The 50711-nt window shown below is 65.5% G+C and carries 50 protein-coding genes and 1 riboswitch; of the genes, 25 read left to right on the top strand and 25 right to left on the bottom strand.

Translation table 11 applies throughout. From position 1 onward, the window contains the following. Nucleotides 1-48 precede the first annotated feature (48 nt). Both A9513_RS09185 and A9513_RS09180 read right to left on the bottom strand, forming a co-directional pair. The gene (locus A9513_RS09185; protein ID WP_024762700.1) at nucleotides 49-954 is read right to left on the bottom strand and encodes an alpha/beta fold hydrolase; all 906 of its coding nucleotides are present in this window, start codon (nucleotides 952-954) and stop codon (nucleotides 49-51) included. Then, nucleotides 954-1736, bottom strand: coding sequence for a class II aldolase/adducin family protein (locus tag A9513_RS09180; protein ID WP_024762699.1), 783 nt, complete (start codon nucleotides 1734-1736; stop codon nucleotides 954-956). The genes A9513_RS09185 and A9513_RS09180 overlap by 1 nt, the downstream gene beginning before the upstream one ends. Nucleotides 1737-2158: 422 nt before the next feature. Here A9513_RS09180 and A9513_RS09175 point away from each other — a divergent pair, with 422 nt between their 5' ends. Continuing rightward, entirely contained in the window at nucleotides 2159-2872 is a 714-nt protein-coding gene (locus A9513_RS09175) for a WbqC family protein (RefSeq protein WP_024762698.1), read from the top strand. A gap of 3 nt (nucleotides 2873-2875) precedes the next feature. On the opposite strand, the gene A9513_RS09170 is transcribed toward A9513_RS09175, so the two are convergent. Together A9513_RS09170 and A9513_RS09165 are read right to left on the bottom strand one after the other, a co-directional pair. Beyond that, nucleotides 2876-3562, bottom strand: a complete 687-nt coding sequence (locus tag A9513_RS09170; RefSeq protein ID WP_064979867.1) for an LrgB family protein — start codon at nucleotides 3560-3562, stop codon at nucleotides 2876-2878. Continuing rightward, entirely contained in the window at nucleotides 3549-3926 is a 378-nt protein-coding gene (locus A9513_RS09165) for a CidA/LrgA family protein (protein ID WP_024762696.1), read from the bottom strand. Before A9513_RS09165 ends, A9513_RS09170 begins: the two co-directional genes overlap by 14 nt. Nucleotides 3927-4039: 113 nt before the next feature. On the opposite strand from A9513_RS09165, the gene A9513_RS09160 reads away from it, so the two are divergent. After that, nucleotides 4040-4924 (top strand): LysR family transcriptional regulator, encoded by an 885-nt coding sequence (locus A9513_RS09160; protein WP_065084522.1) that lies wholly within the window; start codon nucleotides 4040-4042, stop codon nucleotides 4922-4924. 10 nt (nucleotides 4925-4934) lie between these two features. Here A9513_RS09160 and A9513_RS09155 read toward each other — a convergent pair whose 3' ends face one another. Together A9513_RS09155 and A9513_RS09150 are read right to left on the bottom strand one after the other, a co-directional pair. After that, nucleotides 4935-5405, bottom strand: a complete 471-nt coding sequence (locus A9513_RS09155; RefSeq protein WP_038803572.1) for a cupin domain-containing protein — start codon at nucleotides 5403-5405, stop codon at nucleotides 4935-4937. Beyond that, entirely contained in the window at nucleotides 5405-5860 is a 456-nt protein-coding gene (locus tag A9513_RS09150) for a flavodoxin (protein WP_065084521.1), read from the bottom strand. The genes A9513_RS09155 and A9513_RS09150 overlap by 1 nt, the downstream gene beginning before the upstream one ends. A gap of 144 nt (nucleotides 5861-6004) precedes the next feature. Here A9513_RS09150 and folM point away from each other — a divergent pair, with 144 nt between their 5' ends. The 5 genes from folM to A9513_RS09125 all read left to right on the top strand — a co-directional run bounded on the left by folM (nucleotide 6005) and on the right by A9513_RS09125 (nucleotide 8486). Further along, complete coding sequence (folM, locus tag A9513_RS09145) at nucleotides 6005-6730, top strand: dihydromonapterin reductase (RefSeq protein WP_037015074.1); 726 nt, start codon at nucleotides 6005-6007, stop codon at nucleotides 6728-6730. 32 nt (nucleotides 6731-6762) lie between these two features. Continuing rightward, nucleotides 6763-7323 carry a GTP cyclohydrolase I FolE gene (gene folE, locus A9513_RS09140; RefSeq protein WP_065084520.1) on the top strand — a complete coding sequence of 187 codons (561 nt, stop codon included), beginning with the start codon at nucleotides 6763-6765 and terminating at the stop codon, nucleotides 7321-7323. A gap of 1 nt (nucleotide 7324) precedes the next feature. Then, a complete protein-coding gene (gene folX / locus A9513_RS09135) occupies nucleotides 7325-7696 on the top strand; it encodes a dihydroneopterin triphosphate 2'-epimerase (RefSeq protein WP_017519088.1) in 372 nt (123 codons plus the stop codon). A 139-nt stretch (nucleotides 7697-7835) separates the two neighbouring features. Continuing rightward, nucleotides 7836-8135: a DUF1244 domain-containing protein gene (locus tag A9513_RS09130; RefSeq protein WP_169889002.1), complete on the top strand. Its 300-nt coding sequence runs from the start codon at nucleotides 7836-7838 to the stop codon at nucleotides 8133-8135. Between the two features lie 12 nt (nucleotides 8136-8147). Further along, nucleotides 8148-8486 (top strand): HopJ type III effector protein, encoded by a 339-nt coding sequence (locus A9513_RS09125; protein WP_024762690.1) that lies wholly within the window; start codon nucleotides 8148-8150, stop codon nucleotides 8484-8486. A gap of 228 nt (nucleotides 8487-8714) precedes the next feature. On the opposite strand, the gene trxB is transcribed toward A9513_RS09125, so the two are convergent. Beyond that, nucleotides 8715-9659: a thioredoxin-disulfide reductase gene (gene trxB / locus A9513_RS09120; protein ID WP_065084519.1), complete on the bottom strand. Its 945-nt coding sequence runs from the start codon at nucleotides 9657-9659 to the stop codon at nucleotides 8715-8717. 423 nt (nucleotides 9660-10082) lie between these two features. Here trxB and A9513_RS09115 point away from each other — a divergent pair, with 423 nt between their 5' ends. From A9513_RS09115 to A9513_RS09105, 3 genes are all read left to right on the top strand, one after another. Beyond that, complete coding sequence (locus tag A9513_RS09115; protein WP_065084518.1) at nucleotides 10083-12014, top strand: diguanylate cyclase domain-containing protein; 1932 nt, start codon at nucleotides 10083-10085, stop codon at nucleotides 12012-12014. A gap of 98 nt (nucleotides 12015-12112) precedes the next feature. Beyond that, on the top strand, nucleotides 12113-12853 hold the full coding sequence (gene cysZ, locus A9513_RS09110) for a sulfate transporter CysZ (protein WP_024762687.1): 741 nt from the start codon (nucleotides 12113-12115) through the stop codon (nucleotides 12851-12853). Between the two features lie 83 nt (nucleotides 12854-12936). Further along, a complete protein-coding gene (locus A9513_RS09105) occupies nucleotides 12937-14133 on the top strand; it encodes a glycosyltransferase family 1 protein (protein ID WP_065084517.1) in 1197 nt (398 codons plus the stop codon). Between the two features lie 3 nt (nucleotides 14134-14136). On the opposite strand, the gene A9513_RS09100 is transcribed toward A9513_RS09105, so the two are convergent. The 4 genes from A9513_RS09100 to A9513_RS09085 all read right to left on the bottom strand — a co-directional run bounded on the left by A9513_RS09100 (nucleotide 14137) and on the right by A9513_RS09085 (nucleotide 18119). Next, the gene (locus A9513_RS09100) at nucleotides 14137-15096 is read right to left on the bottom strand and encodes a DegV family protein (RefSeq protein ID WP_065084516.1); all 960 of its coding nucleotides are present in this window, start codon (nucleotides 15094-15096) and stop codon (nucleotides 14137-14139) included. A gap of 275 nt (nucleotides 15097-15371) precedes the next feature. Next, nucleotides 15372-16484: an NADH:flavin oxidoreductase gene (locus A9513_RS09095; RefSeq protein ID WP_024762684.1), complete on the bottom strand. Its 1113-nt coding sequence runs from the start codon at nucleotides 16482-16484 to the stop codon at nucleotides 15372-15374. 79 nt (nucleotides 16485-16563) lie between these two features. Then, entirely contained in the window at nucleotides 16564-17154 is a 591-nt protein-coding gene (locus A9513_RS09090; protein WP_024762683.1) for a TetR/AcrR family transcriptional regulator, read from the bottom strand. 74 nt (nucleotides 17155-17228) lie between these two features. Continuing rightward, nucleotides 17229-18119, bottom strand: a complete 891-nt coding sequence (locus A9513_RS09085; RefSeq protein ID WP_065084524.1) for a LysR substrate-binding domain-containing protein — start codon at nucleotides 18117-18119, stop codon at nucleotides 17229-17231. A 107-nt stretch (nucleotides 18120-18226) separates the two neighbouring features. Between A9513_RS09085 and A9513_RS09080 the strand changes: the two genes are divergently transcribed. Beyond that, nucleotides 18227-18532, top strand: coding sequence for a carboxymuconolactone decarboxylase family protein (locus tag A9513_RS09080; RefSeq protein ID WP_065084515.1), 306 nt, complete (start codon nucleotides 18227-18229; stop codon nucleotides 18530-18532). Between the two features lie 4 nt (nucleotides 18533-18536). After that, complete coding sequence (locus A9513_RS09075; protein ID WP_037015090.1) at nucleotides 18537-18944, top strand: tautomerase family protein; 408 nt, start codon at nucleotides 18537-18539, stop codon at nucleotides 18942-18944. On the opposite strand, the gene A9513_RS09070 is transcribed toward A9513_RS09075, so the two are convergent. From A9513_RS09070 to A9513_RS09060, 3 genes are all read right to left on the bottom strand, one after another. Continuing rightward, the gene (locus A9513_RS09070) at nucleotides 18931-19671 is read right to left on the bottom strand and encodes a nitroreductase family protein (RefSeq protein WP_065084514.1); all 741 of its coding nucleotides are present in this window, start codon (nucleotides 19669-19671) and stop codon (nucleotides 18931-18933) included. The two genes, A9513_RS09075 and A9513_RS09070, sit on opposite strands and share 14 nt — an antisense overlap. Nucleotides 19672-19783: 112 nt before the next feature. After that, nucleotides 19784-20269 carry a glutathione peroxidase gene (locus A9513_RS09065; protein WP_037015094.1) on the bottom strand — a complete coding sequence of 162 codons (486 nt, stop codon included), beginning with the start codon at nucleotides 20267-20269 and terminating at the stop codon, nucleotides 19784-19786. Nucleotides 20270-20489: 220 nt separating this feature from the next. After that, nucleotides 20490-20975, bottom strand: a complete 486-nt coding sequence (locus tag A9513_RS09060; protein WP_037015096.1) for a peptidylprolyl isomerase — start codon at nucleotides 20973-20975, stop codon at nucleotides 20490-20492. On the opposite strand from A9513_RS09060, the gene A9513_RS09055 reads away from it, so the two are divergent. The 4 genes from A9513_RS09055 (at nucleotide 20944) to A9513_RS09040 (ending at nucleotide 25650) form a co-directional block, all read left to right on the top strand. Continuing rightward, on the top strand, nucleotides 20944-21276 hold the full coding sequence (locus tag A9513_RS09055; RefSeq protein ID WP_164488281.1) for a DUF3565 domain-containing protein: 333 nt from the start codon (nucleotides 20944-20946) through the stop codon (nucleotides 21274-21276). The genes A9513_RS09060 and A9513_RS09055 overlap by 32 nt on opposite strands. A gap of 2 nt (nucleotides 21277-21278) precedes the next feature. Further along, nucleotides 21279-22469, top strand: a complete 1191-nt coding sequence (locus tag A9513_RS09050; protein WP_024762677.1) for an acetate kinase — start codon at nucleotides 21279-21281, stop codon at nucleotides 22467-22469. Nucleotides 22470-22530: 61 nt separating this feature from the next. After that, nucleotides 22531-24657, top strand: coding sequence for a phosphate acetyltransferase (gene pta / locus A9513_RS09045; protein ID WP_065084513.1), 2127 nt, complete (start codon nucleotides 22531-22533; stop codon nucleotides 24655-24657). Between the two features lie 81 nt (nucleotides 24658-24738). Continuing rightward, the gene (locus tag A9513_RS09040; protein WP_024762675.1) at nucleotides 24739-25650 is read left to right on the top strand and encodes an acyltransferase; all 912 of its coding nucleotides are present in this window, start codon (nucleotides 24739-24741) and stop codon (nucleotides 25648-25650) included. A 64-nt stretch (nucleotides 25651-25714) separates the two neighbouring features. Here A9513_RS09040 and A9513_RS09035 read toward each other — a convergent pair whose 3' ends face one another. The 3 genes from A9513_RS09035 to A9513_RS09025 form a co-directional block, all read right to left on the bottom strand. Continuing rightward, nucleotides 25715-26425, bottom strand: a complete 711-nt coding sequence (locus A9513_RS09035; RefSeq protein WP_024762674.1) for an OmpA family protein — start codon at nucleotides 26423-26425, stop codon at nucleotides 25715-25717. Nucleotides 26426-26510: 85 nt separating this feature from the next. Then, complete coding sequence (locus A9513_RS09030) at nucleotides 26511-27152, bottom strand: MBL fold metallo-hydrolase (protein ID WP_024762673.1); 642 nt, start codon at nucleotides 27150-27152, stop codon at nucleotides 26511-26513. An 83-nt stretch (nucleotides 27153-27235) separates the two neighbouring features. After that, a complete protein-coding gene (locus A9513_RS09025) occupies nucleotides 27236-28255 on the bottom strand; it encodes an AraC family transcriptional regulator (RefSeq protein ID WP_065084512.1) in 1020 nt (339 codons plus the stop codon). 121 nt (nucleotides 28256-28376) lie between these two features. On the opposite strand from A9513_RS09025, the gene A9513_RS09020 reads away from it, so the two are divergent. Next, entirely contained in the window at nucleotides 28377-29216 is an 840-nt protein-coding gene (locus A9513_RS09020) for a metal-dependent hydrolase (RefSeq protein WP_024762671.1), read from the top strand. Between the two features lie 213 nt (nucleotides 29217-29429). On the opposite strand, the gene A9513_RS09015 is transcribed toward A9513_RS09020, so the two are convergent. Continuing rightward, nucleotides 29430-30368, bottom strand: a complete 939-nt coding sequence (locus A9513_RS09015) for an alpha/beta fold hydrolase (protein WP_065084511.1) — start codon at nucleotides 30366-30368, stop codon at nucleotides 29430-29432. A gap of 163 nt (nucleotides 30369-30531) precedes the next feature. Between A9513_RS09015 and A9513_RS09010 the strand changes: the two genes are divergently transcribed. Next, complete coding sequence (locus A9513_RS09010; protein WP_024762670.1) at nucleotides 30532-31404, top strand: hypothetical protein; 873 nt, start codon at nucleotides 30532-30534, stop codon at nucleotides 31402-31404. 193 nt (nucleotides 31405-31597) lie between these two features. Here A9513_RS09010 and A9513_RS09005 read toward each other — a convergent pair whose 3' ends face one another. From A9513_RS09005 to A9513_RS08990, 4 genes are all read right to left on the bottom strand, one after another. After that, nucleotides 31598-34324: a LuxR C-terminal-related transcriptional regulator gene (locus A9513_RS09005; protein WP_065084510.1), complete on the bottom strand. Its 2727-nt coding sequence runs from the start codon at nucleotides 34322-34324 to the stop codon at nucleotides 31598-31600. 234 nt (nucleotides 34325-34558) lie between these two features. Next, nucleotides 34559-35926 (bottom strand): DUF1329 domain-containing protein, encoded by a 1368-nt coding sequence (locus A9513_RS09000; protein WP_065084509.1) that lies wholly within the window; start codon nucleotides 35924-35926, stop codon nucleotides 34559-34561. 155 nt (nucleotides 35927-36081) lie between these two features. After that, nucleotides 36082-38004: a DUF1302 domain-containing protein gene (locus A9513_RS08995; protein ID WP_065084508.1), complete on the bottom strand. Its 1923-nt coding sequence runs from the start codon at nucleotides 38002-38004 to the stop codon at nucleotides 36082-36084. Nucleotides 38005-38212: 208 nt separating this feature from the next. Beyond that, on the bottom strand, nucleotides 38213-39895 hold the full coding sequence (locus tag A9513_RS08990; protein ID WP_065084507.1) for a fatty acid--CoA ligase: 1683 nt from the start codon (nucleotides 39893-39895) through the stop codon (nucleotides 38213-38215). Nucleotides 39896-40297: 402 nt separating this feature from the next. Between A9513_RS08990 and A9513_RS08985 the strand changes: the two genes are divergently transcribed. Further along, nucleotides 40298-41473, top strand: a complete 1176-nt coding sequence (locus tag A9513_RS08985; protein ID WP_065084506.1) for an acetyl-CoA C-acyltransferase — start codon at nucleotides 40298-40300, stop codon at nucleotides 41471-41473. 76 nt (nucleotides 41474-41549) lie between these two features. Here A9513_RS08985 and A9513_RS08980 read toward each other — a convergent pair whose 3' ends face one another. Continuing rightward, nucleotides 41550-42179, bottom strand: a complete 630-nt coding sequence (locus A9513_RS08980; RefSeq protein WP_037012647.1) for a LysE family translocator — start codon at nucleotides 42177-42179, stop codon at nucleotides 41550-41552. Nucleotides 42180-42265: 86 nt separating this feature from the next. Further along, nucleotides 42266-43732 (bottom strand): DUF1266 domain-containing protein, encoded by a 1467-nt coding sequence (locus A9513_RS08975; protein ID WP_083196052.1) that lies wholly within the window; start codon nucleotides 43730-43732, stop codon nucleotides 42266-42268. 219 nt (nucleotides 43733-43951) lie between these two features. Between A9513_RS08975 and A9513_RS08970 the strand changes: the two genes are divergently transcribed. The 6 genes from A9513_RS08970 to A9513_RS08945 all read left to right on the top strand — a co-directional run bounded on the left by A9513_RS08970 (nucleotide 43952) and on the right by A9513_RS08945 (nucleotide 49689). Further along, on the top strand, nucleotides 43952-44917 hold the full coding sequence (locus A9513_RS08970) for a 2-hydroxyacid dehydrogenase (RefSeq protein ID WP_065084504.1): 966 nt from the start codon (nucleotides 43952-43954) through the stop codon (nucleotides 44915-44917). Continuing rightward, the gene (locus tag A9513_RS08965; RefSeq protein ID WP_037012645.1) at nucleotides 44914-45678 is read left to right on the top strand and encodes a DUF1835 domain-containing protein; all 765 of its coding nucleotides are present in this window, start codon (nucleotides 44914-44916) and stop codon (nucleotides 45676-45678) included. The genes A9513_RS08970 and A9513_RS08965 overlap by 4 nt, the downstream gene beginning before the upstream one ends. Nucleotides 45679-45730: 52 nt before the next feature. Next, nucleotides 45731-46732, top strand: a complete 1002-nt coding sequence (locus A9513_RS08960; protein WP_065084503.1) for a class I SAM-dependent methyltransferase — start codon at nucleotides 45731-45733, stop codon at nucleotides 46730-46732. A 120-nt stretch (nucleotides 46733-46852) separates the two neighbouring features. Beyond that, entirely contained in the window at nucleotides 46853-48310 is a 1458-nt protein-coding gene (locus tag A9513_RS08955) for an amino acid permease (protein ID WP_024762661.1), read from the top strand. 44 nt (nucleotides 48311-48354) lie between these two features. Beyond that, nucleotides 48355-48548: riboswitch (yybP-ykoY riboswitch) on the top strand. A 15-nt stretch (nucleotides 48549-48563) separates the two neighbouring features. Further along, a complete protein-coding gene (locus tag A9513_RS08950; protein WP_141678363.1) occupies nucleotides 48564-49145 on the top strand; it encodes a TMEM165/GDT1 family protein in 582 nt (193 codons plus the stop codon). Nucleotides 49146-49245: 100 nt separating this feature from the next. Further along, on the top strand, nucleotides 49246-49689 hold the full coding sequence (locus A9513_RS08945; protein ID WP_024762659.1) for a ketosteroid isomerase-related protein: 444 nt from the start codon (nucleotides 49246-49248) through the stop codon (nucleotides 49687-49689). 74 nt (nucleotides 49690-49763) lie between these two features. Here the strand turns inward: A9513_RS08945 and A9513_RS08940 are convergent. Next, nucleotides 49764-50711: NAD-dependent epimerase/dehydratase family protein (locus tag A9513_RS08940; RefSeq protein WP_255302834.1), on the bottom strand; the 948-nt coding region annotated here is incomplete at its 5' end.

Here is a 50711-nt window from a genome sequence, read left to right as displayed (position 1 = left end):
CTTCCGAWSTCTACCGCTGCCACTCAGAGTGTGCCTATCAGCCAGTTCCTAATCTACGGGCGGATCAGTCCGTACCTGCTCGGCACGCTCCTGTCGAAAGGCCAGATAATGCTGCAGTACCTGCTCCGGCGCCTCGACCTGCGGGTAATGGCCGATACCGGGCAACTCCACCGTATCGGGATGCGGTATCAGTTCGCGATAGCGCACCACCATGTGCGCGCCGGAGATCGGGTCCTCCGGTCCGTCGATCAGCCGCAGCGGCACGTCGGTGCGCTGCATCGCCCCGACCCAACGCTCACGGTGCTCGCGACGGTCGAGGATGTAGTGGATGAGCCGGTGCATGACTTTCGGCCCGTCGTTGTGGCGGATCAGTTCCCAGAAGGTATCCAGTTCCGCTTCGGACGGTTGCGTACCAGGGCCGAACACCTTGGCGAAGTTCTGCGCCAGTCGCCGGCGATCGAAGAGTTTGCCGAAGAAACCACCCAGCGGGCTGAGCAGGAGTTTCTGCGACAGCACGGCGCGATGAGTCTCCGGAAACAGCCCGCCATTGAGGAAGGCCAGCGAAGCCAGCTTGAAAGCTCCCTCTTCGTGCCGCGCCAGCAGCTCCTGGCCGACGCTGTTGCCGTAGTCGTGCACCAGCAGGTGCACCGGTTCCTGCACACCCAGGTGCTCCAGCAGCGCCTGCTGCAGGTCGGCCTGTTCGAGGATGCGGTAGTCGTGCCCCGTGGGTTTGGCGGAGTCGCCGAAGCCGAGCATGTCGCAGGCGATAACCCGGTAGCGCTCGGCCAGTGGCTGCCAGAGAAAATGCCAGTCCCAGGATGCCGTGGGAAATCCGTGGATCAACAGCAGCGGAGCGCCGCTGCCGGCGCTCCAGTACCTGATCGGGTGGCCACGGAAGGTGAAGTCGCAGCCCTGCGCGCGCCAGTCGCGCAGGGTGATGCCGGCCAGCGCCATCAGTCGCGGTAGCCGGGGTTCTGCAGGTCGAGCTTGCGCAGCAGTGCCGGCCAGGCCAGCGCGCCGCCCATGCCCTGCTTGCTCTTGGTAACGGCTGCGGCCATGGCGCGGGCGCCATCGAGGATCTGCTGCGGAATCATGATCAACTCGGCGCCACCGCCCTGGGCCAGCACCTGGATCTCGCAGGCGCGCTGCAGGGTGAACATCATCAGGAAGGTGTCGGCGATGGTCGCGGAGCAGGTCAGCAGGCCATGGTTGGGCAGGATCATGAAGTTGGCTTCGCCCAGGTCGGCCTGCAGCCGCGCCTTCTCGTCATGGTTCAGCGCCACGCCTTCGTAGCCGTGGTAGGCCAGGCTGGAAAGGACGAACAGCGACTGCTGGGAAATCGGCAGCAGGCCCTGCTTCTGCGCGGAAACGGCGATGCCGGCGGCAGTGTGGGTGTGCAGCACGCAGGCGACGTCGTGGCGTACATCATGGATGGCGCTGTGGATGGTGTAGCCGGCCGGGTTGATGTCGTAGGGGCTGTCCATCAGCTTCTTGCCCGAGGCATCCACCTTCACCAGGCTCGACGCGGTGATCTCGTGGAACATCATGCCGTAGGGGTTGATCAGGAAGTCCTCGGTGCCGGGGACCTTGGCCGAGATATGGGTGAAGATCAGGTCGTCCCAGCCCTGCAGGGCGATCAGGCGGTAGCAGGCGGCGAGGTCCACGCGGGTCTGCCATTCGGCGGCGGAGACCTGGTCCTTGACGTTCACGGTGGGCAGCGGATGAGCGGCGTGCATGGTCGGTAGCCTCTTCGTTGTTGTTGTTCGATGGCGCAGTCTAGTCAGCAGCGCGGCGAAGCGACTGTCACGGAACTGACAGTTGCCTCTGTCACTGTCTGGCGAATGTTCCCCCATAAGCGCGGACCGATGAGCCGCCTTGCGCGGCGAGTCTCACCACCTATAGTGGGCGAAGTTGCACTGAGCGGCGCCAGCGGGACCCGGCGCGCCGGCAACTCCTTCCAAAGGCGCTATCCAGACAGTGCGGCAGCCAGATCGCAGGTCCGGGCTGGCGGAAGCGTGCTCGTTTGCCGCCCTGCCCCCGACGCCTGATCCGGCGCTTTCGGTCCACCTGGAAACATTTCGCAATATCTTTGGCACCATTCCGCAGCAGTACCTGGGAGTCGGGAGGAGACTCCAGTTCGGCCAACGAGGCAGCCGACGTGAAACGAACCGCCATCATGCAGCCCTACTTCTTTCCTTACCTGGGCTACTTCAGCCTGATCAAGCACACCGACCTGTTCGTCCTGTTCGATACCGTGCAGTACATCCATCACGGCTGGATCGAGCGCAACCGCATCCTCAAGCAGCAGGACGGCTGGCTGTACATCCGCGTGCCGCGGATCAAGCACCACCGCGAGACACTGATCAAGGACGTGCGCCTGGACAACAGCCAGGACTGGCGGCGCAGCCTGTTCTCGCAGTTGGACGTGTACCGCAAGGTGGCCCCTTACTACCGCGATGTGCGGGAGATGATCGCCGCCTCCCTGGACCATCCGTTCGAGGACATCGTCTCGCTGAACAAGACCACCCTGGAGGCAACCTGCGCCTATCTGGGCTTCCCCCGGCAGATGCCGGTGCTTTCGCGCATGGACCTGCCGATGGAGCGCCCGAAAGCGCCGGACGAATGGGCGCTGAACATCTGCAAGGCACTGGGCAGCGTGGAGGAATACTGGAACCCGCCAGGCGGCCAGAGCTTCTTCGACCGCCGCAAGTACGACGCTGCCGGGCTGACGCTGCGCTTCCAGGAGCCCAAGCTGGTGCCCTACGAGCAGAAGCGGCCGACCTTCGAGGCCGGCCTGTCGATCATCGATGTGATGATGTTCAACTCCCCCGCCGACACCTCGCGCATGCTCGATGCCTACGAGCTCAGCTGAGCCTTACAGGCACCAGGCCAGGACCGGGGCCATCAGCAGGTTGAACAGCCCGGTCAGCACCATCAGCAGCCCCGCCGCCGAACCTTCCTCACCGCCGAACTCATAGGCCCGACTGGTACCCGCGCCGTGGGCGCCAACGCCCAGCAGCGCGCCACGGGCCAGGGCGGAGCGCAGGTGCAGCATTTTCATCAGCACGCCGCCGATCAATGCGCCAAATACCCCGGTGATCATCACGAAAGCTGCCGTGAGCGCCGGCACGCCGCCCAGGTCGTGGGACATCTCCATGGCAAAGGGCGTGGTGATCGAGCGCGGAATCAGCGACAGCGTTACCTGGCCATCCAGCGCCAGCGCGTGGGCCAGGGCCCAGGAACTGCCGATGGCCATGGTCGAGCCGGCCAGCATGCCGGTCAGCAGCGCCGGCCAGTGGCGCGCAAGCAAGGCGCGCTGCTGCCAGATCGGAATGGCGAACGCCACGGTGGCCGGGCCGAGCAGCGCCACCAGCCAGCTGGTGTCGCGGGCGTAGTCGGCGTAGCGGGCCTGCATCGGGATCGCCAGGGCGAACAGCAGCACCGGCACGAAGACGATGGGCGACAACCAGTACTGCTGGAAACGGCGGTAGAGGGTACGGCTGAGCAGATAGCCGCCCAGGGTCACGGCCAACCAGAACAGCGCTTGCTTATCGAGGCTCATGGCGCGAACTCCTGTTGCACATCCATTCCACCGCCAGGGCGGTGGAGAGCATCACCATCACGGTACTGGCGGTGATCACCAGCAGAATCTTCCAGCCTTCGCTGCGCAGCAGCGGGCCGTAGTCCAGCAGGCTCATCAGGGCGGGGATGAAGAACAGCAGCATCTCCGCCAGCAACAGGCCAGCGCCACCCTGCAACAGCGCCGGGCGGATCGCCCCGCAGGCGAACAGCACCAGCAGCAGCGCCAGGCCGATCACCCCGCCGGGCAGCGGCAGCCCGGTGAGCGTGGCAACCCAGCCGCCGATCCACCAGAAGGCGACCAGGACGGCGAGTTCGAAAATCAGGCGGGCGGCGCGGCGAAACATGGCGGCGATCTCGATGCGTTGAGTGGGTGAATAAATCGGTTGGGAATGGCGCAAAGCCTACTCCCGCGCTTATCATCCCCAAAGCGAATAGATCGAATCGGAGCCATTCCAGAATGGAATTCAAGCAGCTGCGCACCTTCGCCGAAGTGGTGCGCCACGGCAGTTTCACCCAGGCGGCGGTGCACCTGAACGCCAGCCAGTCGGCGGTGAGCAAGCAGGTCGCGCAGCTGGAGCAGAGCCTGCGCGTACAACTGCTGGAGCGCAGCGGCCCGCACATCCGTCTGACGGCCGCCGGCGAAGTGGTACTGCGCCGCGCCGAGGACATGTTGCGTCTGCGCCGCGAGCTGCATACCGAACTGGACGACCTCACCCACCTGCACCGCGGCGAACTGCGCCTTGGGTTACCGCTGCTGGGCGCCGACGCGCTGTTTGCCGGGCGCTTCGCCGAGTACCGGCGGCGCTACCCGAACATCGACGTGCACCTGATCGAGGGCGGCAGCAAGACCATGGAGGAAATGGTCCGCAGCGGCGAACTGGAACTGGGCGGCGGCCTCACGCCGGACGAGCCCGGCTTCGACTGGCAGCCATTCTGCAACGAGCCGCTGGACGTTCTGTTGCCGGCCGATCATCCGCTGGCATCGCGGGAAAGCCTGGAACTGGTGGAACTGTCCGACACGCCCTTCCTGCTCTACCAGCAGAGCTTCACCCTCAACGACCGCCTGCTGCGCGCCTGCCGCGAAGCCGGCTTCGAGCCCAAGGAAGGCGGGCGCAGCGGCCAGGCGGACTTCCTCGGCGCGCTGGGCGCTGCCGGCCAGGGCGCGGTACTGCTGCCCCGCGTGGTAGCGAAGGACCTGGAGCGGCCGGGCCTGGTGCGCGTACTGCTGAGCCAACCGGACCTGCGCTGGGACATCAGCTTCATCTGGCGGCGCGACGCCTACCTGTCGAATGCGGCGAAGGCCTGGTTGGCGTTGATGATCGAGATGCCGTTGCATCCTTAGTGAAGCGGGTTCAGAGCAGCTCGGGAAACTCGCCGGCCAGCTTCGGCCAATCCCGTAGCGCCTGCTCATCATCGGCAAGCAACTGGAACCCGGCGAACTCGAATGCCGGCGACACGGTACACCCCACCAGCACGTAGTCTCCCAGGCAGCGCGCCGCCTGCCAGGCATGGGCGGGCACGGCGCGTTGCGGCAGGCTGCCCTCGCCCACCGGGCCGAGGGTTTCGATGCGCACGACAGACTCCGGAGCGTCGGCGATCAGCAACTCCAGCGGCGAGCCTTCGTGGAAGTGCCAGAGCTCGTCGGCATCCACGCGGTGCCAGCGGCTGACGGTTCCCGCCGGCAGGAGGAACAGGATGGCCGACGATTGCGGCCGGCCATCGGCGCCCTTCAGCCGCGACTCGAACACACGTCGGTAGAAGCCGCCCTCGGGGTGCGGGGCGAGTTGCAGTGTGTCGATCAGCTGGCGGGCGCGGGGATGCATCAGGCCTTCAGCGCAGCGATGAATTCGCCCAGCCATGGCTCGGAGTCGGTCTCCTGGTCCACCGTCTCGCTGCCGTCCAGGCGCAGCATCGGCACCACTTCCCGTACGCCCAGCTCGGCGAACAGTTCACGCACCTGCTCCCCACCACCGCAGTAGGTGTCGCCATAGCTGGAATCGCCCAGCGCCAGCACGCCGCCGGGGCAACCGCGCCATTGCGCGGGCAGGCGATCACGGATGGCATGGAACAGGGGCTGGAAGCTGTCCGGCAGATCGCCCATGCCAGTGGTGGAAGTCACCACCAGGAAGGCTTCGGGAGAAAAATCGAGCACCGCATCCAGGGTGGCGCGCGGGTCGAACCAGGCCTCGAAGCCGGCGGCCTCGAGCAGGCGCTTGGCGTGACGGGCGACTTCTTCGGCGGTGCCGTAGACCGATCCGGACAGGATGGCGACTTTCATGTTCACTCCCACAAGGCAAGACAAGGCCGCCCATTATGCCCCATCCGTGCCGCACCGCGCCGGGGCTGGTATAGTTTTGCCCTACCCGGCCGCTCGGACATTGTCCATCGCGGCGCTTCCCCTGTGGATTTTCGCGAGGCGCGCATGGGCCAGACCCCAGCCCCCATCCTGATCACCGGCGCCAGCCAGCGCATCGGCCTGCATTGCGCGAAACGCCTGCTGCAAGACGGCCAGCCGGTCATCGCGACCTATCGCCAGGAAAAACCCGGCATCGCCGAGCTGCGCGAACTGGGCGCCACCTGCCTGCACGCCGAACTGGCCGACGAGGCCGGCATCCAGGCCTTCATCGACGAGCTGAAATCCCGCACCGACCGGCTGCGTGCGATCATCCACAACGCCTCGGCGTGGATCGCCGAGCAGCCCGGCGAAGAGGCGCAGGCCTTCGAGTCGCTGTTCCGCGTGCACATGCTCGCGCCCTACCTGATCAACCTGCGCTGCGCCGACCTGCTCGAACGCGACGCCGCCGGGCGCGGCGCCCCGGCCGACATCATTCACCTCAGCGACGACGTCGCCCGCAAGGGCAGCGCCAACCGCATCGCCTACTGCGCCAGCAAGGCCGGCCTGGACAACCTCACCCTGTCCTTCGCCGCCAGCCTCGCACCGCGCATCAAGGTCAACGGCATCGCGCCGGCACTGATCATGTTCAATCCCGGCGACGACGCCGAGTACCGCGCCCGCACCCTGGCGAAATCCGCCATGGGCATCGAGCCCGGCCCGGATGTGATCTACCAGAGCGTGCGCTACCTGCTCGACAGCCCCTACGTGACCGGCACCACCCTGACCGTCAACGGCGGCCGGCACCTCAAATGACCCGCCCGGTGCGGGCGCGAGGAACTCCCACCATGATTGAAGACCTGTCTCACCACTACCGTGAGATTCTCAAGGGGCTCGGCGAAGACCCGACCCGCGAGGGCCTGCTGGACACCCCCAAGCGCGCTGCAAAGGCCATGCAGTACCTCTGCCACGGCTACGCACAGACGCTGGACGAGATCGTCAACGGCGCGCTGTTCGCCTCGGACAATGACGAAATGGTCATCGTCAAGGACATCGAGCTCTACTCGCTGTGCGAACATCACCTGCTGCCCTTCATCGGCAAGGCCCATGTGGCGTACATTCCCACCGGCAAGGTGCTGGGCCTGTCGAAAGTGGCGCGCATCGTCGACATGTTCGCGCGTCGCCTGCAGATCCAGGAAAGCCTGACCCGGCAGATCGCCGAGGCCGTCCAGCAGGTCACCAGCGCCGCTGGCGTGGCGGTGGTGATCGAGGCGCAGCACATGTGCATGATGATGCGCGGGGTGGAGAAACAGAACTCGGTGATGAACACCTCGGTGATGCTCGGCGCCTTCCGCGAATCGACCAACACCCGCCAGGAATTCCTGCAACTGATCGGACGGAGCAAGTGAAATGACGCAACTGCAGCCGGGCATGGCGCGGATCCGGGTCAAGGACCTGCGCGTACGCACCTACATCGGCATCAAGGAAGAGGAAATCCTCAACAAGCAGGATGTGCTGATCAACCTCACCATCCTCTATCCGGCCGGCGACGCGGTGCAGGTCAACGACATCGACCACGCGCTGAACTACCGCACCATCACCAAGGCGATCATCGCCCACGTCGAGGAAAACCGCTTCGCCCTGCTGGAGCGCCTGACCCAGGAGCTGCTCGACCTGGTCATGGCCAACCCGGCGGTACGCTATGCCGAGGTGGAAGTGGACAAGCCCCACGCCCTGCGCTTCGCCGAATCGGTGTCGATCGCCCTCGCCGCCCAGCGCTGACACCTTTGTTCCATCCCTGCACGCCCGTGCCAGTCGGCCAACGGGCGTTGCTGGCAGATCGCCCGCCTCTTAGAATCTCGCCAGCCCCGCCATGCGCCTCCGATGCGCCCTTGTTGAGAGACCTGCCATGACCGAGCCGATGACCCTGACCGACGAGCAGCGCACCGAACTGGAAGCCGCCGCGTTCCGCACCCTGGTGCAGCACCTGCGTACCCGCAAGGATGTGCAGAACATCGATCTGATGAATCTTGCCGGGTTCTGCCGCAACTGCCTGTCCAAGTGGTACAAGGCCGCGGCGGACGATATGGGCCTGCCTGTCAGCCCGGATCAGGCCCGCGAAGAGATCTACGGCATGCCTTACGCCGAATGGAAGGCCAAGTACCAGACGGAAGCGACCCCTGCCCAGCAGACGGCCTTCGACAACGCGAAGAAACACTAAGAGTTTGCCTTGATGACCCTCACCGATTTTCGCGTGCGCCTGCGCAGCGAGCAGCACCTGTTCACCGACACCCTGGCGTATATCGCCGAGCACTACAGCTACAGCCCCAGCGCCTTCACCAACGGCAGCGTGGAGAACCCCGCCGGGCAGAACGAGGGCTCCTGCAAGACCCTGGGCTTCGCCATTCTCGAAGGCCTGAGCCAGGAAGAGAGCCTGCTGGCGTTCGGCGAGCACTACCGCGCCGTGCGCGAGCACCCCGAAGGCACCGATCACGCCAATATCCGCGCCCTCCAGGTGACTGGACTGGCCGGCGTCAACTTCGAGCGCCAGCCGCTGTCGCGCCGCGGCTGAGGCTACTCGCTCGATGCAAAAGCCCCGCCGATGCGGGGCTTTTTCTTGGGCGATCCAAATGCCCAACGGCGCGAAACCCGGTTGTGGGAGTGAGCTTGCTCACGAAGCTGCAAAGCATCGCGCCAAGCGGTCCGCGATCAAGCACGCTGCGCGAAAAGCGCCCCCTAGCCAGGCAGAAAAAGGCCCCGCAAAGCGGGGCCTCTTCCTGCACGCCGGCTCTTCGGGCCGTTACAGGGAATCCAGGTAGCGCTCGACGTCCAGCGCGGCCATGCAGCCGGCGCCAGCGGACGTGATCGCCTGGCGGTAGACATGGTCGGCCACGTCGCCGGCGGCGAACACGCCGGCGATGCTGGTCGCCGTGGCGTTGCCTTCGCGGCCGCCGTTGACCACCAGGTAGCCGTCCTTCAACTCAAGCTGACCTTCGAACAACGAGGTGTTCGGCGTGTGGCCGATGGCGACGAACAGGCCGTCCACCTTCAGTTCCGAAGCCTCGCCATCGTTATGGCGCAGGCGCACGCCGGTGACGCCCATGGCATCGCCCAGCACTTCTTCCACCTGAGCATTCAGGCGCAGTTCGATCTTGCCCTCGGCGACGCGGGCACGCAGCTTGTCCTGCAGGATCTTCTCGGAACGGAAGCTGTCGCGGCGGTGCACCAGGGTCACCTTGCTGGCGATATTGGCCAGGTACAGCGCCTCTTCCACGGCGGTATTGCCGCCGCCCACCACCGCCACTTCGCGGTTGCGGTAGAAGAAGCCGTCGCAGGTGGCGCAGGCGGACACACCCTTGCCCATGAACGCCTCTTCCGACGGCAGGCCGAGATAACGCGCACTGGCGCCGGTGGCGATGATCAGGGCATCCGCGGTGTAGGTGCCGCTGTCGCCCTTGAGCACGAAGGGCTTGCCGGCCAGGTCGACGCCATGGATATGGTCGAAGACGATCTCGGTCTCGAAGCGCTCGGCGTGTTCCTGCATGCGCTGCATCAGCACCGGGCCGGTCAGGCCATGGGGGTCGCCCGGCCAGTTGTCGACTTCGGTGGTGGTGGTCAGTTGGCCGCCGGCCTGCATGCCGGTGATCAGCAGCGGCTTGAGGTTGGCGCGGGCGGCGTAGACCGCAGCGCTGTAACCCGCAGGCCCCGAACCCAGAATGATGACGCGCGCGTGACGATCGGACATGACAGCCTCCAGTGCTCGGGTGAAGAGCGGGATGCAAAAGAAAAGGGAGCTGCCAAAGCACCAGGGGGAAGGTTGGGAGGGCGGCAGCTCCACTGAAAGGTTTCTTGCGCGGACCGCACGGCCCGGAGACTGAGGACAATGCGGTGTGACCTGAGTCACGGATCGCATTGTCCCGCAGAACTCCGGAAAACCCTTGAGATAAGTCAGGGATTTCCGCGGTCGCCCTGCGCTCCTTGAGATAAGTCAGGGAGTGTCGGATCGACCCTCGAACTCGTTCGATACCAGATGGTGCGCAGCTTACCGCCGCCGCAGCGTCCTGCTGAAATGCCCAATCTCAATGCCCCCCATAGGCTGCCCCTATGTAGCGGGCAGCCACTGCACCTGTGTCTAGACTCAAGCAAACCAGAGGTCACCCGGACCACCATGAACCTTCGCGCCCGCCTGCTTTGGCTGTGCCTGCCCCTGTTCGTCGCGAGCCTCGCAGGGGTCTGGCTGCTGTCGGACATGATCCTGCTCGACCGCTTCGACCGCGGGGACCGCCAGCGCCTGGCCGACGAGGTACGCATCGTCCACAACCGCATCGCCTACGAGAAGCAGCGCAACCTCGACATCGTCCATAGCTATGCCTGGTGGGACGCCAGCTACCAGTTCATGCGCCTGCCGCAGGCGCGCTTCGTCGAGGACAACCTGGACCAGGACCTGCTGGGCATCCTCGGCTTCGACTATGTCCTGTTCGTCGACCGCAACGGGCACATCCTCGCCCAGCAATGGAAGCTCGACGAACTGGCCCGGCGCTTCCCCGGCCAGCCAGTGCCCGGCACCACCCGGCTGCGCGACGGCATCCTGCGCACCGCGCTGGAACTGGGCGCGCTGGATATCGATGGCGACCCGCGCCACAGCCTGGACCAATTGCTGCAAATCGAAGGCGTCCCCCAGATGCTGCTCAGCTATCCCATCAGCAATACCGCGGGTACCGCCGAGCCGGCCGGTGTGGTCATCGCTGGCGTACTGCTCGACAGCGCGCGCATGTACAACCTGCAGACCCAGATGGGCGCAAGCCTGCGCCTGGCCCAGGATCCGGTGCAGAACAAGGATTGGCGCACCCTGAACATCCCCACCGGGCGCGGTGCCACCCTGCTCAGCTCGCGGCATCTGCTGGACGGGAACAGTCAGCAGATGTCCCTGCTCTATCTCGACTCCCACGGCCGGCCGCAACTGCGCCTGGAACTGACCAGCCCGCGGCCGCTGTACCAGCAAGGCCGGCAGTCGGTCAGCCTGTTCCTCTACCTGACCCTGGCCCTGCTCGGCGGCGCCATCCTGCTCGCCTACGTGGCCCTGGAGCTGCGGATCATCCGCCGGGTCAGCAGGATGAACCGCGAAGTAGCGGTCATCGGGCAGGACCGCACCGCCCTGCGCCTGAGCCCACAGGGGACGGACGAACTGGGCCAGTTGGCCAACGAGATGAACCGTACCCTCGATCGCCTGGCGCAGAGCGAAGCGTGCGATCGGGCCATCCTCGATGCCATCCGCGATGGCTACTTCGAGATGGACACCCGGGGCATCATCCGCACCGTCAACCCAGCACTGTGCCGGATGCTCGACTACGCCGCCGACCAGCTCAACGGCCAGCACTTCGGCATCCTCCTGCAGGAGGAGGACTATCACCGTGCCCAGAGCCTGTACGACAAGGTCCGCGACGACGAGCAGGAAACCACCTTCTCCGCCCCGTTCAAGCGCCGCGATGGTCGGCTGGTGAGCTGCGAAACGCGGCTCTCGGCGATCCGTGATGGCCAGGGTGGATTCCAGGGCTTCCGCGGCATCCTGCGCGACATCAGCGAGCAGGTGGCCTACCAGAAACAGCTGATCAACCTCGCGTACCGAGACACGCTGACCGCACTGGGCAACCGCAAAGCCTTCAACGAGCAATTGCAGCGCGCCATCGTGCACAGCAATCGGGTGGCCCTGCTGTACATCGACCTGGACCGCTTCAAGCAGGTCAATGACCGCTTCGGCCATGCCATCGGCGATGCGCTGCTCAGCACCGTCGGCGAGCGCATGCGCGGCAGCCTGCGCCAGCCGGACCAGGCCTTCCGCCTGGGCGGCGACGAATTCGCCGTGCTGCTGGAAAATGCCCAGCCGGATCAGGCCGAAGCCCTGGGCATGCGCCTGCTGGGCGTACTCGGCGCCGAGTACCGCCTGGGCGGCCAGGTCATCGACTTCGTCACCCCCAGCATCGGCATCGCCTTCTGCCCGCAGGACGCCGCCGATGCCGACGCCCTGACCCGCGCCGCCGACATCGCCATGTACCAGGCCAAGCAGGAACGCAACCGCTGTTATCGCTACACGGTCGCCTGAACGCGCGGCTGCGATGCACATACCCGGCAAAACAGACGGCTCGCCGGGCCTTCGCCGGGTCTGCTAAGGTCGCCTACGGTTCAACCCTGGAGAGTCCGATGTCCACCCTGAGCGGCCCGCAATACCTCGGCGAAGGCCTGAAACTGATGATGCGCCCCGGCCTGCGGCTGTTCGTCCTGCTGCCCCTGAGCATCAACATCCTGCTGTTCGTCGGCCTGATCGGCTTCGCCATCAACCAGTTCAGCCACTGGGTCGACTGGCTGATGCCGACCCTGCCGGACTGGCTGAGCTTCCTGCAGTTCATCCTCTGGCCGCTGTTCGTCGCGCTGGTCCTGCTGATCGTGTTCTTCACCTTCACCATGATCGCCAACATCATCGCCGCGCCCTTCAACGGCTTCCTGGCGGAGAAGGTCGAAGTCGTGGTGCGCGGCACCGACGACTTTCCCGAATTCAGCTGGGGCGAGCTGATGGCCATGGTGCCGCGAACTATCGGCCGCGAGCTGCGCAAGCTCGGCTATTTCCTGCCACGCGCCATCGCGCTGTTCATCCTCAGCCTGATCCCCGGCCTGAACCTGATCGCCGCACCGCTGTGGCTGATCTTCGGCGTGTGGATGATGGCGGTGCAGTACATCGACTACCCGGCGGACAACCACAAGCTGGGCTGGAACGAGATGCTCGCCTGGCTGCGCAGCAAGCGCTGGGCCTGCATGGGCTTCGGTGGCATCACCTACCTCGCGCTGCTGATCCCGCTGGTCAACCTGGTCGCCATGCCCGCCGCCGTGGCCGGCGCCGTGCTGTTCTGGGTGCGCGAGGGTGGTGAAAAGGCGCTGGTGAAGTAACCCGCCGCCGCGCCTGAGCGGCTGTCACCTATCGATCATCGCACTGTCATCGGCGCGCCACCGCGCGCCGGGACACTGCGAGCATGACCACGATTCCCCTGCGCATCGCGCTGATCAGCGAAACCTTTCCGCCGGAAATCAACGGCGTGGCCAACACCCTCGGCCGGCTGGCCTCAGGGCTGTTGCATCTCGGACACCAGATCCAGGTCGTCCGCCCGCGCCAGCAGAGCGACGAAGGCCGACACAGCGATGGCGAGCTGGTGCTGACCCGTGGTTGGCCGCTGCCCGGCTACCCTGGCCTGCAATGGGGCCAGTCGTGCCTGCACAAGCTGCTGCGCCACTGGAAACGCACCCGCCCGGATGTGCTCTACATCGCCACCGAAGGCCCCCTCGGCCTCGCCGCCCTGCGCGCCGCCCGGCGCCTGCAAATCCCGGTGATCAGCGGTTTCCACACCAATTTCCAGCAGTACAGCGCGCACTACGGCTTTGGCCCGCTGATGCGCCTGGTGACCCTGTACCTGCGCTGGTTCCACAACCGCACCCAGCAGACCCTGGTGCCCAGCGCCAGCCAGTCCATGGAGCTGCAGCGGCGCGGCTTCGAGCGCCTGGCGCAGCTCTCGCGCGGCGTCGACAGCCAACTGTTCAACCCGGCCCGCCGGGACGAAGCGCTGCGTCGCGAATGGGGCCTGGGCGAACGGGATATCGCCGTGCTGCATGTCGGCCGGCTGGCAGCGGAGAAAAACCTGTCGTTGCTGGGCAGCAGCTTCCGCGCCCTGTGCGCCGACCACCCGCAACTGAAACTGCGCCTGGTGATAGTCGGTGACGGCCCGCAGCGCGCGCACCTGCAGAGGGAACTGCCCGAAGCGCTGTTCTGCGGCCTGCAGCGTGGAGAGGAACTGGCCCGACACTATGCCAGCGGCGACCTGTTCCTGTTCCCCAGCCTGTCGGAAACCTTTGGCAATGTGGTGCTGGAGGCGCTGGCCTCAGGGCTGGCGGTGGTGGCCTTCGACCAGGCGGCCGCCGGCCAGCACATCCGCCACGGGCACAACGGCGTACTCGGTGTTCCGGGCGAGAGCCAGAGCTTCTTCGAAGCAGCGAGCTGGCTGCTGGCGGACCCGGAGCGTTTGCGCCGGGTGCGCCTCAACGCTCGTCACCACGCCATCCACCAGGCGTGGGACACGGTGGTCGAGCGCTTCGCGGGCTATCTGCAGGAAGCCTGCCGCGCGGGCCTGCCGGGGAAGAACTCCGGCGGCCTGGGTCACCCTGAAACCCACAAGTAGCGATCAGGCGAAGGGCTTGGGCTCGGCGGCGAAGGACAGGCTCATGGCGCCGGCGCCGAGGTTGATGCCGCCGGTGGGGCTGAGCATCGCCAGGTGCACCTGCACGCCCTTGGCCTGGCAGGCCGTTTCCAGCGCGGCGAAGCCCGGCAGGTCGCGCAGCGCGGAAGGATCGCCGGCATAACTCAGGCTCATCTGCGGCGCCAGCAAGTCGCCCGCCTCGACCCGCGAGCGGGCGAAATTGAGCAGGCGCTCGGCGGATTTCTCGTAGTTGGGCGAAACCGAGACGGGCTTGTCCTCGCCCTGCACCAGGCTCAGCACCGGCTTCATGTCGAGCATCGAACCCAGGCCGAGGAAGGCGCCACGCAGGCGGTCGCCGATGCTGCTGCGGTCGCCCTTCTGGAAGCCACGGCGGCGGATGTGCCCCAGGTCGCTGGCGACCAGGAAGGTGTTCATCTGCTGGCTGAGCTGCTCCAGGCGGGTGCGCACGGCGTTGGGGTGCTGATCTTCGCCGAGCAGGCGCACGCCTTCGGCGGCCAGCACGGCCAGGCCGGCGAACACGGTCTGGCTATCGATCACCCGCAGCGCGAAGGGCCCGGCGATACCGGCGGCGGCGCGGCGCTCCTTATAACTCTGCAGGAGGCTGAAGGAGGCCTGGGTGGCGTTGTCGAAGATCGGGCTGCGCTGGCTGCTGACGGTCAGGCAAATCACATAGTCGAAATCGGTGACCAGCTTTTCCAGAAACCAGTCGTGGGTCTGCGCCGGCGTCAGCGGCTCGCTGCCGTCCTCGGGGCCGACCTTGGGCAGGTCCTGGGAATAGAACTTCAGGGTGGTGTCGGGATCGCGATCATCGACGATGCGACGCTCGCCCACACGGATACCGATGGGGAGGACGCGAATGTTATGGGCAGCAAGGAATTCGGGGGGAAGGTCGCAGGTTGCATCGACTACCAAGCCGATCCGCATGACTTACTCCTATGGCCGTCTCCCGGCCTATTGTTGTGTGAACGCGTTCATACTCTGCCCGTTTCGGACTGGGAAGTCAGCATGCGGAAAGGTGGGTCTCGGAAAAGATTTGTAAACGCCTGGGACGGTGCTTTCAGACCATTCAGACAATCAATAACCCACCATAAACAAGGCATCACTGGTAGGAGCGAGGGGGACGCCCTCGTTCCTAGAGAAACGAGAAAGCCCCTGGCACCAACGGTGCCAGGGGCTTTCCTGCATCAGGCGCGGGCGAATCAGGCCAGCGACATCAACGCGTCACGGCTGAACGGTTTGATATCGGCAAGACGACCGTCGCGGACCTTCACTGCCCAGTCCGGGTCGACCAGCAGAGCACGACCGACGGCGACCAGGTCGAACTCCTCCTTGTTCAGACGCTCAAGCAAGCCGTCGATGCCCGACGGCTGGGCGATTTCCTCGGTGTTGCCGAAGAAGGCCAGGAACTCGCTGCCGTCCAGGCCGACGTTACCGACGGTGATGGTCGGCTTGCCGGTGAGCTGGCGGGTCCAGCCGGCGAGGTTGAGGTCGGAGCCTTCGAATTCCGGAATCCAGAAGCGGCGGGTGGAGCAGTGGAAGATGTCCACGCCGGCCTCCGCCAGCGGCTTGAGGAAGGCTTCCAGCTCCTCGGCGGTCTGCACCAGACGGGCGCTGTAGTCCTGCTGCTTCCACTGGGAGAAGCGGAAGATGATCGGGTAGTCGGGGCCGACGGCCGCGCGCACGGCCTGGATCAGCTCGATGGCGAAGCGCGAACGGTTGGCCAGGCTGCCGCCGTATTCGTCAGTGCGCTTGTTGCTGCCGTCCCAGAAGAACTGGTCGATCAGGTAGCCGTGGGCGCCGTGGATTTCCACCCCGTCCATGCCGATGGCCTTGGCGTCGCGAGCGGCCTGGGCAAAGGCGGCGATGACTTCCTGGATGTCTTCCTTGGTCATCTCATGGACCAGCACAGTGCCGTCCTTTTCCTTGCCGCTGGGGCCATAGCCCGGAACGCTGGCGTCCGGCTCGGTACCCAGGCGGCGCACGGCACCGACGTGCCACAGCTGCGGGACGATCTTGCCGCCTTCGGCGTGCACGGCGTCGACCACCTGCTTCCAACCAGCCAGGGCGTCTTCACCATGGAAGCGCGGCACGTTCGGATAGCCGTTGGCAGCCTTGTGGTTGACCGTGGTGCCCTCAGTGACGATCAGGCCAACGCCGGCAGCAGCGCGACGGCGGTAGTACTCGACGACCTGCGCGTGAGGCACGCCGCCGGGGCTGAAATTGCGGGTCATCGGCGCCATCACGATGCGCGTGGGCAGTTCCAGACCGCCCAGGCGGAAGGGCGAGAACAGGGTATCTACGGATGCAGTCATTGAAGTCTCCATGACGGCCAGGCGACCGGTCGTCTCGTTTTTGAGTGGGGCTGAAAAAATGAGTGATGACTCAGGCAGATCAGGCCTGCAGCAAGTGCTCCAGGCGCTCGATAAAGCGTTCCACCGGCTTGAGCGAAGCGCTGACTTTCATGCGCGCCAGCACACCCTGCCAGGCATTGCCGATGAACTCGGCCAGTTGCTCGACGTTCTCCGAGGCGGGCAATTCCCCGGCGCGCTGGGCGTCGGCCAGGCAGTCGCGCAGGGTGTCGATGGACTGCTGGAGGATGCCGTCGACGCGCTCGGCAATGGGCGGCGACAGCTCAGCCATCTCGAAGCTCAGGCTGCCGATGAAGCAGTGGTACTCGAGCTTCTCCTGGCGGGCAAAATGCGCCAGCAGTTCGCGGTAATAGGTGAGGATGCGCGCACGCGGCCCCAGGGCCGGGTTGCCCAGCGCCTCGGCGTAGCGTGCCAGGCGTGGTGCATACAGGTGCTCCAGGGCCTGCAGGGCGAAGTCTTCCTTGCTGTCGAAGTAGTGATAGAAAGAGCCCTTGGGGATGCCGGCGGCCTGGACGATGTCCTGCACGCCGGTGCCGTGGTAGCCGCTGCGGGTCATCGCCAGGGAGCCCTTGGCGAGGATCAGGTCACGCTTGTCGAGTCGGATGCTGTTCATGGCGGCAAGAATATGACCGGTCGTCTCGCTTTTGCCAGCATCATTGATCGCAGTGATTTTCCTTCAGAAGCGGATCAGCAAAGCGCCGGGCTTTCCAGCAGCTCCGCCACGCCTTCCTTCAGCAACTCACGCAGGCGCTCCACCACGGCTTCAGGTTCGGCTTCACTGCAATGCAGGCACAGGCCCAGCGGCTCCATGGTCGGCAGCCCGGCGCGCCCGGCATCCAGCCGCTCGACGCCGACCGGCAAGCCGATGGGAGTACGCAGGCCGATCCCCAACCCCGCGCCGACGGCGGCCCAGATGCCGGACAGCCCGACACTGGTGAAGGCCACGCGCCAAGGCACGCCGGCCCTGTCCAGGGCCGTCGTTGCCGCGCTGCGCAGCAGGCAGGGCGCCTCCAGCATGACCAGCGGCAGCGCTTGGGCAGAGGGAAACAAGGGCGCATCCGGTGCACCGATCCAGCACTGTGCCACTGCCCCCAGGCGTTCCATGTAGGGCGTGCGCTCACCGGTTTCCCACGCCAGCGCCAGGTCCAGTTCGCCGCTGCGCACCCCTTCGATGAGTTGTTGATTGCGCGAGGTACGCACCTCGATGCGCACCTTGGGGTGAGCACGGGCGAAGCGCGCGAGCACGGCGGGCAACAGGGTTTCGCCGAAGTCCTCCTGCAGGCCGAGGCGCACCCGGCCTTCCAGCGAACCACCGCGCAACGCGCCGGCGGCTTCGTCGTTCAACTCCAGCAGGCGGCGGGCGTAGGCCAACAGCGTCTCCCCCGCCTCGGTCAGTGCCATGCCGCGTCCTTCGCGGCGCAACACCGGGGTGCCGGCCTGCTCTTCCAGCTTCTTCAGCTGCGCGCTGACGGCAGACGTGGAGCGCCCCAGGCGGTCCGCCGCACGGGCGAAGCTGCCCAGTTCGATGCCGGTGACGAAGGTGCGCAGCACGTCCAGATCGAAGTTGATGCGAGCCATGGCAACCATTCTGATTAATCGAACTATCAGTCAAATATTTCCTGATTTTCAGAACAAACTTGCCGCGCTAGCCTGATTCCGTCAAGCCACAGAAGAGGAACGGCAGCATGTCTCGTCCACCCCAGGTCTCCCCTGCCCTGCAACAGCAGGCACCGAAGCTGGCGCAAATCACCGAGCAGGTGCTGTTCGGGGATGTCTGGCAACGCCCACAGCTGAGTCCGCGCGAGCGCAGCCTGGCAACCGTCGCCGCCCTGGTGGTGCAAGGCCAGCAGGAACAACTGCCGTTCCATTTCGAACTGGCCCGCGACAACGGCCTGACCCGCGAGGAGCTGGTCGAGCTGATCACCCACCTGGCCTTCTACGGCGGCTGGCCGACGGCCGCTTCCGCTCTCAACCGTCTCGACGAGGAGTGACATCATGCCCACCGTCCGCATCTCCCTGCGCAAAGGCAAGCAACCGCAGTACCTGCGCCAGCTGGCCGACACCGTGTACGACGCCATGCACGAGGCTTTCAACGTCCCGGAAGGTGACCAGTTCGTGATGATCCACCAGCATGAAGCGGAGGAGTTCGTCTACAACCGCGACTACCTCGGCGGCCCGCGCAGCGACGACTTCGTCCTCATCGCCATCACCATCGGCCGGCCGCGCGACTCGCAGACCAAACAGGCGTTCTACCGGCGATTGAACGCGCTGTTGGGCGAGCGACTGGGAATCGCCAGCGAGGACGTGATGGTGCAGATCACCACCAGCGAGGCGGACGACTGGTCCTTCGGCGGCGGGCGCATGGGCGTGCTGACGCGCCCCGATGCGGTCAGTGCCAGCTGACGCGCTGCTCCAGCGGGAAGCGCAGGCGCGGGTTGTAGACGCCGTTGTCCGCAGCCCGCCCTGCCGCCAGCAGCATGATCGGCACCGCGCGGCGGGGAATCTGCAGCACCTTGCGTAACCGCACTTCATCGAAGCCCTCCATGGGGCAACTGGCGAAGCCGTGGCTCTGCAGGGCGAGCATCAGGTTCTGCGCCGCCAGCGCGGTGGATTTCACCGCCCACAGGCGCATTTCGGCGTGGCTGTTGGGCTGCCGCATCAGGGCACGGCGCAACCCGACGACCGAATACAGCGCGCGCTTGAACAGCCCGCGCAAGCCCAATGCGCCCTGGTCGTACTGGAAAGGCGCGGTGCGCTCATAGAAGCGCCGGACCTTCTCCGGCACCTGCGGTTCGGGCCATTGCTCGAGGATGTCGGCGCAGGACTCGCGCCAGGTATCCGGCCGCGCCAGCACCGCGATCAGCACCGGCGCCGTGCGCGCTGCGTTCTGCCCCAGGCAGACCGGCACCAGTTGGCGCCGCAGCTGGGCATCGCGGATCACCTGGAAACTCCAGGGCTGCAGGTTGCAGGCATTGGGAGCGAGCACCGCCAGCTCCAGGCAATCGCGCAGCACGGTATCGGGCACAGGCTCGTCGAGGAAGCGACGAACCGAACGACGCTGCTCGATCAAGGCGCGCAGGGCATCAGGCGTGGCAGGCAAGCAGGCGGACTCGGCGGCGAAACGGCTCATGGCGGGCTCCGGAAGCAGGTCGCCCGATTAAGCCGCCGCACGCTGCGCGAAACAACGTAAAGGAAGAAATGCCAGCGGGAATGGCGCAAGCGCCCTCTCCCGCCGGCAGCGGTCAGGCGCCCAGCGCCTTCTCGATAGCCTGGACCAGCGCCGGATCATCCGGTGCGGTGCGCGGGCTGAAGCGCGCCAGCACGCGGCCGTCCGGACCGAGCAGGAACTTCTCGAAGTTCCAGGTAATGTCGCCGGGGAACTCGGCGCCCTCGCCCGCCAGCAGGCGGTACAGCGGATGGCGTTCCGAGCCGTTGACGTCCAGCTTGCCCGACATGGGGAAGCTGACCCCATAGTTCAGCGAGCAGAACGACTGGATCTCGGATTCGCTGCCCGGCTCCTGCCCGGCGAACTGGTTGCAAGGCAGCCCCAGTACCACGAACCCCTGATCCTTGTATTGCTGGTAGAGCTTCTCCAGACCGGCGTACTGCGGAGTCAGGCCGCACTTCGAGGCGACGTTGACCACCAGCACGACCTTGCCCTTGAGCGGGGCCAGCGGCAGATCCTGGCCGTCGAGACCATGCAGCGTCAGATCGTGAAAAGCGCTCATTGCTTGCTCCTTGAAGAAGTAGGCACGAAGTGCCCGCGCAGGGGCGGACAATGTGTCCGACGTGCTGCGCAATCCCAGTCGATGCGGGAAAAATGCCCTGGCATTCTTTGCAGTTGAAGCCGATTGCATGAGAAAGGCGCCCGAAGGCGCCTTTCCCGATTGAGCTTAGCAGCTCAATGATGGCTCCACCCGATCTCGATGAGCGACCGGGTGGCAGCGATCAGTGGTGATGACCACCTTCGCCGTGGACGTGGCCGTGGGCGACTTCTTCAGCCGAAGCGTCACGGATGTCGACCACTTTCACCTTGAAGTTCAGGCGCTGGCCGGCCAGCGGGTGGTTGCCGTCGACAGTCACGTCATCGCCGTCGATGTCGCGGATGGTGACGATCTGCATGCCGCCGTCCGGAGCGGAGGCGTGGAACTGCATGCCGACTTCCAGCTCGTCCACGCCTTCGAACATCTCGCGGGTCAGGGTGGCGACCAGTTCGGCGCTGTACTCGCCATAGGCCTCGGCCGGCTCGACGGTCACGTCCAGTTCATCACCGACCTGCTTGCCTTCGAGGGCTTTTTCCAGGCCGCCAATGATGTTGTGGGCACCGTGCAGGTAGACCAGCGGAGCGCCGCCGGCGGAGCTGTCGATGACCTCACCTGCGTCGTTGGTCAGGGTATAGTCGATGGAAACCGCCTTGTTGGCCGCGATCTGCATGGTTCGAAACCTATCTGATATAGAAGTTGAGCGCGTAAGTTTACGCGGCGACGCCCCCGAATGCGACCCGAAGACGGACGGACGGGACAACGCGGGGCCGCCTCGCCTGCTTGACTTTCATCAGGACGAAGACGGCCACTGGGTGGCAGTCTTGTCCTGCGGCCACACCCAGCACCTGCGCCACCAGCCGCCCTGGCAGTCACGGCCCTGGGTGCTGGATCCGCAGCAACGCAAGGCGCAGATCGGCCGCTGGTTCCCCTGCGGCTGGTGCGCCAAGGATTCCGACAGCAACAAGGAGTAGGCATGCCGGCTCGCAATATCCTGGTGATCAACTGCGGCAGTTCTTCGATCAAGTTCGCTCTGGTTCGAGAAGGGCGCGAAGACTTCATCCTCCACGGCCTGGCCGAGCGCCTCGGCTCCAACGGCGCCAGCCTGCGCTGGCAGGGCGAGACCGACGAGCAGCCGCAGACCCTGGAGCTGCCCGGTGGCGACCACAAGGCCGCCCTCGCCCGCCTGCTGCCGCTGGTGGCCCAGGCTGCGCAGGGCGAGTTGCACGCCATCGGCCACCGCGTGGTACACGGCGGCGAGCGCTTCACCCAGGCCTCGCGCCTGACCGATGAAGTGCTCAGCGCCATCCGCGAGACCTCGCCCCTGGCGCCGCTGCACAACCCGGCCAACCTGGTGGGCATCGACGCCGCCATGGCGCTCTACCCGGCCCTGCCGCACATCGCCGTGTTCGATACCGCCTTCCACCAGAGCCTGCCCGAGCGCGCCTACCGCTACGCCATTCCCGAGCCGCTGTACCGCGAGCAGCACGTACGCCGCTACGGCTTCCACGGCACCAGCCACCGCTACGTCAGCCACAAGGCGGCCGAGATGAGCGGGCTGGCGGTGGGCGACAGCTACTGGCTGTCCGCGCACCTGGGCAACGGCAGCTCCACCTGCGCCATCGCCAACGGCCAGAGCCGCGACACCAGCATGGGCCTGACCCCGCTGGAAGGCCTGATGATGGGGACCCGCTCGGGCGACGTCGACCCGAACCTGCACAGCCACCTGGCGCGCACCCTGGGCTGGAGCCTGGAAAAGATCGACCACATGCTCAACCACGACAGCGGCCTGCTCGGCCTGTCGGGGCTGTCCAACGACATGCGCACCCTGGAGCATGCTCGCGAGCAGGGCCACGCCAATGCGGCACTGGCCATCGAAGTATTCTGTTACCGATTGGCCAAGTCGCTGGCCTCGCTGACCTGTGCGCTGCCGCGGCTGGACGGCATCATCTTCACCGGCGGCATCGGCGAGAACTCCGCGCTGGTGCGCAACCTCACGGTCAAGCACCTGCACGTGCTCAACCTCGAACTCGACGGCGAGGCCAACGCCCGCTGCGTGCGCGGCGTCGGCGGGCCGATCCACCTCGCCGGGCACCCGCGCGTGCTGGTCATCCCGACCAATGAGGAAAAGCAGATCGCACTCGACACCCTGGCTGTCCTCGACTGAAGATTCATCGGTTGCGCCCCACAAGGGCACAGACCATTCCCGCACGGCTTAAGGAGCCCGGATGCACACCTTCTTTCTCGCGCCGACCGGTTTCGGTGTCGGCCTGACGTCCACCAGCCTGGGCCTGATCCGCGCCCTGCAACGCGCCGGTCTGAAGGTCGGCTTCTTCAAGCCCATCGCCCAGCCCCATGCAGGGGACGATGGCCCCGAGCGCTCCAGCGAACTGGTCGCGCGCACCCACGGACTCAACGCCCCAACGCCGCTGTCGCTGGCAAAAGTCGAGCGCATGCTCGGCGACGGCCTGCTCGACGAACTGCTCGAAGACATCGTCGGCATGTACAACAACGCCGCTGCGGACAAGGACGTGATGATCGTCGAAGGCATGGTGCCGACCAAGCACGCCAGCTACGCCGCACGCATCAACGCGCACCTGGCGCGCAGCGTGGATGCCGAAGTGATCCTCGTCTCCGCGCCGGACAACGAAACGGTCAGCGAACTGTCCGACCGCATCGAGATCCTCGCCCAGTTGTTCGGCGGCCCACGCGACCCGCACCTGGCCGGCCTGATCGTGAACAAGGTGCGCGGCGGGCAAAGCGACGACATGCCGCGCGACGCCGTGGAAGCCGCGCGGCTGTTCGGCGAGCGCCTGAAGGAACACTCCCCGCTGCTGCGCGACGGCGATGTGCGCCTGCTCGGCTGCATCCCCTGGCAGGACGAGATGAACGCCCCGCGCACCCGCGACGTCGCCGACTTGCTGGACGCCAGCGTGCTCAACGCCGGCGACTACGAACAACGCCGCGTGCAGAAGATCATCCTCTGCGCACCCTCCGCGCCGAATACCGTGCACCTGCTCAAGCCCGGCGTGCTGGTGGTGGTGCCGGGCGATCGCGACGACATCATCCTCGCCGCCTGCCTCGCCGCCATGAACGGCGTGCCCCTGGCCGGCCTGCTGCTGTGCTCGGGCCTGGCGCCGGACGCGCGGGTCATGGAGCTGTGCCGCAGTGCGTTGCAGAGCGGCCTGCCGGTGCTGACGGTGAAGACCGGCTCGTTCGACACCGCCGGCGACCTGTCGCGGATGAACAAGGAAATTCCGGTGGACGATCGCGAGCGCGCCGAGCGCGTCACCGAATTCGTCGCCGAACACATCGATTTCGAGTGGCTGAAGGACCGCTGCGGCGCTCCCCACGAGCTGCGTCTGTCACCACCGGTATTCCGCTACCAACTGACCCAGCGCGCCAACCGCGCCGGCAAGCGCATCGTCCTGCCCGAAGGCAGCGAGCCGCGTACCGTGCAGGCCGCCGCCATCTGCCATGCCCGCGGCATTGCGCGCTGCGTGCTGCTGGCCAAGCCCGACGATGTGCAGGCCGTGGCGCAGATGCTGGGCATCGTGCTGCCCGAGGACCTGGAAGTGGTCGACCCGGACCTGGTCCGCAGCCGCTACGTCGAACCCATGGTCGAACTGCGCAAGGGCAAGAGCCTGAACGCGCCGATGGCCGAGCAGCAACTGGAAGACAACGTCGTGCTGGGCACCATGATGCTCGCTCTGGACGAAGTGGACGGGCTGGTCTCCGGCGCCATCCACACCACCGCCAACACCATCCGCCCCGCCCTGCAGCTGATCAAGACGGCGCCGGGCTACAACCTGGTGTCCTCGGTGTTCTTCATGCTGCTGCCCGACCAGGTGGTGGTCTATGGCGACTGCGCGGTGAATCCCGATCCTTCGGCCAGTGACCTGGCGGAGATCGCCCTGCAGAGTGCCGCCTCGGCGCAATCCTTCGGCATCACCCCGCGCGTGGCGATGATCAGCTACTCCACGGGTGACTCCGGAACCGGCGCAGATGTCGATAAAGTCCGCGAAGCGACACGCATCGCGCAGGAAAAACGCCCCGATCTGTTGATCGACGGTCCCTTGCAGTATGATGCCGCCGCCATCGCCAGCGTGGGCCGCCAGAAGGCGCCTGACAGCCCGGTGGCCGGACGCGCCAACGTGTTCGTGTTCCCCGACCTGAACACCGGGAACACCACCTACAAGGCGGTCCAGCGCAGCGCCGACTGCGTCAGTATCGGGCCGATGCTGCAGGGCCTGCGCAAACCGGTGAACGACCTGTCACGCGGGGCGCTGGTGGACGACATCGTCTATACCATCGCGCTGACGGCGATCCAGGCGGACAGCGGCAAGGACGGCTGATAATCCAGGCACTAGGGATGTGCCCGTGAACGCATCACGCGCCCGGCCAACCGGGCGCCTACGTACAAGGACCATTCCTCGATGTTGAGTTTTCTCCCGCACACACTGCGCGGCATTCTCGCCACCCTGATCCTAGTGGTGAGCACACTGTGCTGGTGCATTCCGCTGCTCTCCATGTCCATCGTCAAGCTGCTGCTGCCCTTCGCCGCCGCGCAGCAGGTGTGCAGCAAGATCATGAGCCTGATCGCCGAAGGCTGGATCGCCTGCAACAAAGGCTGGATGAACCTGGTCCGCCGTACCGGCTGGAACGTGCAGGGCCTGCAGGGGCTGGAGTACGACCACTCGTATCTGGTGACCAGCAACCACCAGAGCTGGGTCGATATCCTCGTGCTGCAGTACCAGCTCAACCGCCGCATTCCACTGCTGCGCTTCTTCCTCAAGCAGGAGCTGATCTGGGTTCCGGTGATCGGCCTGTGCTGGTGGGCGCTCGACTTCCCGTTCATGAAGCGCTACACCAAGGCGTACCTCGCCAAGCACCCGGAAAAGAAAGGCAAGGACCTGGAAACCACCCGCAAGGCGTGCGCCAAGTTCAGCCGCATTCCCGTGGCGATCTTCAACTTCCTCGAAGGCACCCGCTTCACCCCGGAAAAGCATGACGAGCAGGCCTCTCCGTTCAGGCACCTGCTCAAGCCCAAGGCCGGCGGCATCGCCTTCGTCCTCGACGCCATGGGCGAACAGCTGCGCACCCTGGTGAATGTCACCATTCATTATCCCGACGGCCGCCCGACCTTCTGGTGTCTGCTGTCCGGCCGCCTGCGCTCGGTGGTGGTGCGTTTCGAAGAGATGGAAATTCCCCGCCAGTTCGTCGGCAGGAGCTACGATCAGGACGAAGGCTATCGCGCCGAGTTCCAGCTGTGGGTGAACCAGCTGTGGGAGCGCAAGGACCAGTTACTGGCCCAGTTGCACCGGGAGTTCCCGGCCGCCAAGGCTTGACCCAGCGTCGGTCACGCTACAACGAAAAAGCCCGCCAATCGGCGGGCTTTTTCATGGGCGCTGCTTACTGCTGGTACTGCTGGGTCTGCGCCCCCGGCAGGGCCTTCAGGTTCACTTCCACGCGGCGGTTCTGGGCGCGGCCATTGGCGTCGGCGTTGGACGCAATCGGTTGGTCCGGGCCCATGCCACGGGTGCTGACGCGGGTGCCGTCGACGCCCTGGGAGGTCAGGTAGGTCGCAACCGACTGCGCACGGCGCTGGGACAGGTCCATGTTGTGCTGGCGGCTGCCGGTGCTGTCGGTATAGCCGACGATCTCGATGCTGTTCTGGTTGAACTCCTTGAAGGAGTTGGCCAGGTTGTTCAGCGGGGTATAGAAGGACGGCGCGATATTCGCCGAGTCGGTGGCGAAGGTGATGTTGCCCGGCATGATCAGCTTGATGTCGTCACCCTGACGCTCGACCTGCACGCCGGTGCCCTGCATCTGCTGGCGCAGCTTGGCTTCCTGCTTGTCGGCGTAGTAGCCGTAGCCCGCCGCCGCGGCGCCCACGGCGGCGGCGCCGATCAGCGCGCCTTTGCCACGGTTGTTGTGGTCGATGGCGGCACCGGCGATGGCACCGGCCAGAGCACCCAGCCCACCGTACTTGGCGGTCTTGCTCACTCCGCCTTCGGCCGGAACCTGGGTGTTGGGATCATAGGGGTTCTGGGAGGCGCAACCGGCCATGAGGGCAAAGGCGGTGGCAGCCGCGACCATGGACAGACTACGTGCGGTGAACATGTCGGATGACTCCTCGAATTAGCGAAACACCCAGTAGCGGGCGGCAGTTTAGAGCTTAGGTCGTGCAAATAATTCCGTAGCAACCTTAAGCACGGATGAAGGGATTCTCCCGCATCTCGTCGCCCAGGTTGGTATCCGGACCGTGGCCAGTAACCACGGTGGCTTCTTCGTCCAGGGAATAGAGACGCTCGCGGATCGAACGCTCGATAGTGGCGTAATCGCCACCCCACAGGTCGGTGCGGCCGATGCTGCGGCGGAACAGCGTGTCGCCGGCGATCAGCAGCTTGTCCTTCGGGAACCAGAAACTCATGGAGCCCGGCGTGTGCCCCGGCGTATGCAGCGCCACGCCGCAGCCGCAGGCCAGTTCCTCGTCGTCGGCCAGCCATTGGTCCGGCGACGGCACCGGCGTATAGGGCACGCCGAACATGCGGCACTGCATTTCCAGGTTGTCCCAGAGGAACTGGTCGTCCTTGTGCAGGTGCAGGGTCGCGCCGGTCTTTTCCTTCATCTGCCCGGAGGCGAGGAAGTGATCCAGGTGCGCATGGGTATGGATGATGCTGACCACCTTGAGCCCCAGTGCGTCGAGACGTTGCAGGATGAGCTCGTGGTTGCCACCCGGATCGACGACGATGGCCTTCTTCGTCACGGGATCACCGATGATGGTGCAGTTGCACTGCAAGGGGCCGACAGGGAAGGTTTCGCGGATCAGGGCAGGCTGTTCGCTCATCAAGGGCTCGCTGGGTGGCGGAAGTACACGACGCCCATTTTCGCTGATTCCCCCTGCCCTGGCGAGCCGGCCCGGTCGACGGTTCAGTCGCCCTGGCGGTAATCCGTGGGCAGCTTGCCGGTCCACTTGCGGAACGCCCGGCGGAAGTTCGACGGATCGTTGAAGCCCAGCAACAGCGCGATTTCGTAGAGCGGCAAGTGGGTCGTGGTGAGGTATTGCAGGGCCAGGCGCTTGCGCACGTCGTCGAGCACTTCCTGGTAGGTGGTACCCAGGTTCGAAAGATGTCGACGCAGGCTGCGGCCACTGGTGTGCAGGTCCGTCGCCACCGCCTCCAGGTCGGGAAACTCGCCGGGGCGCGCCAGCAGCAGGCGGCGGATGCGGGTCAGCAGGCCTTCCTGCACGTCCAGCGTGGCCAGCAGCGCCTCGCACTGCTGCTCGCACATCTGCACCGTGGCCGGGTTGGCCAGCGCCATGGGCCGCGCCAGGTATTCGCTGGGCAGGCCGATGAAGTGGAACGGCTGGTCGAACAGCACTTCGCCGCCGAATACCTCGGCGTAGCGCTCGGCGTAGTCCGGCTCGGCATGGGCGAAGCCAACACTGACGCCCTGCAGCGGCTCGCCCACCAGGAAGCGGGCGATGGTGTGCAGGCTGGTCATCAGACCCTCGGCGGCGAAGCGGCTCGTCGGCCCGAGGGGAATCGACTCGCTGGCCCGCAGGTAGGACACGCCGCCGTCTTCCACCATCTCCAGATCGTAGGCCAGGCCCAGCACGCGGTAGTACTTCAGGGCGAAGGCGATGGCACGCTCGAGATTGGCGCTGGACAGCACGGCGTAGCCGAGGATACCGTGGGTGGAGACGTTCAGCCGTTGCCCCAGCAGCAGGCCGAAGGCGGGTTCGTTGCAGTGCGCCAGGGCGGCGCTGGACAACTGATGGAAATCGACGAAGGACAACCGACCGTTGGGGCTCTGCAGTACTTCGGGGCGCACGCGGGCCAGCTCGAACAGGCGCGCGCGCGGCACGCCAAGCTCTTCGGCAAGGTCCAGGAGCGCCTGCGCATAGGCGACCGGCACCAGTTCGGCGGTGAAATTGAGCGGTTGCTTCATCGTTCTTCTTATGTTGACCGCTGGCCGGATATGACCGGAAAGTTGGCAGACAATAACCTTGTGACGCTTCCGCTACAAGCCCAGAGTAATGACCATGGACAACCACCACACTGGAGCCGCCATGGCCAGCACCACCCCCGCAGGACTGGAGATCAAGCCCCGGCACATGGACTTCGACCTGCCCGATCCGCTGCCGCGTCACTGGCACGGCGGAGACGCTTTCAAGTCCCACCTGTTCGACGCCATGTCGGTACTCTTCCCCGACGGCGAGCGCTTCTTCATCGACTCGGTGCGGCAGTTCCGCGACCAGATCAGCGACCCGGTGCTGAAAGAGCAGATCCGCGGCTTCATCGGCCAGGAAGGTCACCACAGCCGCGAGCACCTGACCTACAGCCAGCGCCTGCGCGACCTGGGCTACGACGTCACCGCCATCGAGAAACGCGCCCAGGCGCGCATCCGCTTCACCCAGAAGAAGTTCCCCGCCAAGCGCCAGTTGGCCGCGACCGCAGCGCTGGAACACATCACCGCGATCATGGCCAACGGGCTGCTGACCGACCCGCGCACCATGGAAGGTGCCGACCCGGTGATGCAGCGCCTGTGGCGGTGGCACGCACTGGAAGAAACCGAGCACAAGGCGGTGGCCTTCGACGTCTACAACCAGGTCTGCGGCAGCCGCAAGCTGCTGCGCCGGGCGATGCGCATGGCGACCTTCTTCTTCGTGCTGGATACCTTCCGCGGCCTGGTGCACATGCTCAAGGTGGACGGCCTGCTGTGGAATTGGCGCGTCTGGCGCGACGGCATCAAGTGGACTTGGGGCAAGCACGGCGTGTTCCGCCCACTGCTGCGCGAGTACCTGGATTTCTTCAAGTCCGACTTCCATCCATGGCAGCACAACAACCTCGATGTGCTCTACGAGGTACGCAAGGAATACGACCCGCAGCCGCTGGCACACGCTGGCTGATCCGCGCCTCGCTTCGAACACCGCCCCGCCCTGTCGGGGCGGTGTCGTTTGCGGACGCAGAGCCCTCTGTAGGAGCGAGCTTGCTCGCGAAGCTCTTTACTCGGCTGGAGAATCTGGCGCTCATGCGGTTCGCGAGCAAACTCGCTCCTACAAAAAGCCGTTAGAGAAAAAAGCCCGGCGCTTGGCCGGGCTTTTTCTTGGGGCGATCAACAGTCAAGCATGCAGAAAGCGCAGCGCATCCGCCGCCGACTCCTCGGGGATTTCCTCCATCGGGATATGCCCCACGCCCGGATACACCTTCACCTCGATCCCCGGTACGTCACGCTGCCACATCGGCACATGGCGCGGCGAAATCCAGCGATCGCGCTCACCCCACATCAGCATCGTCGGCACCTTCAGCGCGGCGACGCGGTTGGGGGTGGTAGGCAGCTCCTCGCGGTTGGCCTTCACCAGTACGCGGAAGATGTCGATCATCGCGCGGCGGTTACCCGGCCGGCGGCTGATGTCGTAGTAACGATCGATCACACCCGGCTTGATCTTGCGCGCATCGCCGTAGACTTCCTTGATGCCCTGCGCCACCATGGCGCGCGGCATCCACATCGGCATCATGATGCCGGCGCCGGGCAGTACGGCGCTGGCGATCATCAGCGGCACCTTCTGCATGTAGTAGCCGGCCGGGTCGATGAGGATCAGCCGCTCGACGCGGTGGGCGTTGGCCAGCGCATAGTTCCAGGCGATGTAGCCGCCCAGCGAGTTGCCGGCGATGGACACCTGCTTGAGGTCCAGGCGGTCGAGGAACAGGCCGAACACCTTCACCAGGCGCTCGCCGTCGTACTCGCGGTCCTGGCCGCCACCAGTGAGGCCGAAGCCGGGAACATCGAGGCGGATGATGCGGAAGTGCTCGGACAACTCGGCGACCCAGCCGTCCCAGGTATGCAGCGAGGCCATTACGCCGTGGACCATCACCAGCACCGGTTTGTCGGGGCTGCCTTCGTCGCGGTAATGGATGTCGAAGCCGTCGACGTGGATGAACTTCGAACCGGACTCGGGCGAAGCGTAGCGTGCCTTCAGCGCAGCCAGCGGCAGGTGGCCGAAACCATAGCGGGCCAGGCCCTCGGCCAGCGGCGGTTGCACAGACAATGTGGCGGTCATGGACGAGTGACTCCCGTGCTTGTTGTTCTCAAACCCGAATCACACCACAGCGCCCACGTCGCCGCGCCCAACCTAGGTAGTGTCGAGGCCCGTCACGGGATGACGCAGGCCTTGCACCTGGTTAACCTAGCCCGACCCGCCCTCGCGCAAGGAAAGCCCGTTCGTGCCGATCCTGACTCGCCGTTCGCTGTGGCCGCTGGCCGTGCTGTTGCTGCTCCTGTGCCGCCCGGCCCTGTCCGCCGATCTCTATTACCTGGGCCAGAAGATTCCCGACATCCAGCGCAACTGGACCAGCGCCGACTACCAGGTGCTGATCGACGCGCTGAAGAAGATCGACGAGACCCAGGTCAACGGCCTGCCCCGGCGCAGCGGCGAGTTCACCGGGCCGATCTACCAGCGCATGGTCAGCGAGGAAAATTTCCGCCCGCAGCTGAACATCTACGCGCCGCTGGAGCTGCGGCAGAACGAGGCGCGCGAGGTGCTGTTCAAGCTCAAGGAGCTGATGCGCCTGTACTTCAACTTCCGCGCCGCCAAGCAGCCCTACGGTGCCGAGGCGCTGGGCCTGATGAGCTACTCGCTGCGCGAACAGGCGATCCTGTTCAACCTGACGGTGGAGTTCTGGATGACCCTGGCACAGAGCGAGCAGCGCAACCCGGTACGCCTGCAGGGCATGCAGGAAGCCAAGGCCGCCGCCTCGATGCTCACCAGCAGCGCGCTGGACTACCTCGGCCTGACTGCCCAGTTCGATCGCCAGGACCTGGTGCTCTACAGCGCCGAACTGGCAAAGCAGTTGCCTGAACTCTTCATCCACCTGCCGCCGGAAGTGCGCGTGCAACTGCTGATGCGCGTGGATGAACTGGCGCAGAAGCACGCCTACCCAGAGGTGCGCGAGAACATGCGCGACCTGCTGCCGGTACTGCAGGCGATCCAGGCGGATGTTCAGAAACAGCTGGCCGCGCCAGCCAAGGGGCAGGCCGCGCCCAAGGGATTGGATTTGAGTGCGCCGGCGGAGGCGGAGAAGAAGAAGGGGATGTGAGCCTGGAGCCAGCGGATCGCTGTTTAGATAGCTGAAGATCAGCCCAGCATCGGAGCCCACGGCTCGGCACCCTCACTCCAGCCCTATCCCAGAGGGAGAGGGAGCCGTCCGCGCCGGCTGATGCCTTGGCCACTCCCTGCTCCGATCAGTCCCCTCTCCCTTAGGGAGAGGGGAAACCCAGGTAGAGGAGCTCCTACCGCAGCAACCCCATCTCCTTCGCCCGCGCCACCGCCTGGGTACGACGTTCCACGCCGAGTTTGTCGTTGATGTGCCGGGCGTGGCTCTTCACGGTATGCAGGGAAATGAACAGGCGATCGCTGATCTCCTGGTTCGAGCAGCCCTGGGCGATCAGTTCCAGCACGGCCAGCTCACGGCCGCTGAGGCAGTCGGTGAGCGTCGTGCTGCGCTCCGGCGCCGCCGGCAAGCGTTCACGCAGGGCCTCGATGGCTGGCGAGGTGACCCGCACGGCCAGTTGCTCGCGCAGCCATTCCGGATGTTGCTGCAGCACTTCCTGAAGCGGGATCGTCAGGCCGGCGGCCAGGCCGCTCAGGCACTCGCCCAACTCGAAGGAAGCCTCGCGCTCGCGGCCATCCTGCAGCAGCAAGGCAACCAGCTGGCCCTGGGCAAAGCGCGCCTGCAACTGCGCACCACCTTGCAGGGCGCCGCTGGCCACGGCTCGCAGGCGTGCTTCGGCCTCGGTCATGCGGCCTTCGCGGCGCTCCAGTTGGGCCTGGAGCATTTCCACATTGCGCGGCAGCTGCGGCGAGCATTCCGGTGGCGTGGCCGGCTCGGCGCCGGTGTAGGTGTCGCGCAGACGCTCCAGCCAGGCACTGGCCAGTTCGACCTGGCCCTGGCCGAGCCAGAGCTCGCATTTGATCAGGGTGATGGCCGACAGGTAATAGACCGGCGGCACGTCCCAGACATGCATCATCCGCTCGACCTCGGCGAGGTGGGCGAAGGCACGGGTGTAGTTGCCCAGCCGCCCCTCCAGACTTGCCAGCACGCAGAAGCCGATCACCAGGCTGATGTCGCGGCAGGCGCGGGCTTCCTCGATGCCGGCCTTGAGGCACTTGCGCGCCTCGTCCGGTTGCAGCGCGAGGCTGCGCAGGTAGCCCTGGTAAAGCATCAGCCGGCCACGCACGGCATAGCGCCGCTGCGAGGACAGACCGGAAAGCCGCGCCAGCCCCTGGCGCACTTCGTCTTCGGCACGCAGCACTTCACCGCGTGCTTGCAGTACGCGGGCACGGTCGTAATGGACCATGGCCTCGAACAGCGGATTGCCGAAGCGCTGCGCCAGCTCCAGCGCTTCTCTGTTGAGGCCGCGCGCGCGCCACAGATCGTCGCGCACGATGGCCAGGTTGCTCAGCGTCGACAGGCACAACAGGCGCGGGCCGAAGCGTTCCGGGCCAAGGCCGTGCATGGCCTCTTCGCAGTGGCGCTCGGCCGCATCGATCTCGCCGCGGCCACGGGCAATCACTCCGGCCAGAGCCTGCCATTGCGCCAGCAGATCGCGCTGGGCCGTGGCATCGGCGGCGGGCAGGAAGCGCGACAGCTGCGCAGCCAGTTCCTCCGCCGCATCCAGCTGGCAGGCCAGCGCCAGCGCCCAGCTGTACAGCACGATCAGACGCGACGTGCTGGCCAGCAGGCTGTCGGGCAGGTCCATCTTCCAGCGCAGCAGCGTGGCGACGTTCTGCTCGGCCAGCAGTTGTTCTTCGGAAAGGCTCTGTACCAGGCTCGCCGCGACTTCCGGATGGCCGGCGCGCAGGGCCTGCTCCACCGCGTCATCGAACAGTCCCTGGGCGCTGAACCAGCGGCACGCGCGAAGGTGCAGCGCAGCGGTGGACGGCCCTGAGCCAGGCAGCGGGCGCGCCAGCAGAAGGTCGGAGAACAGGTGGTGATATCGGAACCACTGGCCTTGCTCGTCCAGCGGCACGAGGAACACCTGGTGCTGCTGTAGATGGCGCAGGATCGATGCGCTGTCGTGTGCGTCACGCAGCGCGTCGCAAAGCTCGGCAGAGAAGCGTTCGAAACGCGCGGTCTGGGCCAGGAATACCTGGACCTCCGGCGACTGCTTGTCGATCACCTCTTCCAATAGATAGTCGCGGATCAGCTCCTCCGCGCCATGCACCGAAAGATCGGGCACGTTCGCCGCCAGTTCGTCGCCATGGGCCAGCAGCCACAGGCGCAGGCCGGCGATCCAGCCTTCACTGCGCTCGACCAGGTTGTCCAGGGCGTTGTCGTCGAGCTGGGCGCCGCTGGCCGAGACCAGTTGCGCGGTTTCCTCGACGGTCAGGCGCAGGTCCTGTTCGGTGAACTCCAGCAGTTGCCGCGACAGGCGCAGGCGCGCGAGGTGCCAGTCCGGCCGCTGGCGGCTGGTGACCAGCACGACCAGGCCGGCGGGCTGGTGATTGAGGAGGAACTGCAGGCAGCGGTCGAGCACCGCGCCCTGGGCCAGGTGGTAGTCGTCCAGCACCAGCAGCAATGGACGGTCGACGGACAGGCTGCCGACCAGTTCATCGAGCAAGTCATCGAGCCAGGATTCGAAAGCGAACGGCTGGTGGCGCTGGCGCATTTTCAGCAGCGCCAGGGCTTCTTCACCGAGGGTGGGGAAATGCAGGCGCAGGCCTTCGAGCAGGCGTTCGAGGAATCGGCCGGGGTCACTGTCCCTGCCACTGAGCCCCAGCCACAGACTGCGCCATTGGCTTTCCAGGGTCTGACAGAATTCGATGGCCAGCGAGCTCTTGCCGAATCCGGCCGGCGCGGACACCAGTATCAGCCGCCCCTCCAGCCCGGCGGCCATGCGCTGACAAAGCTGCGAGCGGGCGACGTGGCCATGCGGCAGCGGCGGCCGGAAGAAGCGGCTGCCGGCCGTGCTGGGGTTAATATCGGTCAGACTTGGCAGAGTCGAGAAGTCGGTCATCGGCCTGGCTCTTGCTCTAGCTCTTATCGCTATGTCAACGAAGGTCACACTGCCGTCCGAGCCTAGCCGCTCACGGCCAGGAATAGAAGTCGATTTTGTTACCTTTGCTCACAAGATGACTGGAATAAGTCCGACATTCTTCCCTCCATTCATCTGACAGATGATGCTCCATAAAAAAACCGGCCCGAAGGCCGGTCTTTTTTCACCGCGGAACCACCCGTGGGGATCGGGGGATCAGCGCACGCCTTCCTGGCGAAGCGCTGCCAGGGTGAAGTCGCTTTCCGAAGCGCTGTAGTTGAAGTCGTAGGCGGATTTCTCCTCGTTCTTCAGCCCCAGCACCAGGTAGCGGCCGGACAGCAGGTCATACAGGGTTTCCGCGGTGTACCACGGTACCTGGTAGTTGTAATAGTACTGGTTGAACGCCTCGGCTACGCGCCACAGGGTGCCACGACCGTCGTAGTGGTCGATTTCCACGGCCTGCCAGGTGTCTTCGTCGATGAAGAAGTCACGCTTGGCATAGATGTGGCGCTCGCCCGGTTTCAGGGTGGCGGTCACGTGCCATACGCGGTGCAGCTCGTAGCGGGTCAGGTCCTGGTTCAGGTGACCGGGCTTGATGATGTCGGCGTACTTGAGCTTGGGATCATCGAGCTTGTAGTTGTTGTACGGAATGTACAGCTCCTGCTTGCCCACCAGTTTCCAGTCGTAGCGGTCCGGCGCGCCGTTGTACATGTCCAGGTTGTCGGAGGTACGCAGGCCGTCGGCGGCGGTACCCGGGCCGTCGTAGGAGACCTGCGGCGCACGGCGGACGCGGCGCTGACCGGCGTTGTACAGCCAGGCCAGGCGCGGTTCCTTCACCTGGTCGAGGGTCTCGTGCACCAGCAGCACGTTACCGGCCAGACGCGCCGGGGCGGTTACACGCTGCTTGAAGTAGAACAGCACGTTGCTCGGCTTGCTGGCGTCGTAGTCCTTCAGGTCGGTGCGGAAGACGAATTCGTCCTGGAAGTACACCAGCGAGTAGGAACCGTTGACCTGCGGCGTGGCCTGGGTCACCAGACGGCGTACGTGGCCGCCACGGTAGCGGGTGATGTGGTTCCAGATGACTTCCAGGCCGTCCTTCGGAATCGGGAAGGGGTTAGCCGTCTGGAAGTTTTCCAGGCCGTTGCCGCCCTGCAGCAGTTTGGTATTGGTGGCGTTCTGCTTGGTCGCGGCGAGCACGCTGTCCGGCACGGTGGCGGTCCGGTGCGTCGGATACACCGGCATCTTGTAGGTGTCTGGGTAGCGCTTGAACATAGCCTGCTGGCCGGGGGTCAGCTTGGCCTTGTACTGATCCATGTTCTGCGCGGTGATGGTGAACAGCGGCTTCTCGTTGGCGAACGGGTCGCTGAGGAAGCCCTTGCTGTCGGCGGTGCCGGCATTCTTGGGCAGGCCGCCGGTCCAGGCCGGGATGCTGCCGTCGGCGTTGCCGGCCTTTTCTGCGCCCATCGGAGTCAGGGTAGAACCCAGCTTCGCCGCTTCATCGGCAGAGACGGCCGCCATCACCTGGGAGGCGATGAGGCTGAGCGCCAGGGCGCCCGTGTGCAGCAGGATCTTTGTTGTTCTCATTCGTTTATCGTCCTCGTTGAGTCTTTGCCCACCGCGGTGGCCGCGCTTGCAAACGCGGTTCGCGGGTCTTGTCTGCTGCTCGCGCGGGGCGGGTCACCCCGCCCGCGCGGATGGCCCGCCACGCGGGCGGGCCGGTTGCCGGTTGAACGGCCGGCTTAGAAGGTCACACCGAAGCTCAGGCTGACGAAGTCACGATCGTCGACGGTGCTGTACTTGCCGTCGAAGTAGTTGGTGTAGGCCAGGCTTGCGGTGTAGGTGTTCAGATAGTCGGCGTCGATACCCAGGCTGATCGCCTTGCGGCCTTCCTCGAAGTTGCCGCCAGGGCCGGGGGAGTAACCGTCCACGTCGTGCTGCCAGGCCACGTTGGGCTTGAGGTTCACACCGGCGAAGACGTCGTTGTAGTCCCAGATGGCGCGGGCGCGGTAGCCCCACGAGTCGGCAGTGGTAAAGCCTTCGCTTTCGCAGTTGCGGCTGACGTTGTTGGCGTTGGCGGTGCCCAGGGTGGAGACGTTGAGCGCTTCGCACGTCGGACGGCCGTTGAGGCTGCCGTTCAGCGGGCCAGGACCGAAGACCGGGTCACGGCCGTAGCGCGCCTTGTTCTGGCTTTCCAGGCCGCCGACGTGGGTCCAGCCAACTTCGCCCACCAGGGTCAGGCGCTCGGCGCCCATGACCTGGTCGAAGAAGTGGGTGAAGGTGGTCTGCAGTTGGGTAACTTCCTTGCGGCGGTAGCCATGCAGGTCCTGGCCGGCGGTGCCGGTCAGCACGGAGGCGTTGTCGTAGACGTGGTTGCCGCCGATGGACACCGGGTCCAGGCCGGAATACAGGATGTCGGTGGTGTTCAGTTGGACCGGGGCGTTCGGACGGTAGCTGATCTCGCCCTGCCACGCGGTGCCGGTGGGCAGCGTGGTGGAGAAGCTCAGGCCGTAGAGACGGATGTCTTCGGGGTACTCGATGAAGTAGCTGGAGTTCCCCGCCATCGCCGCCGCGCCGGCTTGGGCCGCCAGGGACGGGCTGATCGCCGCAATGTTGGTGATCAACTGGTTGATCTGCGCCACCTTGGCGGTGTCGGCGCCACGGCCGCTGAAGATCGGCAAGCGGCTGTGGTAGTTCATATAGTAGCCGCCGAACTCGGTGTTCAGGCTGTCGGCGAAGTACTTCAGGGAGAAGCCGTACTGGCCGCTGTCGCGGGCGTCACGGTCCGGGCCACGGCGCACCACGATACCCTCGTTCCACGGCGAGGGAGTCAGGGCCAGGCTTGGGCCGAGCAAGGAGTTCAGGGTGTTGATCGATGCCTGATTGTTGGTCAGCACCGCCAGGTTCTGGGTGCAGCCATCAGCCACCACGTCCGGCTGGGAGAAGAAGGTGCCGCAGTTGTCGACCACCGTCTGGTCCCACTCCAGCTGATAGAAGCCTTCGGCGGAGAGGTTCTCGGTGAGGTTCTGCGACAGGTAGAACATGTTCACCGGCACCAGGGCTTCCTTGATCTCGGAGCCCGGACGGCGGAAGGCGGTGACGTCGAACGGGTTGATCACGCTGATGCCGTTCTGGATGAAGGTACTTTCACCCCAGTTCACCACCTGCTTGCCCAGGCGCACGGTGCCCGGCAGGTCGGCGATGTTGTAGTTGTGATAGATGAAGGCGTCGAGAATCTCACCGCCGGAGGCCTGGGCGGCTTCCTTGCGGTTGTGGTCGGAGAGCGGCTTGAACTCGGTATTTTCGTCCTTCTGCTCGAAGTCATACCAGTACTTGCCACGTACGAACACGCCGGTGTCGCCGTACTTGAGTTCGAGGTCGTGGATGCCCTTGAAGATCTTCGAGAAGGTCTTGCCGGCCTTGTAGTTCAGGTGACCATCGTCGGAAGTCTGGGACAGGCCCTTGCCGCCGTTGTTCACGCCGATGAGATTGCTGTTGGGGTTCTGTGTCGACCAACTGGCCCCCACGGACAGCGTCGAGTCGAACGAGCCTTCGATTTCCCCGATGTTGAAGCTGACAGCGGAAGCGGGAGCCGCCAGCGAAGAAGCCAGGCTGACTGCCAGCGGCAACCGTGCCAGGCGCCAGATATGTTGCATGGTTTTCATCGACGCTACTCCATGTGTTTTTTGTTATGAGTAGTGGCGACTATATCCAGCGCCCCACAACGCTTGATCGCTCGAAAGTGTGATTTGTCTTACAAAGGCCCTGACTAGACGCTTGCGCAGGCCCCAAGGTGGCGTGATCACTGGGCTGCGCCGTGCCAAGCGCTTGCTTGGCACGGCCGCCCGCCAACCGTGACTTGCCGGTCGTCGGTCACACCGTGGAGAGGAAGGCGCTGCCGGCCTCCTGCCATTGGGCGATGTCTACCCGGATGCGCTTCTTGTCGAGCTTACCAACGCTTGTCTTGGGAACTTCAGTAACAACGGCGATCTGCGATGGAATCGCCCATTTGTTGATGTTGCCCTGCTCGACGAAAGGCTTGAGGTGCTCGCGCAGCCCCTTGGCATCCAGCGCGAGGCCATCGCGCAGCACCAGCAGGGCGAATGGGCGCTCGCCCCACTGCGGATCGGGCACGCCGACCACCGCCACTTCGCGCACCGCCGGGTGGCGGCTGATGAGGTCTTCAAGCTCCAGGGAGGACAGCCATTCGCCGCCGGTCTTGATCACATCCTTGATCCGGTCGCGAATATCGATGAAGCCCATGCCATCCAGGGTCGCCACGTCGCCGGTATGCATCCAGCCGCCGGTCCAGAGCTCCTCGCCTTTCTGCGGCTCCCGGAAGTAGCCCTGGGTCAGCCAGGGCGCGCGCAGCACCAGCTCGCCCTGGGATTCGCCGTCGGCCGGCAGGAGTTCGCCGTGTTCATCCATGATCGCTGCCTCCACCAGCGGCACTGGCACACCGGCCTTGATGCGGTAGGTAGTGCGCTCGTCCTCGCTGCCGGCGCACAGTTCCTGGTTGAGGTAGCCACAGGAGATCAGCGGGCAGGTCTCGGACATCCCGTAAGCGGCGGTAAGCTGGATGCCGCGGGCCTTGGCGGCATCGTAGAGCGCTCGATTAAGGGCGCTGCCACCGATAATGATCTTCAGCCCACCAAAGTCGTGATCCCTGGCGCTGGCGGCGTTGAGCATCATCTGCAGGATGGTCGGCACGCAGTGGGAGAAGGTCACCTTCTCCTCACGGATCAGCTTGCACAGCAGCTCCGGCTCGTAACGCCCCGGGTAAACCTGCTTCACCCCCAGCATGGTCGCCACGTACGGCACGCCCCAGGCGTGGACGTGGAACATCGGTGTGATTGGCATGTAGACGTCGTCGGTGCCCATCAGGCGGATGCTGTCCAGGCTGCCGATGGTCGAAGCCATGGCCAGGGTATGCAGCACCAGCTGACGGTGGGTGAAATACACCCCCTTGGGGTTACCGGTGGTGCCGGTGGTATAGAAAGTGGTGGCCACCGAGTTCTCGTCGAAATCTGGGAACGCGTAGCGCGGACTGGCGGCAGCCAGCAGGGTCTCGTACTCACCGACACAATTGGGCAGCGTGCTGGTCTTGTCCGCACCGTCGGTGATCAGCAGGGTCTTTTCCACCGTGGTCAATTGCCCGGCGATGCCCTGGTAGAGCGCGGCGAATTCGCTGTTGACCAGCACGAAGCGGTCGTCGGCGTGGTTCATGGTGTAGAGGATCTGGTCCGGCGAAAGACGGATATTGATGGTGTGCAGCACCGCACCGATCATCGGGATGGCGAACATGCACTCCAGGTAACGGTGACTGTCCCAGTCCATCACCGCCACCGTGTCACCGGCCTTCACACCGGCGTCGGTCAGTACGTTGGCCAGTCGCGCCACACGCTCGTTGAACGTGGCATAGGTGTAACGCACGCTGTCGCGATAGACGATCTCCCTGCCCTTTTCATAACGACTGCCGGACAGCAGCAGGCTCTTGATCAACAACGGATACTGATAGGCGTTCTGAGCAGCGGGGATGACGCGGGTTTTCAGCATGGCGTGCGCACTCTCAAGGCTGGATTTCGAGTTGAGTCTCATCAGGATGAGACCGACTCTAGAGCGCTGCGCCGAGCCATTCATCAGTCAAAAGAGTGATTTGCCGATGACTCTTTGGCGACATCCGGTCACGCGGTAGAATACTGACGCCCGTCCGTTCACGGCCGGTACCTTTACCCGGAGTCCGCGTAGGGCCTGCGAGCTAGAGCAGAACAAGGCGGAAGCAGGCGAGGGAGCGGAGTTTACATCTTGTAAATGAGCATGACTCGCTTCGCTCGCCCCTGCGGGGCCGCGCTGAAGCGCGTTAGCCGCAAGCGGCTTCCGAGCCTGCTTCCAACGCAGTTCTACCGATGCGCAGCCGGTCCTACGCGGACTCCTACAACAAGAGCGAAGAGGTTAGTCATGTCCGAGATCGTCATCGTCAGCGGCGCCCGTACTCCCATGGGCGGCTTCCAGGGCAGCCTGTCCGGCGTTTCCGCCGTCGACCTGGGCGCCATCGCCATCCGCGAAGCCATCTCCCGTGCCGGCATCCAGCCCGAAGACGTGCAGGAAGTGATCATGGGCAACGTGTTGCCCGCCGGTCTGAAACAGGGCCCTGCCCGCCAGGCGTCGCTGAACGCCGGCCTGCCCGCCGCCACCGGCTGCACCACCATCAACAAGCTCTGCGGCTCCGGCATGAAAGCCGTGATGCTGGCCCACGACCTGCTCAAGGCGGGCACCAACAGCGTGATGGTCGCCGGCGGCATGGAAAGCATGTCCAATGCTCCCTACGTGATCGAGAAGGCCCGCACCGGCCTGCGCATGGGCCACGGCGAGATCAAGGACCACATGTTCCTCGACGGCCTGGAGGACGCCCGCACCGGCCGCCTGATGGGTTCTTTCGCCCAGGAAACTGCCGATAAGTACAACGTCACCCGCGAGGAAATGGACGCCTACGCCATCGAATCCCTGCAACGCGCCCAGGCCGCCATCAAGGACGGCTCGCTCGCCTCGGAAATCGTCCCGGTCACCGTCACCACCCGCAAGGGCGAGACCGTGGTCAAGGACGACGAGCAGCCGCTGACCGCCAACCTGGACAAGATCCCCGGCCTGCGCCCGGCCTTTCGCAAGGACGGCACCATCACCGCCGCCAACGCCAGCTCCATCTCCGATGGCGCCTCCGCGCTGGTCCTGATGACCGCCGAAGAAGCCGCCCGCCGTGGCCTCAAGCCGCTGGCGAAGATCGTCGCCCACGCTACCCAGAGTCAGGACCCGGCCGAATTCACCCTGGCTCCGATCGGCGCCATGGCCAACCTGTTCAAGAAGGCCGGCTGGAGCAAGGACGACGTCGACCTCTTCGAGATCAACGAAGCCTTCGCCATGGTCACCATGCTCGCCATGCGCGAACACGGTCTGGACCACGCCAAGGTCAACGTTTACGGCGGCGCCTGCGCCCAGGGCCACCCGGTCGGTTCCACCGGCTCGCGGATCATCGTTACCCTGATCAACGCCCTGCAGAAAAAGGGCGGCAAGCGTGGCGTGGCCTCGCTGTGCATTGGCGGCGGCGAAGCCACCGCGGTGGCGATCGAATTGGTCTGATACTTCGTCAGGCATGAAAAAGGGGCGCCTCGGGCGCCCCTTTTTCATTCGGAACAAAGCATTCCTGCAGGAGCGTTCAGCGCAACTCGGTGAAGGCCAGCTTGATCCCCAGGCCGATCAGTACCACGCCCATCAGCCGGTCGAACCAGTGGCCCATGCGAGCGAAGCCGGCGCGCACGCGTTGCTGGCTGAACAGCAGCGCCACCAGGCAGAACCACACCGCCGTGGCACAGGCCAGGTACACGCCATAACCGGCCTGGACCAGCAACGGCGTATGCGGGTTGATCACCACGGTGAACAGCGAAAGGAAGAACAGCGTGGCCTTGGGGTTCAGCCCGTTGGTGACGAAACCGGCGACATAGGCACCACGAGCCGTACGGGCGACCGGAGCCGCCATCGTCTCTGCCGCCGCCGGATCAGCCGGGCGCGCACGCAAAGCCTTGAAGCCGATGTACAGCAGATAGGCCGCTGCCAGCCATTTCAGTGCGTTGAACAGCACGATCGACTGCGACACGATCAGGCCGATGCCCAGCAGCGAGTAGGTGACGTGGAGGAAGATCGCGCTACCCACGCCCAGTGCCGTCCAGGTGCCGGCACGGCGGCCGTGGGTCACGCTCTCGCGCACCACCACGGCGAAATCCGGGCCGGGGCTGGCCACCGCCAGCAGGTGAATGAACGCCACCGTGAGAAATTCCGCCCAGTACATCGCGCCTCCGAACAACCGCCGAGAAAAGCTCATCTTCTATACGAAGCGACGGGCAACCGACAAGCCGCTGGCAGGAGACGCGGAAACTAGCGCGCGCCGGCGTGGCCAAGAGCGTGCAGCAGAGGAAGCTGACGCAGCGGGCAGGCCTGCCAGGGCGAAAGATAGTCGGCGAAAGGGCTGATGCCGTCCAGCAGTTCCATGCCGCTACGGATGAGGCGCTTGCCGACCTCCCAATCCTCGTTGGCCAGGGCATGGCCGAGCACCATCGAGATCAGGTATTGCTCCCAGCAATCGAACGCCGCACGGGCCTGACGAGCCATGTGGCGCAGGGCATTCCAGAGTGCCTCTTCATCCAGCAACCCAGCACTGAAAGCCAGCCGCGCACCGAAGGCTGCACGCTCCAGATCGTAGGCCAGCAGGGTCTGACAGTCCTCGATCATCTCCGGATCGTGCCCGGCCTTGAGCAATGCCCGCCGCGCCTGCTCGAAGCGCGCCCCACAGGCCACTCCGTCAGTTTTCCGCTTACCACCCACGGTGCCCAGTTGTCCTAGCAAGGGGTCCAGCTTCAGTCGGCTGCCATGGTCCATCAGCCACTCCATACGCTGGAGAACGCCATTCTGGTCGGTGGCGTTCCAACGTTCGGCGAGCCAGGCCCGGTTCAGTTCCCGTTCATGGTCCGCGATCGCCAGGGAATCGGCACGCGCGCCACCACTGGTAGCGATCAGCGCCCCGAAGGCGAGCAGTGCCCGCCGCGCAGGGAGGCCGGGCCTTTCGACCGGGTGTTCCGAGTGCAGGACCACCTCGGCCACCTGTATGCCCGCCAGCGGATGCGCCTGCCACAGGCCAGCCACCGCATTGCCTTTACGCCTCTCCCCCATGAGCTCCTTGAACGCACGGATCGCCAGCGCAGTCTGTTGCCCGTCGCGCAGCAGGGTTGCCCGTCCCAGCACGAAGGAGGCGGCGTAGTCCTGCCAGTTGGCGAAGCTGCGGATCGCCGCGTCGGCAACCCAGGCCAGGGTCAACCAGGCCTCGGCTTCGGTGAGGTATCCACAGGCACGGCAGCGACGTGCCAGCCAGGCGATGCATTCGTAGTCATGGGCGGCCATCGACAAGTGACACGGCAACGTCAGGCCGGCCTTGACCCAGGCCTGCTTCGCCCGCTGCCAGCGCAACCGCTGCTCACCGTCGAACGCACTGGATTCATTGCGCTGCAGGCGCTGAAAGTCACCGTCCAATTGCTGGCCATGGGCTTCGAGCAACATATCCTGCAAGGTGCTGCGAGCCGAACCGGCATCGTCTATGCCCCAGCATTCACCCAGTTCCCTGGCCAGGCCGGCGGCGACCTCCGAGCACTCGCCAGCCAGCGAATGCCCAACCGCCCCGTTACAGGCTGCCATCAGTGCGCCGAAGCACAGCAGGGGCTCGGGGCCAGCCGGGGTACTCGGTCGGCGCCACCGCGCCCGTGGACCGGGAAAATGCCCATCACCGCGCAGCCCGACGCGTGCGCCGAGCGCCCGGATAGCTGTGAGGCTGGAAAGAATCCATCCCATCATCGCGACTCACCTCAGGATCTGGATGAGTGCAATCTACGAAGCCGTTGACGCTTGGCAGATGAGGGAAAACTGAAACGCCCGTCAGACTTTTCAATCAAACATCTACCATCAAAGCAAGACAGCCCAGCCGTGCACGTGCGGGTAGCGCGGGTTGTCCGCAACGGCGGTTGTGCCGAGAATCCCCCTCATCCCGCCCTTCCGATCAAGGTGTCATCGCTCATGAATCCCGTTCGCGCCGTCTTCCTCGACCATGCCTCCCTCGACCTCGGTGACCTCGACCTCGCGCCGCTGCGCGCACCTTTCGACGAACTGGTCCTGCACGGACGCAGCGACACGCAGCAGGTGGCCGAGCGGCTGCAGGGCGCACAGGTGGCGATCAGCAACAAGGTTCGCATCACTGCAGAGGTGTTCGAGCAATGCCCGGACCTCCAACTGGTCCTGGTGGCCGCCACCGGCACCAACAACGTCGACCTTGAGGCCGCGCGCCAGCACGGCGTGACCGTGAGCAATTGCCAGGGCTACGGCACCCCGTCGGTGGCCCAGCACACTCTGATGCTGCTGCTCGCCCTGGCCACCCGCCTGCCGGATTACCAGGCGGCGATCCGCGAAGGCCGCTGGCAGAAGGCGCCGCAGTTCTGCCTGCTGGACTTCCCCATCGTCGAACTGGAGGGCAAGACCCTCGGCCTGCTCGGCCACGGCGAACTGGGTGGCGCGGTGGCGAAGCTGGCCGAAGCCTTCGGCATGCGCGTGCTGCTCGGCGCCCTGCCCGGCCGCCCACCACGCGCCGATCGCCTGGCGCTGGACGACCTGCTGCCGCAGGTGGATGCCCTCACCCTGCATTGCCCGCTGACCGACGCCACGCGCAACCTGATCGGCCAGCGCGAACTGGACCTGATGAAACCCGGCGCCTTCCTGATCAACACGGCCCGCGGCGGCCTGGTGAACGAACAGGCGCTCGCCGACACCCTGCGTCGCGGCCATCTGGGCGGTGCGGCCTTCGACGTGCTCAGTGTGGAGCCGCCCAAGGACGGCAACCCGCTGCTGGCCGGCGATATCCCGCGCTTCATCCTCACCCCGCACAGCGCCTGGGGCAGCCGCGAGGCACGGCAGCGCATCGTCGGCCAGTTGAGCGAGAACGCCGCCGGCTTCTTTGCCGGCGAGCCGCGCCGGGTGGTGGCGCCATGAGCCTGCACCTGGTTTGCGGCGACGGCGCCGCCGATGCCCTGCGCCGTGCGGTCGAAGCAGGCGTGCTGACCGAGAAGAAAATCCGCGTGATGCCGGACGACCTGGCCGTCGGCCCGCTGAGTGACGTCGACACCCCGCCCTGCCAGCAACGCGCCGCGTTCTGGCACGAACTGGGCGGCGACGCCCTGCAGAACCGGGAAATCGCCATCGAACTGGCCACCGAAGTGAACTGGCTGCGCAGCCCCGACGTACCCGCCGTCACCCTCTGGCACGGCGACAGCGCCAGCGAGCAATTGCTGCTGCGGCGCGTCTGCGCGCTACTACCCGCGCACGTCACCCTGCGCAGCGTTGGCGCTGGCAGCGGCCAGTGCCGCAGCGAGGACCGCCACGCCATCGCCATGCTCAAACCCGAGGAACTGGCCAACGCCCTGGCCGGCAGTCATGAACTGGAAGCCACCGAGCGCCAGCGCCTGGGCGCGGACTGGCAGCGTGCGCTGCTTGAGAACGCCGAGTTGCGCCTGTGGCTCGATGGCCAGTTGAGCGGCACCGGTTACGCACATATCGACCGCATCCTGCTGGACAGCGCCAGCGAGTCCTGGCGCCCGGTGCAATCGCTGATCGGGCCGACCATGGCTTACGTCGACGGCCTGTTCGTCAGCGACCTGCTGGCCGCCTGGCGCCTGCGCGCACAAGTCGCGGCCGGCGCCCTGGAACTGCGAGGCGAGGACTTCTGGAGGAACGCCGAGGTGCGGCTCGCCTAGGCTCGGCCGCGGCAGCCCTGCTAAACTCGCGCCCTTTTTTCGAGGAGGCCGCATGTCCAACGCCCCCACCAGTGAAGTGCTGCTGCGCCAGATCGAGCGCTTCCAGGGCCGCGTCCTGCTCGCCGGCCTGCCCGCCGACGCCCTGCTCGGCGACCTGCCGCAGGCGCAAGGCTGGAGTTGGCACGCCGGCGAGGCCCGACAGCTCGAAGCCCGCTACGCCGGCCGTTGCCACTTCGGCGCCACACCGCCCGAGGGCCAGTTCGACGCCGCTGTGCTGTTCCTGCCCAAGTCCCGCGAACTGACCGATTACCTTCTGGCCGCGCTGGCCAGCTGCGTGCCGGACGGCGAGCTGTACCTGGTCGGTGAGAAGCGTGCCGGTGTCGAGCGCGCCAGCAAGCAGCTCGGCGAATTCGGCCGCGCCAGCAAGCTCGACAGCGCTCGCCACTGCCAGCTGTGGCACACGCACATCGACGGCGCCCCGGCAGCGCCCGACCTGCATGCCCTCGCGCAACGCTATGAACTGCCGCTGGCCGACGGCCCGCTGCACGTCATCACCCTGCCCGGCGTGTTCAGCCATGGCCGCCTGGATCGCGGCAGCGCCCTGCTGCTGGAGCACCTGGACAATCTGCCCGTCGGCCACCTGCTGGACTTCGGCTGTGGCGCAGGCGTGCTCGGCGCGACGCTCAAGCGACGTTATCCACAAAGCCGGCTGACCTTGCTGGACGTCGACGCCTTCGCCGTCGAAAGCAGCCGCCTGACCCTGGCTGCCAACGGACTGGAAGGCGACGTGATTGCGGGCGACGGCATCGACGCCGCGCCAAGCGATCTGGCCGCCATCGTCACCAACCCGCCCTTCCACCAGGGCGTGCACACCAGCTACGCCGCCACCGAACACCTGCTGCGCCAGTCTGCCCGCCACCTGGCGCCCGGCGGCGAGCTGCGCCTGGTGGCCAACAGCTTCCTGAAATACCCGCCGCTGATCGAACAGCACCTGGGCCCCTGCCGCACCCTGGCCGAGGCCGACGGCTTCCGACTCTACAGCGCCCGGCGCTGATCCCAGGCTCGCACTACACTCCACCGAGCCTGCCCGGATCGGCGCATCGCCGCTCGCCCTGAACTATCGAGGACACCCGTGAATCGCAGAATCAAAGACGACGTCGAACTGACATTCGCCATGGGGCCGAAAGAGAAGCCACATCACCTCAAGCGCTCTCTCAAGCCACGCCACCTGAACATGATCGCCATCGGCGGCTCCATCGGCACCGGGTTGTTCGTCGCCTCCGGCAGCACCATCGCCACCGCAGGCCCCGGCGGTGCGCTGCTGGCCTACGCGCTGATCGGGCTGATGGTGTTCTTCCTCATGACCAGCCTCGGCGAACTGGCGGCCTACATTCCCGATTCCGGCTCGTTCTGCACCTATGGCAGCCGCTTCATCGACGATGGCTTCGGCTTCGCCATGGGCTGGAACTACTGGTACAACTGGGCGGTGACCATTGCCGCCGAACTGGTGGCGGCGCAGCTGGTGATGAAATTCTGGTTCCCGGAAGTCTCGGGCATGTACTGGAGCGCCGGCTTCCTGGGCATCATGTTCATGCTCAACTTCTTCTCGGTGAAGGGTTTCGGCGAAAGCGAATTCTGGTTCGCGCTGATCAAGGTGGTCGCCGTGGTGGTCTTCATCGGCATCGGCCTGGCCAGCATCATCGGCATCATGCATGGCATCGACAGCCCCGGCTTCAGCAACTTCACCACCGGTGATGCGCCCTTCGTCGGCGGCCTGCAGGCGATGATCGGGGTGGCGATGATCGCCGGATTCTCGTTCCAGGGCACCGAGCTGATCGGCGTCGCCGCCGGTGAATCGGAGAATCCGCAGAAGTCCATTCCCATCGCCATCCGCCAGGTGTTCTGGCGAATCCTGATGTTCTACATCCTGTCGATCTTCGTCATCGGCATGCTGATTCCCTACACCGATCCGAATCTGCTCAAGACTGACAGCAGCGACATCAGCACCTCGCCCTTCACCCTGCTGTTCGAGCGTGCGGGCCTGGCGGCCGCGGCCGGCGTGATGAACGCGGTGATCCTCTCGGCGATTCTCTCGGCCGGCAACTCGGGCATGTACGCCTCCACCCGGATGCTCTACACCATGGCCACCCAGGGCAAGGCGCCGCGAATGTTCACCCAGGTGTCCGAGAGCGGCGTGCCGCGCTACGCGCTGTACGCCACCACGCTGATCGGCGCGCTGTGCTTCCTCACCAGCTTCATCGGCGACAAGACCGTTTACACCTGGCTGCTCAACGCGTCGGGCATGTGCGGCTTCATCGTCTGGCTGGGCATCGCGGTGTCGCACTACCGCTTCCGCAAGGCCTTCGTCCTGCAAGGTGGCAACCTCGGCGACCTGCCCTACCGCGCCAAGTGGTTCCCCTTCGGCCCGCTGTTCGCGTTCGTCCTCTGCCTGATCATCACCCTGGGGCAGAACTACCAGGCCTTCGTCGGTGAGCACGTGGACTGGGCGGGACTGGTCGCCACCTACATCACCATCCCGCTGTTCCTCGCCATCTGGCTGGGCTATCGCTGGAAGAACGGCACCCGCTTCATCCGCTACGAAGACATGGACATTCGCCCCACCCGCGAATGATCCGACACGCAGGCTTGCCCAAGTCCCAGGACTTGGGCAGAATGCGCCCCGTCCTAGGGGAGTAGTCTCCCGCGAGCAACCCGCTCGCCCGGTACGCGTCAACACACTTGGTCCGCAGACCATGGCGCGTACGATCCAGGCCTGCAGCGTTCAGGCCGGGGTTTGACAAGACCTATGACACGAGCAACCTGACCCGGGGCGGGCAGGTGGCGCGTGTCATGGTGATTCGTCGACCCGCCCCTTAGGAAGCCTGATGGAATCCCTCTTCGTCCCCACCCTGATCGTTGCCCTCGCGGAAATCGGCGACAAGACACAACTGCTCGCGCTCGTCCTCGCCGCGCGCTTCCGCAAGCCCTGGCCGATCATCGCCGGGATCATCGCCGCCACGTTGGCCAACCACTTCGCCGCCGGCGCCGTCGGCAGCTGGGTCGCCAGCTTCTTCTCCGAAGCCACGCTGAGCTGGGTACTGGCCGTATCCTTCCTGGCCGTTGCCGGCTGGACCCTGATCCCGGACAAACTGGATGACGACGAAGAAGGCTCGCTGAAGAAATTCGGCCCCTTCCTCACCACCCTGATCGCCTTCTTCCTCGCCGAGATGGGCGACAAGACCCAGGTTGCCACGGTGATGCTGGCCGCGCAGTACCCGCACTTCTGGCTGGTGGTCATCGGCACCACTCTGGGCATGCTGATCGCCAACGTGCCGGTAGTGCTGGCCGGCAACTTCGCCGCCGAGCGCCTGCCGCTGAACCTGATCCGTCGCCTGACTGCCGCGGCCTTCGCCGTCCTCGGCCTGGCCGCCGTGTACCACGCGCTGAAACTGGGCGGCGTGTTCTGACCGAGAGCTTTTCGATGGGAGGCTGGCGCGCCGGCCAATGCCTGTGTATCGCCTGCGATACACAGTGGCGATTCCGCCTCCTACGACAAAGGAAGTCGCCATGCCGGAAAAAGACCTGAAGAAGATCGCCCGCCAGCACATCGACCTCGCCTGGAACAAGGGACACCTGGCATTGGTGGAGCAACTGCACAGTCCGGATTTCATCTACAAGAGCGCCTTCACCGCGCAACCGTTGGACAATACCGGCTACCGCGCACTGGTGGAGGAAATCCGCGGCGGCATGGACGATCTGGAAGTGGCCGTCGAGGAATGCATCCGCGAGGGCAACAAGGTCTTTACCTGGAGCACACTGATGGGCTGCATTGTCCGGCCCGTACTGGGCTACCCGGCCAGCGACCGCATCGTCAGCATCTCGGCCATGGGCTTCTGGGTGTTCAACAGCCAGGACCAGGTACAGGAGCTGTGCACGCTGTTCGACATGGAAAGTTTCCGTGCGCAGATGGGGCTGCCCAACCGGCCCTTCGCCGAGAAGGCGCTGCCCTGATCAGTTAAAAAGCCCGGCATGTGCCGGGCTTGTTGTTCTGGCTCGCGTTCACCTACAACTGCTGGCCCTGGAAATCAGAGGTAGTCGTTGGCGTGGAACCAGGAAATGGCGCGCTCCAGCGTGTCCTGCAACGGCACATGCGACTCGAAGCCCAGCTCCTCGCGTGCCTTGCGGCCGTCGAGGAACTGCCCGCCGGCCATCACCTCGATGGCGGTGTCATCGAGCAACGGCATCTTGCCGGTCAGGCGATAACGCCAGCGCCCCAGGGTCGCCAGCGCGCGGGCGCGGTGCAGCGGCATCGGCGTTGGCGCCGGCTTGCCCAGCAACCTGGCGATGGTCGCGGTCAGCTCGGCCATTTCGATGTTGTGCCCGGTGAGCAGATAACGCTCCCCTACCCGGCCGCGCTCCAGAGCCTTGAGCAGACCGCGCCCGGCTTCGGAAGCATCGATGACATTTCGCCGCCCCGGCACGTAATGCAGCATCTCGTCGCGGCCGATGGCGGTGATCAGGCGGCCGGTGGTCGGGCCGATGTCCAGCTCGCCCAGCACCATGCCGGGAATCCCGATCACCACCGGCAGCCCGCCGCGAGCCTGTTCACGAGCCTGCTCGTCCAGCGCCCACTTGCACATCACGTAGGCGCTCTTGCCGGTGGGCAAGCCTTCGTAGAACAGCCCCTCATGCCCCGGCAACCCCTGCGGATGCAAAGGCATGGCGAACGCCGAGCCGACATAGAGGATGCGCGGCACCCTGGCCTGCAGGCAGGCGGCGTAGAAGTGGTTGGTCAGGTCCAGCGCGCTGGCGACTTCCTCCTGCCAGCGACGCGGCCGCACCGGGTAGTAACCGGCGCTGAAGATCACCGCGTCCAGGCCGCTAAGCGCGCGGGCCATGCCCTGGTGATCGAAGAGTTCGGCCACCCGGCACTCCGGCTCCAGATAGGCCAGGCGCTGGATCTGCGACGAGGGTCGGTGGATCAGCACCAGTTGATGGCCCGCCGCCTTGATCGCGCGGGCGGCATGGTGGCC

The organism is Pseudomonas sp. AU12215 (genome assembly GCF_001675465.2).
Taxonomy (GTDB): Bacteria; Pseudomonadota; Gammaproteobacteria; order Pseudomonadales; family Pseudomonadaceae; genus Pseudomonas; species Pseudomonas nitroreducens.
The sequence above is the reverse complement of the archived record's forward strand: the minus strand, read 5'-3'. Positions and strand labels throughout refer to the sequence as shown.

What these genes read in the sequence shown, in the direction of transcription:
- A9513_RS09185 (WP_024762700.1), bottom strand. Translation starts at nt 954, where the DNA reads ATGGCGCTGGCCGGCATCACCCTGCGCGACTGGCGCGCGCAGGGCTGC.
- A9513_RS09180 (WP_024762699.1), bottom strand. Translation starts at nt 1,736, where the DNA reads ATGCACGCCGCTCATCCGCTGCCCACCGTGAACGTCAAGGACCAGGTC.
- A9513_RS09170 (WP_064979867.1), bottom strand. Translation starts at nt 3,562, where the DNA reads ATGAGCCTCGATAAGCAAGCGCTGTTCTGGTTGGCCGTGACCCTGGGC.
- A9513_RS09165 (WP_024762696.1), bottom strand. Translation starts at nt 3,926, where the DNA reads ATGTTTCGCCGCGCCGCCCGCCTGATTTTCGAACTCGCCGTCCTGGTC.
- A9513_RS09160 (WP_065084522.1), top strand. Translation starts at nt 4,040, where the DNA reads ATGGAATTCAAGCAGCTGCGCACCTTCGCCGAAGTGGTGCGCCACGGC.
- A9513_RS09155 (WP_038803572.1), bottom strand. Translation starts at nt 5,405, where the DNA reads ATGCATCCCCGCGCCCGCCAGCTGATCGACACACTGCAACTCGCCCCG.
- A9513_RS09150 (WP_065084521.1), bottom strand. Translation starts at nt 5,860, where the DNA reads ATGAAAGTCGCCATCCTGTCCGGATCGGTCTACGGCACCGCCGAAGAA.
- folM (WP_037015074.1), top strand. Translation starts at nt 6,005, where the DNA reads ATGGGCCAGACCCCAGCCCCCATCCTGATCACCGGCGCCAGCCAGCGC.
- folE (WP_065084520.1), top strand. Translation starts at nt 6,763, where the DNA reads ATGATTGAAGACCTGTCTCACCACTACCGTGAGATTCTCAAGGGGCTC.
- folX (WP_017519088.1), top strand. Translation starts at nt 7,325, where the DNA reads ATGACGCAACTGCAGCCGGGCATGGCGCGGATCCGGGTCAAGGACCTG.
- A9513_RS09130 (WP_169889002.1), top strand. Translation starts at nt 7,836, where the DNA reads ATGACCCTGACCGACGAGCAGCGCACCGAACTGGAAGCCGCCGCGTTC.
- A9513_RS09125 (WP_024762690.1), top strand. Translation starts at nt 8,148, where the DNA reads ATGACCCTCACCGATTTTCGCGTGCGCCTGCGCAGCGAGCAGCACCTG.
- trxB (WP_065084519.1), bottom strand. Translation starts at nt 9,659, where the DNA reads ATGTCCGATCGTCACGCGCGCGTCATCATTCTGGGTTCGGGGCCTGCG.
- A9513_RS09115 (WP_065084518.1), top strand. Translation starts at nt 10,083, where the DNA reads ATGAACCTTCGCGCCCGCCTGCTTTGGCTGTGCCTGCCCCTGTTCGTC.
- cysZ (WP_024762687.1), top strand. Translation starts at nt 12,113, where the DNA reads ATGTCCACCCTGAGCGGCCCGCAATACCTCGGCGAAGGCCTGAAACTG.
- A9513_RS09105 (WP_065084517.1), top strand. Translation starts at nt 12,937, where the DNA reads ATGACCACGATTCCCCTGCGCATCGCGCTGATCAGCGAAACCTTTCCG.
- A9513_RS09100 (WP_065084516.1), bottom strand. Translation starts at nt 15,096, where the DNA reads ATGCGGATCGGCTTGGTAGTCGATGCAACCTGCGACCTTCCCCCCGAA.
- A9513_RS09095 (WP_024762684.1), bottom strand. Translation starts at nt 16,484, where the DNA reads ATGACTGCATCCGTAGATACCCTGTTCTCGCCCTTCCGCCTGGGCGGT.
- A9513_RS09090 (WP_024762683.1), bottom strand. Translation starts at nt 17,154, where the DNA reads ATGAACAGCATCCGACTCGACAAGCGTGACCTGATCCTCGCCAAGGGC.
- A9513_RS09085 (WP_065084524.1), bottom strand. Translation starts at nt 18,119, where the DNA reads ATGGCTCGCATCAACTTCGATCTGGACGTGCTGCGCACCTTCGTCACC.
- A9513_RS09080 (WP_065084515.1), top strand. Translation starts at nt 18,227, where the DNA reads ATGTCTCGTCCACCCCAGGTCTCCCCTGCCCTGCAACAGCAGGCACCG.
- A9513_RS09075 (WP_037015090.1), top strand. Translation starts at nt 18,537, where the DNA reads ATGCCCACCGTCCGCATCTCCCTGCGCAAAGGCAAGCAACCGCAGTAC.
- A9513_RS09070 (WP_065084514.1), bottom strand. Translation starts at nt 19,671, where the DNA reads ATGAGCCGTTTCGCCGCCGAGTCCGCCTGCTTGCCTGCCACGCCTGAT.
- A9513_RS09065 (WP_037015094.1), bottom strand. Translation starts at nt 20,269, where the DNA reads ATGAGCGCTTTTCACGATCTGACGCTGCATGGTCTCGACGGCCAGGAT.
- A9513_RS09055 (WP_164488281.1), top strand. Translation starts at nt 20,944, where the DNA reads ATGGAAACCGCCTTGTTGGCCGCGATCTGCATGGTTCGAAACCTATCT.
- A9513_RS09060 (WP_037015096.1), bottom strand. Translation starts at nt 20,975, where the DNA reads ATGCAGATCGCGGCCAACAAGGCGGTTTCCATCGACTATACCCTGACC.
- A9513_RS09050 (WP_024762677.1), top strand. Translation starts at nt 21,279, where the DNA reads ATGCCGGCTCGCAATATCCTGGTGATCAACTGCGGCAGTTCTTCGATC.
- pta (WP_065084513.1), top strand. Translation starts at nt 22,531, where the DNA reads ATGCACACCTTCTTTCTCGCGCCGACCGGTTTCGGTGTCGGCCTGACG.
- A9513_RS09040 (WP_024762675.1), top strand. Translation starts at nt 24,739, where the DNA reads ATGTTGAGTTTTCTCCCGCACACACTGCGCGGCATTCTCGCCACCCTG.
- A9513_RS09035 (WP_024762674.1), bottom strand. Translation starts at nt 26,425, where the DNA reads ATGTTCACCGCACGTAGTCTGTCCATGGTCGCGGCTGCCACCGCCTTT.
- A9513_RS09030 (WP_024762673.1), bottom strand. Translation starts at nt 27,152, where the DNA reads ATGAGCGAACAGCCTGCCCTGATCCGCGAAACCTTCCCTGTCGGCCCC.
- A9513_RS09025 (WP_065084512.1), bottom strand. Translation starts at nt 28,255, where the DNA reads ATGAAGCAACCGCTCAATTTCACCGCCGAACTGGTGCCGGTCGCCTAT.
- A9513_RS09020 (WP_024762671.1), top strand. Translation starts at nt 28,377, where the DNA reads ATGGCCAGCACCACCCCCGCAGGACTGGAGATCAAGCCCCGGCACATG.
- A9513_RS09015 (WP_065084511.1), bottom strand. Translation starts at nt 30,368, where the DNA reads ATGACCGCCACATTGTCTGTGCAACCGCCGCTGGCCGAGGGCCTGGCC.
- A9513_RS09005 (WP_065084510.1), bottom strand. Translation starts at nt 34,324, where the DNA reads ATGACCGACTTCTCGACTCTGCCAAGTCTGACCGATATTAACCCCAGC.
- A9513_RS09000 (WP_065084509.1), bottom strand. Translation starts at nt 35,926, where the DNA reads ATGAGAACAACAAAGATCCTGCTGCACACGGGCGCCCTGGCGCTCAGC.
- A9513_RS08995 (WP_065084508.1), bottom strand. Translation starts at nt 38,004, where the DNA reads ATGAAAACCATGCAACATATCTGGCGCCTGGCACGGTTGCCGCTGGCA.
- A9513_RS08990 (WP_065084507.1), bottom strand. Translation starts at nt 39,895, where the DNA reads ATGCTGAAAACCCGCGTCATCCCCGCTGCTCAGAACGCCTATCAGTAT.
- A9513_RS08985 (WP_065084506.1), top strand. Translation starts at nt 40,298, where the DNA reads ATGTCCGAGATCGTCATCGTCAGCGGCGCCCGTACTCCCATGGGCGGC.
- A9513_RS08980 (WP_037012647.1), bottom strand. Translation starts at nt 42,179, where the DNA reads ATGTACTGGGCGGAATTTCTCACGGTGGCGTTCATTCACCTGCTGGCG.
- A9513_RS08975 (WP_083196052.1), bottom strand. Translation starts at nt 43,732, where the DNA reads ATGATGGGATGGATTCTTTCCAGCCTCACAGCTATCCGGGCGCTCGGC.
- A9513_RS08970 (WP_065084504.1), top strand. Translation starts at nt 43,952, where the DNA reads ATGAATCCCGTTCGCGCCGTCTTCCTCGACCATGCCTCCCTCGACCTC.
- A9513_RS08965 (WP_037012645.1), top strand. Translation starts at nt 44,914, where the DNA reads ATGAGCCTGCACCTGGTTTGCGGCGACGGCGCCGCCGATGCCCTGCGC.
- A9513_RS08960 (WP_065084503.1), top strand. Translation starts at nt 45,731, where the DNA reads ATGTCCAACGCCCCCACCAGTGAAGTGCTGCTGCGCCAGATCGAGCGC.
- A9513_RS08955 (WP_024762661.1), top strand. Translation starts at nt 46,853, where the DNA reads ATGGGGCCGAAAGAGAAGCCACATCACCTCAAGCGCTCTCTCAAGCCA.
- A9513_RS08950 (WP_141678363.1), top strand. Translation starts at nt 48,564, where the DNA reads ATGGAATCCCTCTTCGTCCCCACCCTGATCGTTGCCCTCGCGGAAATC.
- A9513_RS08945 (WP_024762659.1), top strand. Translation starts at nt 49,246, where the DNA reads ATGCCGGAAAAAGACCTGAAGAAGATCGCCCGCCAGCACATCGACCTC.